Origin of the sequence: Actinacidiphila oryziradicis, assembly GCF_005047355.1 — a bacterium.
Lineage (GTDB): Bacteria > Actinomycetota > Actinomycetes > Streptomycetales > Streptomycetaceae > Actinacidiphila > Actinacidiphila oryziradicis.
In genome coordinates this window covers 223,709-281,379 of record NZ_SUMC01000003.1, presented here as the reverse complement: position 1 = coordinate 281,379, position 57,671 = coordinate 223,709, and the positions used below count along the sequence as shown (strand labels likewise).

The window sequence follows — 57,671 nt, the reverse complement described above, 5'->3', positions numbered from 1 at the left end:
CACCAGCCTGCCCACCGTGCTGGTCAACCACTTCCCCCTGGTCCGGGAGCCCACCCGGGTGCTGCGCTATCCCGAGTTCGCGATGTGGTGCGGCACCGAGCGGACCGCTGACTGGCACCTCAAATACGCCGCCGCCGTGGTCGTCTACGGCCACCTCCACATCCCCCGGACCATGTCGCTCGACGGGGTGCCGTTCGTGGAGGTCTCACTCGGCTATCCGCGTGAGTGGCGCAAGTACGGTGGTCCGCGAGGGCTGCGCCGCGTACTCCCGGGCGAGGACGGATGATCGAGAAAATTCTTCCGGCACAGGTCACCTCGGTCCAGTCGTTCGACGACCCGCCGGACGCCGGGCTCTTCCCCGCCGAGGAAGCGATAATCCACCGGGCTGTCGACAAGCGACGACGGGAGTTCGCGACCGTACGCTGGTGTGCCCGCCGGGCACTGGCCGAACTCGGGGTGCCGCCCGCGCCGATCCTTCCCGGCGAAGGCGGCGCCCCCCAGTGGCCGGCCCACATTGTCGGCAGCATGACCCACTGCGACGGTTACCGCGCCGCTGCCGTGGCGAACCGCGCCGCGCTACGGGGCATCGGCATCGACGCCGAACCCAACCAGCCGCTGCCGGACGGTGTGCACCGCTCCATCGCCCTGGACACCGAGCTGAGCCGCGACGCCGAACTGCGCCGCACCTCTCCCGGAGTCTGCTGGGACCGGCTGCTGTTCAGCGCGAAGGAGAGCGTCTACAAGACGTGGTTCCCGCTCACCCACCGCTGGCTCGGCTTCGAGGAGGCGGACATCACGCTGCGGACGGACGGCACCTTCACCGCTCGCCTGCTGACCAGCGCGCCAGGCATTCCGCCCGGATTCACCGGCCAATGGCTGGCCACCGACGGGGTGCTGATGACGGCCATCACGCTGGCCCACACCTGACGGGACAGTCCGTACACCGGGCAACTGCCGTACTTCGGCGCTACGATCCGCCGGGCCCAGGCCCGCATCGGCAAGGCACGCCCGGTCCCGGCCGGTGCGGGCGGCCGGCGCGCCGCGCGCTTGCGCACGGCCCGGCCCGGCCCCGAACGGTCTTGGACGCACTGGTCATCCCCCGAGGCCGGAAGCCGCTGATCGACGCCTTCGCGTCCTGGGCGGCGACGCACATCCCGCATGCGGTCAGTTCCAGTCGAAGAGGTACCTGTAGTGGGTAGTGGACTGTCGGGATAACCAGCGTGTGCCCCGGTGCAAGGGCATTCAGGGGAGCGAAGGCTGAGGCCGTCGATCCGCGGGCCACCCAGCGAGCGGGGTCCTCGCGAACAGGGGAGCGACACCGTCAGGCAGCTGTGGCTGTGGTGCCGCGGATGACCAGGTGCGGGGCGATGACGATCTCCCCCTCGGGTGCCGGTTCGCCCTCCAGCCGGGCGATGGCCCGGCCCACTGCCAACTCGGCGAGGCGCGGGATGTTCTGGCCGACTGTGGTGAGGTCGATGTGGGCGAGGCGGGCCAGGCGGCTGTCGTCGAAGCCGACGACGGAGATCTCGGCGGGGACGTGGACTCCGGAGCGGAGGAAGGTGTCGAGGGCGCCGGTGGCACAGCGGTCGTTGAAGGCGAGTACGGCGGTGGAGCGGGGGCGGGCGCCGAGCAGGGTGCGGGCGGCTGCGGCGCCGTCGTCCTCGGTCAGTCCGCCGGGCAGGACGCGGATGTGGCCGGCCAGGCCGTGACGGGTCATGGCGATGCGGTAGCCACGACGGCGGTCGGCGGCACCCGGGGCCTTGCCGCCGTCGATGTGGGCGATGTCACGGTGGCCGAGGGCGACGAGGTGGTCGACGGCCTGGCGGGCGCCTTCGTCGTCGGCGGTGCGCACGACGTCCACCCGGCCGGAGGACGGTCGCAGCCGCCGGGCGATCGAAACGACCGGCAGCTGGCCGGCCAACTCCGCCAGTCGCGCGGCGGGGGCCTGCGGGCCGAGCAGGATCAGGGCCTCGCAGCGGTCGGCGAGCAGGGTTTCCACGGCGCGCTGTTCGCTGCGGCTGGGGGCGACGGCGCTCAGGGCGATCTGGTAGCCGACAGGTTCGGCCGCCGCATAGAGGCCCTCCACCAGGTCGGTGTGGAACGGATGCTGGAGGCCGAACTGTACGCCGAGCAGGCGCGAGTGGCGGCTGCGCAGCAGGCGGGCCCGGGCGTCGGGCCGGTAGCCGATCTCCCGTGCGGTCTCCAGGACCCGTTCGCGGGTGGTGGCGCCCGCGCCCTTGGCGCCGCGCATCACGATGGAGACCAGCGCCGTGGACACGCCCGCCCGCGCCGCGACGTCGGCGAGCGTGGGCCGCTTTCCGTCCGGGCCCGCAGGGGTCGGTGGCACCGGTGGCCTTTCTGCTCGGGGCTCCTTCTGGTGGGGGCTCCTTCTGGTCGGAAAGCGTAGACCAAACGCGCAGCGGCTGCTCCAGGGCACTGCAACGTTCTAGTCACTGGGGCCCGGACTCTTGACAGACCAGTGAGGGCATGGCGTACTACTGACTCGGTTGACTAGAACGTTCTAGTCGGAGAGAGCGAGTGTGGCGATGTACACGTTGGCGGTCTGCGCCGAGATGGTCTTCCTGGACCAGCCGATCCAGGAACGGGCGCGGCGTATCCACGAGGCGGGCTTCCAGGTGGAGATCTGGGACTGGACCCGGCACGACCTGGCCGCGCTGGAGCACACCGGGGCGGTGTTCTCCTCGATGACCGGTTACATCCGGGGCAGCCTGACGGACAAGGAGGGGGCGGCGGAGCTGCTGCGCACCGCCGAGGAGTCGGTCAAGGCGGCCGAGCGGCTGGGCTGCCCCCGGCTGAACCTGCACGGCACCGGCTTGGACGACAAGGGCCTGCCGTGGGTACCGGTGGCCGGCGAGGCCACCGGTCCGATGTGGATCGCCGCCCATCGCACGCTCACCCGGATCGCTGAGCTGGGCGAGAGCGCCGGGGTCGTCTTCACCCTGGAGAACCTCAACACCGCCGTCGACCACCCCGGGGTGCCGTTCGCCAGGGCCGCCGACACCCTGGCCCTGGTCGCGGCCGTGGACCGGCCGGGCCTGCGGATGAATCTGGACCTGTACCACGCGCAGATCGGCGAGGGGAATCTCATCGAACTGGTCCGCCGGGCGCACGGCCTGGGCCTGATCGGTGAGATCCAGGTCGCGGACGTGCCCGGCCGCCACGAGCCGGGCACCGGGGAGATCAGCTACCCGTCAGTCGCCCGCACCCTCGCGGACCTCGGCTACGACGGAACGGTCGCGATGGAGGCATGGTCCTCCGGTGCCGACGACCTGGCGCTGGAGCGCTTCCGTTCCGCTTTCACCCCCTCTGATCACTCTGATCACTGATCAATCTGACCACCTCTGACCACGCACCGTCTGACCACGCACCGTCTGCCCCTGACAACGACGTACGGAGAACGCTCATGACCACCCTTCCCGCCGGGACCCCCGGCCAGCCTCTCGCCGTCGGTCTTGTCGGCGCCGGACGGATGGGCTCCTTCCACGCCGAAAGCCTCGCCCACCGCATCCCCGGGGCCCGGCTCGCCGCCGTCGCCGACCCGGCCCCGGGTGCCGCGCAGCGCCTCGCGGACCGGCTGGGCTGCCCCAACGCGCTGACGGACATCGGCGAACTGCTCGCCGACCCGCAGATCGACGCGGTGGTCATCGCCACCCCGGCCCGCACCCACGCCGATCTCGTCGAGGCGGCTGCGCGGGCGGGCAAGGCGGTCTACTGCGAGAAGCCCATGGCCGTCACCCTCGCCGACGCCGATCGCGCCATCACCGCCGCCCACCAGGCGGGCGTCGCGCTCCAGGTGGGCTTCAACCGGCGCTACGACGCCGGCTTCCGGGCCGCTCACGAGAAGGTCGCCTCCGGCGCCATCGGCACTCCGCAGCTGTTGCGCTCGCTCACCCGCGACCCGAAGCTGGCCGACCCGGCCCCCATCCGGCCGTGGACGATCTTCCTGGAGACCCTCATCCACGACTTCGACACCCTGCGCTACCTCAACCCCGGCGCCGAGCCGGTCGAGGTCTTCGCCATGGCGGACGCCCTGGTCCGCCCCGACTTCAAGGACCGCGGCCTGCTCGACACCGCCGTGGTGACCGTCCGCTTCGACAACGGCGCCATCGCCACCGCCGAGGCCAACTTCCAGGCCGTCTACGGCTACGACGTACGCGGTGAGGTCTTCGGCTCCGCCGGCATGCTCACCATGGGCGACGTACGCCGCACCCACCTGACCTCCTACGGCCCGGACGGCATCGCCGCCGAGTGCGTCACCTACGACCAGGACCTCTTCCACGACGCCTACGTCGCCGAACTCGCCGACTTCACCACCCGCGTCCGCACCGGAACCACCCCCGCCGTCACCGGCGAAGACGCCCGCGCCGCCCTGTCCATCGCCCTGGCCGCCGTCCAGTCGATCACCACCAACAGCCCGGTCCTGATCGACGAGCTCAAGGAGCAATGAGCCCGCCGGACACAGCCCGTCGGTGACAGGCGATCAACGGCGAGGCCCGGACAGCGGCATGGAGCGGGCGCCGGATCCGCATCAGGGCGCCGGGGCGATCTCGGCGATCAGAGCTTCGATCCGGGCTCTCTACGGAGCCGACCCCGACCGCATCCTGATCGTTCACCACGACCGAGCCCAGGCCATCAAGGTCTCCATGCCGCGCCCGGTCCGCCAAGGCGACCTCGCCGACTGCGACAGCTACGGCGGCCAGCAGTACGCCCCCTGGTGGACCTCGAAGTCCCGGCACCGACCACCTGACCACACCCGTTGCCCGGGCACCCGGTAGACGCCTCCCGCGTCACCTCATGCAGGCGCCAAGGCACGGGCCGCTTGCTCCGCACCGGATCGGGCTTGGATCGGCGCGCCAGCGATTGGCAACAGAAAGTCAGATAGTTTTCACGTTGGGTGATCTACGCTCCTCGGCGTGACGACCAAGAAACTCCCTGAGATCACCCTGACGTTCTGGATCATGAAGATCGCGGCCACCACCCTGGGCGAGACGGGTGGCGATCTGCTCGCCCAGACCATGAACGTCGGATACCTGGTCAGCTCACTGATCCTGATCGGGGCCTTCCTGGTCAGTCTGGTGATCCAGCTGCGGGCCCGGGCGTTCCACCCGGCGTTGTACTGGACGGTGATCCTCTCCACCAGCACAGCCGGCACCACCATCTCGGACTTCATGAACCGCACCGCCGGACTCGGCTACGCCAAGGGGGCGCTGGTTCTCATCACCGGGCTGAGCGCGGTGTTCGCGGTCTGGAAACTCAGCGGGCACTCCTTTGACGTCGTGCGGATCAGCACCTTCGGCGGCGAGCTGCTGTACTGGACGGCGATCCTGTTCTCGAACACGCTGGGCACCTCGCTGGGCGACTTCCTGGCCGACGACTCCGGGCTCGGCTACTCCGGCGGAGCGCTGCTGATCGGCGGAGTGCTGCTGCTGACGCTCGTCGCCAAGTACGCCACTGCGATCCCGAACACTCTGCTGTTCTGGCTGGCGTTCGTCCTCACCCGCCCGCTGGGGGCGACCGTAGGTGACTTCTTCAGCAAGCCGACCACCAAGGGCGGCCTGGGATACGGCACGATCGGCTCGTCCCTCGTGCTCGCGGCCGTGCTCGCCGCGCTGATCGCCCGCACGGTGTGGCAGCAGCGCGGCCGGGGCGCCGTACCGCACGGACAACAGCCGGAGCCGGAGCAGGACAACCGGTCGACGCGGTCGTCCGACCGCGTCAACCGATTCTGACCGCCGCGCGGCCTCCGGACAGGCCCTACGCCCGTGCCACTGTCCGTGGGACGTTGTAACCCTCCACCCGCAGGGCCGGCCGGCCCGAGGGCAGCGCCTCGGCGGGCCAGGAGAGCGTGACGGTCCGTGACTCACCGGGCAGCAGCCACAGGTAGTTGTCGCTGTACAGCGTCGGCAGCACCCGCTTGCCGCCTCTGTCGTCCAGGAGCGACAGTCGGACCATCGCCGCGACCGCCGAGCCGCGGTTGTGGACCGTGGCGGTCAGTGCGCGGCGGGCCCCCGAGCGGGTCACCTGGCCGATGTCGGCGGAGACCTTCACCGACTTGGCGTTGTTGAGCGCCTTCATGTCGGCCGCTTCGCGGTAGCGCCAGTAGGTGTTCTCCGACAGGACGTTCCCCCGGCCGTCCGCCATGCTCAGCCGAAGGAGGTGCAAGTCCGGCAGGTCCTTCGTCCAGCCGGCGGTGAAGGCCTGTGTGGTGGCGGACGAGGCGACGTCCACCGTGGCGCTCCGGGTGGCTGCGAGCTGCCGCCCGGCCAGGTCGAGGACCCGGGCCGTGACGGTGACCCCCGTGAGTGCCTGCGGGGTGTGGTTGACCGCGATGACCTGCCAGTTCACCGCGTCCGCCTGGACGTGGACGGGCTCGCACGCCTTGCGGGCCCCGTAGTAGGTGCCGTTGACGTCGAAGTCGTAGTCGTACGTCTGCCACACCGTGCTGTGCCACGCCGGATGGGACATCCACAGCATGAGGCCGCTGGCGTCCTTCCACAGGTTGGCGTTCCACGCCTCGAACATCGCGCGGGTGTTCTCGTAGTTCACCAACTGCGCCTTGCGGGCGAAGTCGTCCAGCCCGGTAGCGGTGTCCAGGCGGGTCTCGATGGCCGCCTGGTAGTTCTGCGGGGCCTGGTTCCCCCTGGTGCTCCAGTCGTGGTAGTACCAGGCTCCGGCGATCGGCCACTCCGGCTCGTCGCCGACGAGGCTGCGCATGCTCTCGGCCGTGGACACCACCGGCATGCCGATCTCGGTGTGGAAGCCGAAGCTTCCGCTGCCGTAGGTGGACGGGGAGTAGTAGCGCTCCGGCTCGATCCAGCCGTAGGGGCCGCCGCCGCTGATGAAGCCGCCCGCCGAGTTGCTCTGGTACAGCACCCCGGGTACCTGCGACTGCACCGCGTCCCGCATGCCGGTGTCGATCGCCGAGGGCGGGTTGCCCTCGTTGGCGCCGCACCAGACGACGACGCTCGGGTGGATGCGGTACCGCAGTACCGTGTCCTTGGCCAGGTCGTTGTAGGCCTGGTGGTCCGGCGGGTCCATGGCCCAGGCGTTGGGGAAGTCGTTCCACACCAGCAGGCCGTGCTCGTCGCAACTGGCGAAGAACTCCTCCCGGTTGCTGGATGCGACCCAGTTGCGGATCATGGTGAAGTTCATGTCGCGGTGCATCCGCACCGCCGCGTCCATCCGGGCGGCGGGCATCCTGCGCAGCAGCTCGTCCCAGCCCCAGTTGCCGCCGCGGCAGAAGACGCGGACGCCGTTCACACTGATCTTCAACGGGTCCGGCGTGTTGTCCACGGACTTCACGTCCGTCCACGTCGCGCCGTCCTCGGACGCCTGGATCACGTACGTCTTCGGGTACGCCGCCTCCCACACGACGACGACCCGGTCGAAGGACTGCGACGAGCCCAGGTCCACCTGGATCCACTGGTTGTCCAGATACTCCGACGACCAGCGGGAGTTGGGGTTGCCGTCGGTGGCGTTGACGGCCGGGTTCGACGAATCCTCGGTCGAGGCGGTGGCTGTCTTGCGCAGGGCCAGGTCGGTGCCCGGCTTGCTGCTGTCGATCACCGACAGGGTCCACAGTGAGTTGCCCCAACTGGTCGCCCGGGCGCCGCCGCTGATCCGTACGTAGCGGGCGGTCCGGGCGGTGAAGTCCTCGGTCTGCAGGCTGGCGTCGCCGCCGTTGAACGGCAGCGGCACCGCGGAGTTGTCCACGGACTTCGCGTCCGTCCAGGTCGAGCCGTCCCCCGACACCTGCACCACATACGTCTTGGCGTACGCCTGCTCCCAAGTCAGGTCGATCCGGTCGAAGGATACGGACGAGCCCAGGTCGACCTGGATCCACTGGTCGTCCTCGAAAGCCGAGGACCAACGGGTGTTCGGGTCGCCGTCGGTGGCGTTGGCGGCCTGGTTCGACGGATCGTCCACGGACGAGGCGGTGGCCGCCTTGTGCAGCGCCAGGTCGGTGCCCGGCGAGGCGCTGTCGAGGACCGACAGGCTCCACAGCGACGAACCCCAGTTCGTGGCGCGGGTCAGGCACCTGACCCGCACGTACTGGGCCTTCTGCGCTCCCAGGGACACCGACTGGGTGTACGCGTCGGTGCTCGCGCCGAAGGGCAGCGGCACCTCGTACTCGTAGCCGAACTGGCGGATACCGAAGCGGGTGGTGCGCCGGTCGCTCTCCCCGCCGTCGACAGCGGCGACCAGGGTCAGCTCGTGCAGGTCGGGATTGCCGTAGCCGTTGGGCCACCACAGTTTCGGGTTCCGCAGCCGCAGCTGCCCAAAGGCGGCGGGGGCGAAGGTGACATCGACCGTCTCGCCGGCCGCCACCGTGACGGACTGGGAGACCCGCACGTCGTCGAACGAGGCGGAGACGGTCACTTGTCTGCTGGAGGAGTCGGCGTTGCGCACCGGGACCACGATCGTCAGTTCGGCGCTGCCTGTGTCGGGCAGGTCGGGGAGCTTGGTGTCCACCCGGGGGTCGCCGATGACCGCATGGCCGGTCGAGCGCAGTCGCACATGGTTCCAGATGCCGGAGACGCGGTCGCGCACGGCCGGCATCCAGTCCCAGCCGGAGGAGGCCAGGTAGGTCGGTGAGTTGCGGTTCATCATGGGGGCGCCGGCGTCCACCCAGGACAGGCCGGCCGGCCCCTTGTCACCGGGGCTGCCGGGGAAGGGCATCGGCGTTATTTTCACGGCCAGGGCCTGCTCGCCGCCGGCGGCCAGCAGATTCGTCACATCGTGGGCGGAGCGGGCGAAGGGGAACGTCAGACCCCCCGCTTGCCGGCCGTTGAGCCAGATGTCCGCTTTGTGGTTGACGCCGTCGAACTCCAGCCAGATGTGGCGGCCGGAGCCGGTGCGCAGGCCGCGCGGCAGGCGGAAGCCGCGCCGGTACCACCACGAATGGCGCGACAGGGCCTCGGGTATGTGGAGGTTGTTGAGGCCGGTCACCGGGTCCGGCAGGTGGCCCTGGTCCACCAGCGAGGCCAGGACCGTGCCGGGGACGGTGGCGGGCAGCCAGCGGCTGGTGTCCACCGCCGGCCGGGACAGTTCCGCACCCTCTCCGCCTGCCCAGTCGTCCATGGTCAGGGTCCAGCCCGACTCCAGCGGCACCGTGCCGTCGGCGGCGACCTCGAGCTCGGGCGGCTGGTGGTCGTGGGTCCCCCAGTCGGTCCAGCCCGTGGCCGCCGGCCGGAGGCCGCTGGCCGTGCCGTACACCTCGAAACCGTTCAGGCCCAGTGGGTTGGCGTTGGAGCGTTTGCTTACGGTCATCCGCACCCAGCGCGCGGTGACCGACGTGGCCAACGTGATCTCCACGACGCCACCGGTGCCGGCGGTGGTCCGGTGCACGGTGGTCCACGAGTGGTGGTCCCGGGACGTCTCGATGACGAAGTCCACCGCGCAGCTGGACAGGATCTCCTGGCCCGTCGTGCTGTCGCGCGGGTTGCCGCCGGAGGAAGGGACGAAGGCCGGGTCGCTCGCCGTGGCCTCGAACGTCAGACGGACGGACTCGACCTCGCAGTCGGCCTGGAGATCGACGGAGATCCACTGCGGATCTCCGTCGGCGGCACGCCATCCGGTGCCCCGCACACCGACGGAGCTGAGCTTGTCCACCACGAACTCGCCCGGCGTGGGGGCGTAGTCCGTGGACGACACCGCGATCGGGCGGTAGGCGGCGAGCTCGCCCTGCCAGGCCGCGCCTCCCGCCGCCGGGGGCCCGGCGGCGTAGCTGCTCGAGGGAAGCGTGACTCCCAGGCCGAAGCCCGCGAGCAGGGTTGAGGCGGCGGAGACAACAGACCTACGGGAGGGGCGAGGCGACTGATTCCACATGTGCAACTGATCCAATCCAGCTGAGCCCAGCAGAACAGGCGGGCCTGCATACCTCACCTGACAACGTTGCCATAGGCTTTAGTCCCTTCCGGCTTCTGTCAAGAGCTGCCGCGATGTCCGTTCCGAACGGGGGCGCGCGGGGGCAGGATCGCGTCGCGCGCCGGCCGGCCGGTGCAGGGCCGTACGGCCGTGCAGGGCCGGGTCCGGTTCAGACCCTGTCGGGTGACCTCTGATCGGGCGGCCCGGAACAGGCTCTGGGATGTCGCCAGGCCGCTCTGGGCAGGCCGGTGACTACGATCGCCACCTCCCCGCTGGGGGTGCCCCGGCTGTTCGGCGGCAGGGCGACCGCATAGCGCTGAGTAAATGGCTGATTAAATGGCCGAGTAATTATTCAGCTTTGGAAGAGAGCTGGGTTGTCCGCGACGAAATCGCGCACGCTTGACGCCGGCCTTCCAATGATCTGCTCGACGTCATGCGTCACGCGGTCATAGCGTCCTTCCGAGTGCAGGCGCGCCATGGTGGCGATGTGCTCGAAGACATGGTCGGGCAGCCCGAGGGCGCTCAACTCCTGGTCAAGCCACTGCTGGTAGGGGACGTCGACGTATGTGACGGGGCGACCCAGCGCTTCGGAATACTCCGCCGCCATCGCGGTCAGGTTCTGGGATCGCGGCCCGGTCAGTTCGTAGACCTTCCCGATATGCGAAGAAGGGTTCGCGAGAATAGTCGCGACCACTTCGGAGACGTCACGGGCCGCGACCGGTGAGGTACGGCCGGAGCCGAAGGGCAGCCGAATCGTGCCCTCCTTCGCGATCGATGAGGCAGCGAAAGCCGTGAAAAGTGGATTCTCCTGGAAAACAGTCGGCCGGATCTGCACGATGGGCAGGCCGGACCAGTCAAGGACCTGTTCGGCGAGCCAGTGCAGCCGCTGTTGCGCTGATTCCGTCGTACTTGTCAGGCTCATCTGCGACACGGTCATCTGTGACATGTTGACGAGTACTTCCATGTTCCCCTGCGCGCGAGCGGCGGCCGCTGCGGTGACTGTTGCCGCCACATACGATGCGGACACGCTCATGCCGAAGTACATGCGCCGGCAGCCGTCCATCGCGCGGACGACATCAGCGCCGCGAGTGAGATCGGCGACCACGACCTCGGCACCCACAGCACGCAGCGCCTCGGCCCGCTCGTCCTCGCGATGGACAAGCGCACGAACGGGCAGGTCGCGTTGGCGCAGGATTTCGACCACCATCCGGCCGACCGCTCCAACGCTCCCTGCGGCACCGGTTACCAGAATCGGCCACTCACGGGACATCAGTTTCTCCTCAGTAATAAACATGGGATTCAGGACAGCCGGTCGCCATAACACTGGGTATACCGCGTGAATCCCGACATCGGCGCAGTCCGGCACCGTACGGTCGCCCGACCCGGCCGGCCATCACCGCTACGGCCGAGCCGCCTGGCCTGCCGGCTGCGTCCCTCGGGTCCGAGGCCTCCCGAGCCGAGCGGGCCCGCCGGGGTGCGGCCGCCATCCGACGGTCCGATTTAGTTACGGTGGATTGATAAGCCTATACTTAGTACTTGTGGATGAGACCGGAACATCAGCAGACGACGCCAGCCGGACCGCAGCAGCGCTCCGGCTGGCAGTGGCCCGTATCGCCCGCAGGCTGCGACAGACCCACGCCGTGGGTGACGTGACCCTCTCCGAGGTGTCCGTCCTGGCCCGCCTGAGTCGCGACGGCGCGGATTCCCCGGGATCGCTCGCCGAACTGGAGCGGGTACGCCCCCAGGCCATGGCGTCCACCCTCGCCACGCTCGAGGAGCGCGCTCTGGTACGCCGCCGGCAGGACGCCGCCGACGGCCGCCGCGCGGTGATGACGGTCACGGACGCCGGCCGCAAGGTGCTGATCGACCGGCGCTCGGAGTCCGTCCAGCGCCTCACCGTGGTCCTCGACGAGGACTTCACCCCCGCCGAGCGGCGCAAGCTGCTCGCGGTCCTGCCGCTGCTCGACCGGCTCGCGGAGCGGCTGTGATGGCCGGACAGGAGAAAGGCGCGGTCGGCGACCGCTACAAGTGGGTCGCGCTCTCCAACACCACACTCGGCGTGCTGATCGCGACCATCGACAGCTCGATCGTGATCATCTCCCTGCCGGCGATCTTCCGCGGTATCGGTCTCGACCCGCTCGCCCCCGGCAACATCGGCTACCTGCTCTGGATGATCCTGGGCTATCTGCTGATCTCCGCCGTCCTCGTGGTCTCGCTCGGCCGCATCGGCGACATGTTCGGCCGGGTCCGGATGTACAACATGGGCTTCGCGATCTTCGCCTGCGCCTCGCTGGCCCTCTCGCTCGATCCGCTGAAGGGCGGCGGCGGCGCGTTGTGGCTGATCGGCTTCCGGATCGTGCAGGCCGTCGGCGGGTCCATGCTGACCGCGAACTCGGCGGCCATCCTCACCGATGCCTTCCCGGCCCGGCAACGCGGCATGGCCCTCGGCATCAACCAGATCACCGCGCTGGCCGGCCAGTTCCTCGGGCTGCTCGCCGGCGGTCTGCTGGCCACCATCGACTGGCGCGCGGTGTTCTGGGTCAGCGTCCCGATCGGCGTGGTCGGCACCATCTGGTCGTACCGCAGTCTGCGCGAGACCGGGTCCCGCAAGCCGGGCCGCATCGACTGGGCCGGCAACATCACCTTCACCGGCGGTGCCGGCGCGCTCCTGGCCGCCATCACTTACGGCATCCAGCCCTACGGCGGCCATCCGACCGGCTGGACCAACCCCTGGGTGCTGGGCGGACTTGGCGCGGGTGTGCTGCTGCTCGCCGTGTTCTGTTTCGCCGAGACCCGGATCGCCGAGCCGATGTTCCGCCTCGGTCTGTTCCGTATCCGCGCCTTCGCCGCCGGCAATCTGGCAGCGCTGCTCACCGCGATCGCCCGTGGCGGACTGCAGTTCATGCTGATCATCTGGCTGCAGGGCATCTGGCTGCCGCTGCACGGCTACGACTTCGAGCGCACCCCGCTGTGGGCCGGCGTCTTCATGCTGCCGCTGACCGTCGGGTTCCTCGTCGCGGGCCCGGTGTCCGGCTATCTGTCGGACCGCTTCGGCGCGCGGCTGTTCTCCACCAGCGGACTGATCCTGGTGGCCGTCGCGTTCGTCGGCCTGCTCGCTCTGCCGGTGGACTTCTCCTACCCCCAGTTCGCGGCTCTGCTGCTGCTCAGCGGGCTCGGTCAGGGGATGTTCTCCGCCCCGAACACTTCAGCGATCATGGGCAGCGTGCCGCCGGAACAGCGCGGGGTGGCGTCGGGCATGCGCTCGACGTTCCAGAACTCGGGTACCGCCCTGTCGATCGGGCTGTCGTTCTCGCTGATGATCTCCGGCCTTGCCGGCTCGCTGCCGCATGCGCTGAGCAGCGGCCTGCAAGGACAAGGGGTGCCCGCCGGGACAGCCGGGGAGGTGGCGGCGCTGCCGCCGGTGAGCACGCTGTTCGCCACCTTCCTCGGCAACAACCCGATCAGCCATCTGCTCGCACCCAGCGGGGTGCTGCGCACACTGCCCGGCCACAACGTCAGCACCCTGACCGGGACGCGGTTCTTCCCCGAACTGGTCTCCGGGCCGTTCCACCACGGGCTCGTCACCGTCTTCAGCGTGGCCACGGCGATGGCCCTGGTCGCCGCGCTCGCCTCGGTGCTGCGCGGCCGCCACCACAAGGCCGCATCGGGCAGGACGGATGGCCCGGGAAGCTCAGGGGACCCGGGGAAGGGACAGCCGGAATGGCGCAAAGCGCCCTCCTCCTGATGGACGTCTTCTCGTGATGGACGTCCAGTGGCCCGTCAAGCAGCGGTACGCCCCGCCGGCGGCCGGGCGTGCCAGGAAGCGCACAGGTACGCGTGCGAGCATGCGGTCGGCCTGAAGGAACGGCCCGGTACCCGCGTGAGAACGAAGGGCGCAGGTGCGACGAGCAGACGGTCAGTCTTTCCGGACCGGCGCCCCCGGAGCGGCGCCACCGGACAGCGCGGGGCACGTCCGCTCCGCCGTCACCCTGCGACCGCTTCGGATCTCTCCCCGTCCGGCGTTCTCCCGGCTCCTTCCGAACTGATCCTTGGAGAAGTACATGTTTCGCCACCGTCGCACGACGCTGCTGGGCGCCATCGCGGTCGCCGGACTCGCGACCACGCAAGCGATCGCCCCTGCCTTCGCGTCCACCGCCCCGCTGTCCCAGGCGCAGGAGGTCGCTCACTTCGACATCACCACCCTGCAGCAGCCGGAGAACATCACCCTGGAGCCCAACGGGGCGGCCGACGTCACGTTCAAGGGGGCAAGGCAGATAGCCCGGGTCACCCCGGACGGGAAGACGTCGATACTGGCGACGCTGCCCGCCCCCGCCTCGGGCACCGCGACGGTGTCGGGCATCGTGCGAGCCGCCGACGGCACTCTCTACGTCAACTACAACGCCGGCAGCCTGTCCGGCGTCTGGCGCATCCCCCCGGGCGGCACCCCCGAGCAGGTCGCCGCTCTCCCCGACGTGAAGGTCGTCAACGGCCTCGCGCTCGACAGGCGCCATGACACCCTTTACGCGACCGACTCCACCACCGGCACGGTGTGGAAGGTGTCGCTGAGGAGCGGCGCGACGTCCCTGTGGGCCGGCGGCGAGGCCCTTCAGCCGTCCGCCACGCATTCTTCCGGGTTCGGGGCGAACGGCATCAAGGTGCACGACGGTGCGGTCTGGGTGAGCAACACCGACAAGGGCACCCTGCTGCGTATCCCGATCGGCGCGGACGGCACCGCGGGTGCCGTCACGACGCAGGCCGAGGGCCTGACGAGCATCGACGACTTCACCTTCGTCGGGCAGGGCGACACGGTCCTGGCAGCGCAGAACTTCGCGAACTCCGTCGCCCTGGTGAACCCCGACGGCACGCACCAGACGGTGCTCACCGCGCAGGACGGGCTGTCCAACCCGACTTCTGTCGCGGTGCGCGGAAAGACCGTGTACGTGACGAACGGGGCGTATTTCACCCATAACGACCCGAATCTGCTCCTCGCCCGCATCGCTCACTGATCGCGGTACCGAGTACGGCCGTCCCCGGTCCCCGGCCCCCGCGGCGGGGCCGGGGACGGCCGCCATCAGCGATGGCTCATGCGCATCACGACATGTCGATGGCGTTGAACGAGAACGGCTCGTTCTACCCCAGCCGCGGGCCCCGGGCCGAGTGGAACGCCATGAAGAAGGTGCCGAGCTGGGTGCCCGTCACGATGGCGATCTGTTTCGGCCACTCGGATCTACTGTCTTCCCGCCCGAATACACAGGTCAATCCGGTTCCGGCCGGGCGTCGCCGGGGTGTTCGGCCGGTCGTTGTCGCACGGTTGGGTCCGATGTCCGCAACGACCCCCTATGCTCTGCCTTCACAGCACGTGCACTTCTCCGGAAAGGTCCGCCTGTGAGTGTCAGGATTCAACCCACGGCCCAGGTCGACGAGACCGCCGAAGTGGGCGAGGGGACCTCGGTCTGGGAGCTGGCGCAGATCCGCGAGGGAGCCCGGCTCGGCCGCGGCTGCAACATCGGCCGGGGCGCCTATGTCGGCCCGGGCGTGCGGATCGGCGACAATGTGAAGCTGCAGAATTACGCACTGGTGTACGAACCCGCGGAACTGGCCGACGGCGTGTTCGTCGGACCGGCCGTGGTGCTGACGAATGATCACCACCCGCGTGCGGTCACTCCGGACGGCCGGCGCAAGGGCGGCGACGACTGGGAGGCCGTCGCCGTAAGCGTTGCCGAGGGTGCGTCGCTGGGGGCCCGTTCGGTGTGTGTCGCGCCGGTGCGCGTGGGCCGCTGGGCGCTGGTCGCGGCGGGTGCCGTGGTGACGCGGGACGTGCCGGACTTCGCTCTGGTGGCGGGTGTGCCGGCGCGGTGGATCGGCTGGGTCGGGCGGGCCGGGGTACGGCTGGTGGAGCGCGACGGCGAGCCGGGGGTGTGGGAGTGCCCGGGGACCGGCGCGCTGTACGAGGAGAAGGACGGCGAACTCGTCGAGCGCGGCTGACGTTTCCTCAAAACGCCAATCTTCGAACATTCAAAGGCATATCGTGTGTGCGAAACGTGCAGACTGAGCAGACAGAGCAGTAGTGCACAGTGGGGGTTGGGGGTTACAGGGGTGGGGACACCTGTGCCTGCGGCCGACGCGCCGTAGGGGGGATCGCGGGTCGCGCGTCATCGGATGGGTACTCGGCACGGTCTTCCGTGCCGCGACGACCGCAAGTCTGACCAGGAACGACCCAGGGGGGTTGGTGTGCCAAAACGATGACCATCACACGTCTGACGGCTCTCGCCCATGACGAACCGTTACTGCACGCTCTCGCGACACGGCTGCTTGCGGTGGCCGAAGCGGGACTGCCCGCGATGTACCGTGCCGGCGCTGACACGTTCGTCTTCACGCGGACGGCGAAAGCCGCGCCCGACGGCTCCTGGAGCCTGGAGCAGCGCGGGACCAGCACCCGTTATGCGGCCATCACCGCGCTGGGCGCCCGCTTCCTTCCCGAGGACAGGCAGCGGGCCGTGCTCGGCGGTCACACCGCCGAGGACTTCACCGGCCTGCTGATCGAGCGGCTGCCCGCGGTGACGAATCTCGGTGACGCGGCGCTCATCGCCTGGGCCGCCGCCGAGACCGAACACCCGAAGCTCTCCGACGCGCTCGCCCGGGTCGCGGCCCTCGACGAGGACGGCGGGCCCCGGTACACGGTGGAGGCGGCCTGGGTGCTGTCCGCGCTGGCGGCGGCCCGTGGCGCGGTGGATGTGGAGGATCGTTTCAGCTCAGCCCGCGACCGCCTGCTGCGGGCCCGGATCGGGGACGGCCCGCTGTTCCCCCACGCCACCGGGCCCGGGCTGGTGCCCTGGTACCGGGCGCATGTGAGCTGCTTCGCCGACCAGACCTATCCGCTCCAGGCGCTGGCCCGCGCGCACGCGAGCGGCGGCGACCCCGAGGCTCTGGCCGCGTCCGAGGCCTGCGCGGCGCGCATCTGCGCCCTCCAAGGTGACGGCGGGCAGTGGTGGTGGCACTACGACGCCCGCACGGGGGGTGTCGTGGAGGGCTATCCGGTCTACAGCGTCCACCAGCACGCGATGGCCCCGACCGCCCTGTTCGACCTCGCTGAAGCCGGCGGCACCGATTTCGGCGCGTCGATCCGCAGCGGGCTGCGCTGGATGGCGGACGTACCGGAACTCGCGGCGGCTCCGGAGTCGATGATCCTCGACGAGCCGGGGGTGACCTGGCGCAAGGTCTATCGCGGCGACCCGAAGAAAGCGGTCCGCGCCGCCCGCGGGATCGGCACCCGGGTCGCGCCCGGACTGCGGCTCGGGCCCCTCGACCGGCTGTTCCGCCCCGCCTCGCTGGACCGCGAGTGCCGGCCGTACGAGTTCGGCTGGATGCTGTTCGCCTGGCTCGGGGGTCGAATATGACGCGACGTCAAGTCCTCTTCGGTGTCGAGCTGGACCCGCTGACCCTGGACGAGACCGTGCGGCGCTGCCTCGACGCGGTGCGGAACGGGGAGCAGTTGGAGATCGGGGTGGTGAACGCCGCGAAGCTGGTGAACATGCGGCGGGACCCCAGGCTCGCGCAGGCGGTCGCAGGATGCGACCTCGTCCTCGCCGACGGGCAGGCGGTGGTGTGGGCGGGCCGAGTGCTGCGCGCGCCCCTGCCGGAACGGGTGGCGGGTATCGACCTGTTCATGCGCCTGCTCGCCGCGGCCGAATCGGCCGCCATGTCCGTCTACTTCCTCGGCGCCAAGGAGGAGGTGCTGGAGCTGATGCTGGACCAGGTCGCCCTGCGTTTCCCGAATCTGAACGTGGCCGGCAGCCGCAACGGCTACTTCGACGACTCCGAGCAGCAGGCCGTCGCCGGCGCGATCGCCGACAGCGGTGCACAGATGCTGTTCCTCGGCATGACATCGCCCAAGAAAGAGATCTTCACGGCCGGTTACGGGGAGCGCACGGGCGCCAAGGTCGTGCACGGCGTCGGCGGCTCCTTCGACATCCTGGCCGGAATCACCCGGCGGGCGCCCGAGTCCTGGCAGCGTCTGGGAGCCGAATGGCTCTACCGCGCAGTGCAGGAACCGCGCCGCCTGGGCCGGCGCTATCTCACCACCAACGCCGCTTTCCTCCTGATGACAGCGCGCGAGCTCATCCGCCTCACACCGTCGACCGGCCCGGCGAACAGGAGACACTGATGCGCGTCGTCGTGGTAGGACAGGGATACGTCGGACTGCCGCTGGCCATTCGCGCCGCGGAGGTCGGGCACGAGGTGATCGGCTACGACGTGGACGCGCGGCGGGTCAAGAGCCTCGCCGCCGGGGAGTCCTTCGTCGAGGACGTCTCCTCCGCACGGATCCGCGAGGCCATGGACCGCGGGGCGTACCGCCCGAGCGAATCGGCCCGGGACTGCGGCGGTTTCGACGTCGCCGTGGTGACCGTACCGACCCCGCTGCACGAGGGCGTGCCCGACCTGCGCTACATCGAGGAATCGGCCCGCACGCTGGCCCGCTACCTGCGCCCCGGAGCGACGGTCGTCCTGGAGTCGACCACGTATCCCGGCACCACCCAGGAGCTGTTCGCGCCGATTCTGGAGGACGGTTCGGGACTGACCGCGGGGGCGGACTTCCACCTCGGCTACAGCCCGGAACGCATCGACCCCGGGAACGCCGTATGGGGGTTCAAGGAGACGCCGAAGGTCGTGTCCGGCGTCGACACGGAGTCCTTGAAGGCCGTCAGGGCCTTCTACGACGAACTCGTCGACACCACGGTGCCGGTGAGCTCGCCGAAGGAGGCCGAACTCGCCAAGCTGCTGGAGAACACCTTCCGGCACGTCAACATCGCGCTGATCAACGAGATGGCGATGTTCGCGCACCACCTCGGCATCGACGTGTGGCAGGCCATCGACGCCGCGTCCAGCAAACCGTTCGGCTTCATGAGGTTCACGCCCGGCCCGGGTGTCGGCGGCCACTGCCTGCCGATCGACCCGTCGTACCTGTCCTGGCGGGTGCAGCGCGAACTCGGCCAGAGCTTCCGCTTCGTGGAGCTGGCCAACGACATAAACAGCCACATGCCGGAGTACGTGACGCGCCGCGTCATGGACGCGTTCAACGCCAGGCGCCGTTCCGTCAACGGCTCACGCGTGCTGCTGCTCGGCCTGGCATACAAGAAGAACACCGGCGACGCCCGCGAATCGCCGGCGCTGCGGATCTCGCAGCTTCTGCTCGACATGGGGGCCCAGGTCAGGGCGGCGGATCCGCATGTGGTGGAGAGCCTGCCGATGGACGCCCGGCTGGTGCGGGTCGAACCGACGCAGGAGGAGCTGGCCGCCGCCGATGTGGTCGTGCTGCTCACCGACCACGACGCCTTCGACTACGAACTCGTCACCGAGCACGCGCCCTTCGTCCTCGACTGCCGTCGGAGACTGTCCGGACCGACGATCGAGGTGCTCTGAACCGTGCTGCGAGTCATCTGCGTCGCGGGCGCGCGACCCAACTACATGAAGATCAAGCCGGTGATGGACGCCCTGGAGCGGGGCGGCGCCGAGGTGGTCCTCGTCCACACCGGGCAGCACTACGACCCGTCCATGAACGACGTGTTCTTCCAGGACCTCGGCATCCGCCCGCCCGACCGCTTCCTCGGGGTCGGCTCGGGCACCCACGCCGAACAGACCGGACGCGTGATGACGGCGTTCGAGCCGCTGCTGGACGAAGTGGCCCCGGACGTGGTGGTCGTGGTCGGCGACATCAACTCCACCCTGGCCTGCGCCCTGGTCACCGCGAAGGCCGGACCGCTGCTGGCCCATGTGGAGGCCGGCCTGCGCAGCCGCGACTGGACCATGCCGGAGGAGGTCAACCGGGTCGCCACCGACCGGGTCAGCGACTACCTGCTGGCCCCCTCCCCCGACGCGGCCGACAACCTGCGCGCGGAGGGATACCGGGACGACCAGATCCACGTCGTCGGCAACGTCATGATCGACACGCTGTTCGCCAACCTGGACCGCGCCAGGGAGTCCGACGTGCTGAGCCGGTACGGGCTCAGCCGGGGCGAGTACGGCCTGGTCACGCTCCACCGGCCGGCCAACGTGGACGACCCCGTGGTCCTCACCGGGCTGCTCAAGGCGCTGGGCGAGATCGCCGGCCGCTGCCCGCTCCTGCTGCCGGTGCACCCGCGGGCCGCCGGGCGGCTGGCCGACATCGGCGTGCCCGGCGGTATCCGGCTCGTACCGCCCGCCGGATACCTCGACTTCATCGCCCTGCAGGACGCCGCCCGGGTCGTGCTGACCGACTCCGGCGGCGTACAGGAGGAGACCACCGCGCTCGGAGTGCCGTGCGTGACGCTGCGGGACAACACCGAGCGCCCCATCACCGTCGAGCAGGGCACCAATGTGCTCGCGGGCCGCGATCCGGCCCGCATCGTGTCCACGGTGACCCGGATGCTGGACGGCCCGCCCGCGCCGCGCCGCCCGGAACTGTGGGACGGCCATGCCAGCGACCGTATCGCCACGGTCCTGCTGGAGGGAGGCACCGCGGACAGCCGGCCGAGACCCACCGACCAAACGGCCTTTGGCTGATCCGGACGCAACATACGCTCAATCAACGGCAAACCACGGCATCGGCGGCGCGCCGCTCACGTCATGGGTCGCGAGGGGAAGAACACCATGGATCTCGCAGAGATCTTCCGGGTCATGCGCAGGCGCTGGTATGTACTGCTGCCCGGACTGCTGCTCACCGCGGCTCTGGGCGCGGCCGTCCTCCTGCTGGTCCCCGTCAAATACCAGTCGCAGAGCACGGTGGTACTCCTCAACTCCCAGAAGGCCACGGCCGCTTACGACGGCAACCCCTTCCTGAGCACGCAGACCTCGCTCACCGGCATGGCCGACAGCCTCGCCCGGAACCTGGACTCCGATGCCTCGATCAAGGACGTCAAGGCGCAGGGCCTCACGGGGACGTACCAGGCCAAGCTCGCCGACAACGCCCAGGGGCCGCTGATGTGGCTCACCGTCACCGGCACGGACAAGGCCGCCGTACGGAAGTCGGACCGGATCCTGACGGCCTACGCGGCGACGCGGCTGAAGCAGTTCCAGACGCAGCAGTCGGTCTCGCCGAGGGCCATGATCCGCATGATGACGATCGTGCCCCCGCAGAACGCGGTGGCCCAGACCAAGACCAGGCTCGAATACCTCATTATGGCCTGCCTGCTGGGCTTCGCGCTGAGCATGGTGGCCACCTTCTTCGCCGAGGCCCGCAAGCGGCCGCGAAGCCGCCCGCAGCCCGACGCGCCCGACGCGCGGCCCGCCGAGCCCGAGGCGCAGCCCGCCACCGGCCGGCGCACCGCCGGTGAACTGGAGGAACTGGTCGAGGAGCAGACGGTCGCCCTTCGGCAGGCCCCCCGGTGGTCGAGGTCCGCCGACGCCGAGCCCGCCGCGGCGGAGTCCCCAGCGCACCGGTCCGTGTGACCGTCGCACCCTACGAGCCGCCCGACAAGGAGTCGTCCCATGGACGGCGTGCGCGCACCGGACACCGAGACCGGCGACGGAGCCGAGCCCACCGGGCCCGCGTCGCTGGGCGGCAAGGTCCGCATCGCTGCCCGGTGGAGTCTGATCAACACCATGGTCATGCGGCTGGGCAACTTCGCGACCGGGATCGTCCTGGCGCGCTTCGCTCTCGGCCCGGCGGCCTGGGGCGTGTACGGCATCGCCCAGACCGTGCTGCTGGTCCTGCTGTCCGCGAACGAACTGGGCGTCGGGCTGGCCATCGTGCGCTGGGACGGCGACGCACGGCGGTTCGCGCCCACCGTGCTCACCCTCGGCACGCTCTCCAGCGGCCTGCTCTACGTCGCGCTGTTCGCGGCGGCACCCACGGTGGCCGGGCTGCTCGGCTCGCCGGACGCGGCGGGCGTCCTGCGGGTGATGTGCCTGTGCTTGGTGCTCGACGGAATGGCGCAGGTGCCAGCGGGCTTCCTCACCCGCGAGTTCGCCCAGGGCAAGCGGATGATCATCGACGCGCTCAACTTCGTGCTCAGCACCGCGGTGACCCTCCTGCTGGCCTTCGCGGGCTGGGGCGCGATGAGCTTCGCCTGGGGAGCCGTGGCGGGCAACGTGGCGGCCCTGATCGGCTGCGCGCTGGCGGCGCCGGGCACCCTGCGGTTCGGCTGGGACCCGCAACAGGCCCGGGAACTGCTCAAATTCGGGCTTCCCCTGGCGGGGGCGAGCCTGCTGGCCCTCGCGGTGGTCAACGTGGACACCATGGTGGTCGGTTCGACCCTGGGCAAGGTGTCGCTGGGCTTCTATGTGCTCGCGTTCAACATGTCCGGCTGGCCCGTGCGGATCATCTCCGAGGCGGCACGCCGGGTCTCCTTCGCCGGCTTCTCCCGGCTGGCCGGCTCACCGCAGGCGCTCGCCCAGGGGTTCAGCCGCGCCCTGGGTGTCCTGGTCACCGGCACGGTCCCGCTGTGCGTGCTGCTGGCCTCCTTCGCCGGCCCGGTCGTCGAGATCGTCTACGGCAGCCGGTGGCTTCCTGCCGCCAAGGCGCTGCCCTGGCTGATGGCCCTCGGCCTGGTGCGCATCGGCGGTGAACTCGCCTACGACTGCCTGGTCGCGATCGGGAAGCGCCGGTCGCTCTTCCTGGTGCAGGGCCTGTGGCTGGCCGCGCTCGTCCCCGTACTCGTCGTCGCTGCCCGTACCCACGGCATCGTCGGAGTCTCGGCCGGCCATGTCCTGGTCGCCTGCTGCATCGTGGTGCCGGCCTTCCTCTTCGCCCTGAACCGGGGTGGGATCAGCGCCGCTTCCATCGCCCGGGCCTGCGCGTGGCCCTTCCTCGGGGGAGCCGTGATGGCCGCGATCACCTTCGGCCTCGGCCGGCACGTCGGCGACAGCCGGCTCGCCCTGCTGGCCACCGGCACGGCCGCTCTGGCCTGCTACGTGGTGTGCGTACTGCCCAGCCGCGGCTTCCTGCGCGGGACCCGGCCGCTACGGCAGGAGACCACATGACCGGCGGGCACGGAACGATCGCGAACAGAAGGAAGGGGCGCGGACTGCTCGCGGCGCTCCTGCTTGTGGCCGCTGTGGCGCTGGGCGTGGTCGCATCCTGCTCCGGGGGCAACGACTCCGCGCTTCCGTCGTGCCCCGACACCGCGATGACGTGTCCGGCCGGCGTCACCGCGACGGCCGGCGCCTCCGCGACCGGCACCGCCGGATCCGCCTCCGCCGCCGGACGGAGCCAGGGCGGTTCCGCGCGCTCCGGCGCCAGGGCGACGCCGCGTCCCTCGTCCACCGGGCCGCCCGGCGCCAAGTCGACCCGGGCGGCGGGCGTCTGCGCGTCCCCGAGCGACTGCGGCTTCCCCGGCGCCCGGAGCACCGGCCCGCGCATCCCCCTCACTCCGCACAGGACCGGGGCCATGAGCGTCAGGACCAACGGCCAGGTCATCAGGGGCTGGGACATCACCGGTTCACTCGACATCTACGCGAACGACGTCACCGTCGTCGACACCAGGATCAGCTCGACGAACTGGTGGGGCATCAACTTGCGCGCCGGATACGGCGGCCTGCGGATCATCCATTCCACCGTCACCGCGGTCCCCGGCAAGGGGCCCGACAACGGCGGCGAGGACTACGCGGTCTCCAACATGGGGGAGAGCTCGGTCGAGGTCGGCTGGAGCGACATCTCGGTGTTCGGCAACGCCCTTTCCATGGGGCAGGGCAATCTGCACGACAACTATGTGCACGACATCGCCGCATTCATGAACGCGAGCGGCGGCTGGCAGCACACTGACGCGGTGATCAGCGGCGGCGGCAGCAAGGGGCATCTGATCATCCGCCACAACACCCTGCTGAACGCGACGGGCGTGACCCAGGGCGCCTCCGCCAGCGTCGGCCTGTTCGCCGACACCGGCAACGTCGCCAACACCACCGTCGACGGCAACTGGCTGGCCGGCGGCGCCTATTGCCTGTACGGCGGCGGCGCTGGGGCCACCGGGATCCAGGTCACCGGCAACGTCTTCTCCACCCAGTACCACCGCAATTGCGGCGTGTACGGCGCCGTCGCGGCCTGGAGCGCCGCGGGTGCCGGAAACGTATGGAGCGACAACCGGATGTCGGACGGCAGGACGGTCACGCCCCAGGCGTCCTGAGACCACGCCCGGCCAAGACCAAGAGAGGACACCATGCGACGTATCGCGCGAGCCCCCTGGGAACTGCTCAAGCGGACCTTCGGCTGGCTCGTGCTCTTCGAGGCCAGGAACAAGGTCGTGCTGGCGGGCTCCGCCCTGCGGCTGCGCCGCTTCGAGAACGCCGAGACGAAGCGGCTCGCCGCCGTACGCGAGCAGATCCCCGCCGCCCTGGTCGCCACGGTGATCGCCACGCACCGGCGCCCCGACGCCCTGCGCGCGGCCGTGCGCTCCGCCCTGGAGCAGACCGTACGGGACCAGGTCGTCATCGTCGTCGACGACGGCGCGGGCCTGCCCGTACTGCCGCAGGACCCGCGGCTGTTCGCCGTGTCGCTGGCACGGAACACGGGCACCGCGGGCGTCGTGCGCAATGTGGGGATCCGGCTGACCCGGTCGCGCTATGTGGCCTTCCTGGACGACGACAATCTGTGGGAGCCCGGCCATCTCGAGCGGGCGCTGGCGGTGCTGGAGGCGCCCGGGGGCCCCGAGGGCGTCTATACGGCCCTGCGCCGGGTGCTGCCCGGCGGGGGCGAGCTGGACATCCTGTCGGTGCCGTTCGACCGCCGCAGGTCCGCCCACGAGGCCTTCCTGGACACCAACGCCTTCGTGGCGCGCCGCGATCGCGCCCTGCACTTCAGCCGGCTGCACCGCACCCCCGACGTCCTGCCCCGCGAGGACTGGGAGCTGATCCGCCGCTACAGCCGGCGGCACGAAGTACGGCATGTGCCGTGGCCCACCGTCCGCTACCTGGTGAACCCGGCGAGCTTCTACACCGAGTGGCAGCTCACGGACCCGGCGTCGCCCGCAGAGCGGAAGGCCTGAGCAGAGCGGCCGCCGCCGCCCGGCTCGCCGCCCTGCCCAGCGCGGCCCGCGAGGTCTCCCGCAGCAGAACGGCCGCCCGGAACGCGGCGGTCGCCACGGCCGAGTGCCTGCGCCGGTAGAGCCGGACCCGGTTGAGGGTCAGCAGGGTCCACAGGCGGGGCGAGACCTTGGAGTCGCCGCCGAGATGGACGGCTGCGGTCTCGGGCGCCAGCCGGGTGACGTAGCCGTGGTCCCGGGCACGCAGGCAGTATTCGGTCTCCTCCGAGTACAGGAAGAACGACTCGTCCCACGGACCGCAGGCATCCAGGCAGTCCCCCGACAGCGCCATCAGGGCCCCGGTCGCCCAGTCCGCGCAGGTGCGCTGCGCGTACGCGGCCGGGTCGGTGACCAGTTCGCTCCAGCGCGGGAACCGGCCGGCCCTGCGGTTGCCCAGGACCGCCTCGCCGAGCGCCCGGGTCACACTCGACTCGCGGCGCAGCGAGTGGACGAGGGTGCGCTGGTCCTCCTCGTACAGAAGGGGAACGCTGATCCCCACGCGGGTGCCGTCGGGTGCGGCGGTGCCGAGCGCGGCCACAAGGATCCCGGCGCATCCCGGCCGCATCCGGATGTCGGGGTTGCACACCAGGGCCGCCCGGTAGCCGCCGTTCCACCGCGCGGCGGCGCGCAGGGCCGCGTTGACACCGGCGGCGTACCCGGCGTTGCGGCCGGTCGGTACGAGTGTGGCATCGGGGGCGAGAGAGCGCACCAACTCGGGGGTGCCGTCGGCCGAGTCGTTGTCGGCGACGACGAGACGCCAGTCGAGCCCGGCCATGCCCTCCGTGAGCGAGGCGAGGAGCCCCGGAAGCACAGCGGCACTGTTCCAGGTGACGACGAGGACGGCGACGGGGCCGGTGTGCGCGGCCTCGGTGTGGCGGGGCATCAGGACTCCACGGGTTGGGGTTCGGCCACTCGCCGCACGGGCACGGCGACGGTCGTCGCCGCGGCGGCGGTCTCCTGCGAATCGCGTCGGACGAAGCCGAGATAGCTGCCCCCGGCGCCCAGCGTCAGGAAGAACATCCCCGCGAACATGGGGAAGCTGAGGGCGTCGAAAGTGGCGCTGATGACGAGCGCCACCAGCGACGAGGCGAAGAACGCCTGCCCCAGCTCACGGTCGGAGTCGGTACGGGCCAGCCGGCGGATGGCACCGCCGGTGTGGATCCCGGTGACGTAGAGGGTGAGCAGCGCGATGAGCCCCAGGACGCCCATCTCGGCCAGCGTCAGCATGTACTGGTTGTCCGTGAAGAAGTACAGGTCGGGCGTGAAGGTCCCGAACCCCTGCCCGAACAGGGGGTGTTCGGACAGATAGGGGATGATCTCGCTGTACTTCACGGTACGGGCCTGGGTGCTGCTGTCGGAGTTGGACAGGAAAGTGGCGAACAGCGTGGTGATGGTCCCGATCAGGCCGGGGATGATCACCTTGAAGCCGCCCACGGCCGTCACCATCAGGCCGATCGCGGTCCAGCGCCGCTGCGGCTTCCAGCGGGGCACCATGATCAGGGCGATGATGAGGATGCCGATGACGGAGGTCCGCGACACGGTCAGCGGCAGAGCGCCGGCCATGATCACGACGGGCCCCCAGCGGCGGTGCACGCGAAGGTGCCGGCGTACCGGGTCGAGCGCCTGCTGAATGGCGAACGGCACCAGGATCGCCAGCATGCCGCCGAACTCCAGCGGCTGGGCCGTGGTGGAACGCGGCCGGGTGAAGGAGCCGCGGTCCATGGCCGTGACCTGGGCGACGCTCGTCTGGAGGCCGGGGATGTGGATGGAGTCGGCGATGTTGGTCGCGAAGAAGAAGTCGTAGTAGCCGATGGCGGCCACGATGGTCCCCATCACGATGACCCGGCGCATCAGGACGTCCAGCCGGCTGCGCTCCTGGATCGCCGCCGAGGTCAGGACCACCAGCGACACCCACACGACCAGCCCGATGAGCCCCCGGTCGGCGCCGAGGACCTCCTCGTGCGAACTCATCCGGGTCGCGTCCGCGATGTACGACAGCAGCACCGCCGTGGCGAGCAGGCACATCGCCACCCGTGGCAGCCTGGTCCCCGGAGCCGGGCGGATCCGGCCACCGAGCCACGTCGCCAGGTACCAGAGCAGCCCCAGCAGCGCGAAGACGTTGGCCGGTGTGCCGACGCCGCCGAGCGCGGGCAGGGCGAGGTTGGAGGGGATGAAGAAGGCCAGCGCCAGGTAGACGGTGAGGATGCTGGTGGCGTCCACTCTCCGCCGCAGAAAACCCCCGGTCTCCAGGGGGGCGGGCAGCGGCAGCGGTTCACCGGTCCTGAGGGCACGGCTCCGGCGCCGGACGACGTTCACGCCCTCGGCCAGGATCGACAGCATGAACGCGCCGACCATCCCGGAGATGAGGACGGCCGCGATGTCCTGATAACGGCTCTTGGACTGCGAAACCGGCGTCTGCGGCAGGACCACCTGCGCGGTCTGGACGAAGTACGTCGACGGGACCTTGGAGGCGGCCTGGAGCGCCTTCAACTGCTCGCCGGCGAAGGCGGTGAGGGTGTTGGTCTCCCGGTGCACCTTCGCCCGGTCGGTCCCGGTGACGGACAGGGCCAGCAGTGGGCTCGACGAGTCGTTCGCGAACCCGGCCGTGTACCGGTCGGTGACCCCGCGCGACTGCAGGTCCTGGGCCGCCTCGTTCGACACCAGCGCCCTGATCAGCACGTCGGCCGTGACGATCAGTGAACCGCCCGCGTTCGAGATGGGGTTGCCGAAGGTCGGGGCCAGCCGGGCGACGGCCGTGGAGTCGAGCAGTGCGATGGAACTCTGCGACTGGTACGACACCGGGATCGTCTCGTACAGATACCCGCCCGCCAGGAGACTGAGCAGGGTGATCGGCACCATGAAGTACCAACGCCTGCGCAATATGCCCAAGATCTCATTGAGGCTCACGAACCCTCCCCCCGGGCCGGCATGTGCGACCGAGCGCTCCGTGCCCCGGGAAAGCATAGGGCGTGTGAGGATTCGGTGGCGGCTTGCCCCACGTCCTGCGAGTATCGGTGTAGACGGAAGGAATCCGCGTGTCGCCTGGTGAGGTCGCCGACGCATTGCTGCGCCGCTGGTATGTGCTCGTGCTGGCGATGCTTCTGACTGCCGCCGGGGGCTATCACGTGGTGCGCCCGACCCCGCAGTACCTGAGCTCGGCGGTGGTGGTGCTCAAGCCGCCGGCGACCGGGAACCAGCCGAACCAGCTGGCCAATCTGCAACCGCCGCTGGCCGTGGTGTCCTACGGAGTCATCCAGCAGCTTCAGTCGCCGGACGGGCACCGGGAGTTGGAGGCCGCGGGTGTCCGCGGCACCTACCAGCTGATCCCGCGCAACAGCGGCACCAGCGCGACCCCGCGCTACCTGATCCCCTCGTTGCAGATCCAGGCGCAGCAGTCCGACCCAACCCTGGCCGACACGATGGTCCGGCGGGTCGTCGCGGCCTACACCCAGAACGTGAACGATGTGCAGGCGGCGCAGAAGATCCCGGCCGCGTCGCGGATCACCGCGACCGTCCTGGTGCCGCCGAGCGCCGCCCTGGTGCAGGGTGTGAAGAGCCGCGCGCTGGCCGGTGTGGCGCTGCTGGGCGGCCTCGGCGGACTGCTGGCCGCCCTGTGGACCGACCGGCTGATGCTGTACCGGCGGCGGAACGCCCAGGGCCCCCGCCGACGGCACGCGCCGGAGCGGCTCCCGGTTCCGGTCTCCCGCTGAGGGCAGTGGACGGCGCATCAGATACCGCGCCGCTTCCAGGACTCCCACCACAGCCACTCGCGTCCTCGCTCGGCCACCGCGGACAGCACCAGCGGCTGAAGGTACGGCATCGCCTTCGCTCCGACGCGCTGCCGCAGCCTCAGCGCCCGGTACTCGGGAAGCGCCGCGAAGCCTGGCAGGCACTCCCGGGCGAACGCGACGAGCTCGTCGACCGGGACCGCGTCCGTGCGCCCGCGGTCGTAGGCGCGGTAGGCCCGGCGCAGCGCGAAGCGGGCGAGCCGGGTGTGCACCGCGGCCGACAGCCGCTCGGCGTCCGGGATCCGGCCGGCGCACTTGTCGAGTACGGACTCGTAGGCGATCAGGCGCTGCCGCAGGTCGTCGAGCTGCCCGCCGAAGTCCACGGTGGACATGTTGCCGCCGTGGACGCGGTAGAAGGCCTGGTCCGCGCCTTTCACGTAGCCGACGTCGGCATGGGACGCCAGCCGCATCCACATCTCGATGTCGCCGGCGTGGGGCAGCGCGGGGTCGTAGCCGCCCACCTCCCGCTGCAGACTGGTCCGCACCACGACCTCGGGCGAGGTGATGCATCCGGTGGCCTCACGGAATCGTCGCTCCAGCCACCACTGCCCGGGGTAGACGACCGAGCCCGTGCCGCGGGTACGGGCCTTCGGCAGCGGCCCGCCGTGCTGGAAGCGCAGCGGCCGGCCGTAGGCGAACCCGGCCTCCGGATGGGCGTCCAGCAGAGCGGCGGCACGTACCAGCGCGCCCGGGACCAGCCGGTCGTCCGCGGACAGCAGGGTGACGTAGTCACCGTCGGCCCATTCCAGCAGGCCCTCGTTGTAGGTGGCGATATGGCCCTTGTTCCGCTCGTGGACGCGGACTTCGATCCGCGGGTCGGAGGCCGCCAGCTTGTGCGCGGTCTCCGCCGAGTCGTCGGGCGAAGCGTCGTCGATGATCAGAACCCGGACGTCCGGGCCCTCCTGCTCGTCCAGGACGCTGCGCACGCAATCGGTCAGGAAATGGCCGTACTTGTAGCAGGGAATCACGACGCTGACGGTGCTCATCAGTGAGATGCCAATCCCCGGTGGCCCCGGGGGAGGCGGCCCGGTCCTGCCAGGCCGCCTCCCCCGGTCCGCACCGGTGGGTACGGGTGGATACGCCCGGGAGCGCGCTGAAGACCTGTGCCGGGCTCCCGGTGTCCGGCCCAGGCCTTCAGCACACTCCTAGCCGGAGTGCTTCCTGCTCTTGCGGGTGGTCGTACTGGTCAGGGTCCAGCTGCGGGTCTTCACCGTGTGGCGGTGCGCGTCCTTGGCCGTGAGCGTGACCAGGAACCGCGTGCCGTCCGGCAGCGGACTCGACAGATGTACGGACACCTCGCGGGTGGCCCGGTTGTACGAGACGACGCCGGTGACGTGCATCTTCCTGGCCGCCTTCGTGCCCGACAGCACGGTGACGGTCGCCTGCACGCTCGACACCTTCGTTCCCGCCGCGAGCGTGGTGACCAGCGGGTGGGCGGCGTCGGCGGTCTGGACGGCCGCCGTGGCGGACACGGTGACCTCCGAGGTGCTCGCGGACAGCGCGGAAGCCGGATCGGTCGCGGTGAAGACCGGGCCGACCCAGTAGTTCGCGGAGCCGTAGGAGCCGCCCGGGAAGGCCGAGTCGGTGCCGTAGTGGTACAGCCCGTTGGGGCTGCCGCTGGTGTCGGCGGGAGCCGTCAGCGGGTAGGACTGGTGCGCTCCGGAGAAGTAGCCGCCGTCGACCGCGTAGTTCCCGTTCGGGGCGTGGTACGAGACCACGTACGGGGTGCCCGCGGCGATGGCCACCGGGGAGGCGAAGGTCAGCTGCTGCCAGCCGGAGGCCGTCTCACTGGTGAAGGTGCCGGTGGCCAGCAGCGTCCCGTCGGCGGACCACAGGCTGCCGGTGTGCGTGCCGGTGTTGCCCGTGCCCTTGTAGAAGGAGACGCCGGTGACCCAGCCGCCCACCGCCGACTTGAAGCGGGTGCCCAGCTCCAGGGAGTTGGAGTCGCCGGTCGCGTCGGTCGTGGCCGGCACCGTGCTGGAGTTCCACAGGCTGCAGGGGCAGGTGACGGCGGGTGGTGTGGCGCTGGTGGTGAATGTCCACGTGTGCGAATCCGCCATCGCGTTCCCCCACAGGTCGGCGACCTGCACGGAAGCGGTGTACGTGGTGTTCAGCGCCAGTTCCGTGGACGGCGTGAAGGTCACGCTGTTCGCGGAGCCGGCCGTGGTGTTCCCCGGCACGGTGGTGCCGGCGGCGTCCTTCACGGTGAACTGCAGTGTGGTGGAGTCGATGCCCTCGTTGAAGACGGCCGACACCGGGCTGGTGATCGACACGCCGGTCGCCGCGGACTGCGGCGTGGTCGTGGTGACCGCGGGCGGCGTCGTGCTGGCCGACGAGGTGTCCAGCACCGCGTCCACCCAGTAGTTGCTGCCGGCCGACTGCGAGGACGGGAAGCCGCCCGACGCGCCGTAGTGGTACACGCCGTTGCCGCCGTCGGTGCCGGACTGCAGCGCGGTGAGCGGGGCCAGGCCCGCGGCCTGACCGGTGAAGTAGCCGCCGTCGTAGGAGTATCCGCCGCCCGGGGCGAAGTAGGAGGCGACGTAGGTGGTGTTGGCCTTCACCGGCACCGGCGAGGAGAAGTTCATCTGCTGCCAGCCGGACGCCGTCTCGTTGGAGAAGGTGCCGGTGGCCAGCCGCTGGCCGGAGGCGCTCCACAGGCTTCCGGTGTGCGTGCCGGTGTTGTTGGGGGACTTGTAGAAGCGGACACCGGTGATCGACCCGGTCACCGAGGTGCGGATCTTCACACCGAGCTCCACCGCGCTGCCGTCGCCGCTGTTGACGGTGCCGGGCACGGCCGAGGCCGGCCAGACGGTGCAGGGGCAGGCCTGCGGGCCGACGGCCATCGGGACGGTGGTGACGGCCCCGATGTTGATGCTGTCGTCCACCGCGCGCACCTTGACCGACGCCGGGCCGGGTGTCGCCGGGGTCCAGTTGTAGCTCCAGGACGTGGTGCCCGTGGCGGCGTTCCAGGTCGTACCGCCGTCGGTGGACACCTCGACGCGGGCCACCTGGCCGCCGGAGTCGGTGGCGGTGCCGGTGATGCTGATCGGCTTGAGCGCCGGGGCGGTGATGCCCGAGGCGGGGCTGGTCACGGTGACCGCCGGGCCGGTGGTGTCCGTGGAGGCCGTCGCCTGGACGAGGGTGCTCTGCAGGGTCTGCGGCTGGATGCCCATGTCGGCGATGATGTTCACCGTCGCCTGCTGCATCCGCTTGTCAGCGGTGACCACGGTGTCGGCGGGGTTGCTGGTCGGGACGTTGGTCAGACCCCACGACCACTGCACGGTTCCCGCCCCGAACACCAGGGCGTGGGAGTCCTGGTCGCGGAATTCGACGAGATTGTGCGTCGCGGTTCCGTTGCCGTAGACGTTGCCCCAGTCCTGGCGGAACTTGCCGTCGGTGATGTCCACCGTGGTGGACGACAGGTCGATCTCACCGGCCGGTCTGGTGCTGTTGGCCAGGTCGCTGTCCCACTCGTAGCCGAGCGTCCCGGTCGGGAAGGTGGCGGTCTGGCTCGCGGACAGGCTCGCGACCGTGGTGTTGCGCCACAGCCGCAGCTTGGCGTACGAGCCGGGCACCGTGATCGCGTCGCTGCGATAGCCGTTCACCTGGAACATGGAGCCGGTGAGGATGTTCTCGGGCGCATAGGTGTCGCCGTAGTTGGTTCTGGCCGGGTCCATGAAGGTGCCGGTCCATTTTCCGCTGGGGTCGGCTATGCCGTCCGGTGTCGAGAACTCCATCTTGGTCATCTTGTAGCCGGCCAGCGTCCGGTTGGCCGTGCTCGTGCCGTCGATGCTCGGTGCGAAGCGGGTTTTCCAGAACGCCTCGTTGCCGCTGAAGAAGGACTCGTTGACCCCGGCCTTGCGGGCCGCCAGGACGTTGTCGTACTGGTCCTGTGTCCAGTACTCGTCATGGCCCGAGGACATGTACATCTTGTGGTTGAGGAGCAGTGATCCCTTGGTCGACACATCAACGCCGGACAGATAACTGACGTCGTAGCCGTTCTGTTCCAGCCAGGAGATCATCTCGAACTCGGAGCCGAAGACGCCGTTGTCACCGCCGACGTCCAGAGGCCGGTTGTAGCTGACCTGGTAGGCGCGTCCGTCGAGCGCGGGCCCGGTGCCCTGGTAGAGGTTCTGGCCGCCCCACATGTTGTAGGCCTGCCAGGTCTCGTCATCGGTCTGCACGACGATGTCGGAGTGGCTGGACTCGCTCTTCACGACGAACGGATACGGCATCACGCCATTGCCGTCCGTCTGGTCGAAGTTCGCGATGTACACGCCGGACACGGCGTCGCTCGGCACCGTCCAGGTCGCGGTGACCGGCCAGTTGCCGCAGTCGACAAGGCCCGAGGCGGAGTCGGAGTTGCAGTTGAGCGGCTTTCCGTCGGCCACCCCGTCGGTCACGGTGGTGTCGATCGGGCTGCCGGCCGTGCCGTTCTTGGTGAAGTTGGCGGCATAGGTCGCGGACGCCTGGGCGGCGGTCGACATCTGGCGCCCGCCGTCGCCGCCGTAGTAGCCCAGACGGTAGATCTCGACGTGGTACGAGACCGGGGACTGGACCTTGAAGTGGATGGTCTCGCCGGGCTGGAGGCTCTGCTCGGCGGAGAATCCCTGGACGTTCCCGTAGGCGTTGGGAGAGAACCAGTCGGACATGGGTGTGCCCGTTTTGGAATTCTCACAGACGATGGGGTTCATTCCCGACCCGCATGGATCGGACGCCGCGTGGGCGGTCACGGCCTGCGGCAACACGGTCGATATCAAAGCAGCGACCAAGGCGAAGAATCCGCCCCGGAGTTGTCTCCCTCTTCTGTCCATCTGTACCTCTCAGCGGCGGTGCAGGAACCCGCCTTGGTGAGGCGGGGGTGTGGCGAGAAGCGCGGTCTGATCACATGTGGGGACACGCGTCGGCGGACGCCCTCAGCGAAGGGCGTCGGCGAGCGTGTTCACGACCTGTTGCTGCTGATCGGCGGTGATCTGCGGGTAGAGCGGAAGTGAAAGGATCCGGTCGGCGGCCTGCTCGGCATGCGGGAAGTCGCCGCGGCGGTGGCCGAGATGGCTGAACGCCGGGGTGAGGTGGACCGGGACCGGATAGTGCACACCCGCGCCGATGCCCTCCGCGTTGAGCTTGCCCGCTACCTCGTCGCGGCCTGGGCCGGCTCCGGTGACGCGCACGACGTACAGGTGCCACACGTGCACATTGCCCGCGTCGGTCGTCGGCAGCACCACGCGGCCGGCCGCCGCCAGGTCGGCCAGCAGCGCGTCGTACCGGGCCGCGGCGGCCCGGCGGGCCGCGTTGCCGGCGGCCAGCCGGGCCAGCTTCGCCCGCAGGACGACCGCCTGCAGCCCGTCGAGGCGGCTGTTGAAGCCGGCCACGTCATGACGGTACTTGGCGGTGCCGCCGTGGTTCGCGAGCGACCGCACCAGTCCGGCCAGCTCCTCGTCGTCGGTCAGCACCGCGCCCGCGTCACCGTAGGCGCCGAGATTCTTCCCCGGGTAGAAGCTGGTGGCCGCGATGCCGCCGCTGCCGGGAGAGCGGCCGTCGCGGGTCGCGCCCTGACTCTGCGCCGCGTCCTCGACGAGCCGGACATGGCCGGGCAGTCGGGCGGCCAGCTCCGCGGTGGCGGCGCACTGCCCGTACAGGTGGACCGGCACCACCGCGCGGGTGGCCGGTCCGGTGGCGTCCAGGGCGGCCTGGTGATCCATCAGCTGGGTGTCGGGCAGGCAGTCCACCAGCACCGGCCTGGCGCCGATCCTGGCCACCGCGCCCGCCGTGGCGATGAAGGTGTTGGCGGGCAGCACCACCTCGTCGCCGACCTCGACGCCGCTCGCGCGCAGGGCCAGTTCGAGGGCGTCGGTGCCGTTGGCGACGCCCACACAGTGCGCGACCCCGGCGAAGCCCGCGTACTCGCGCTCGAACTCCCGGACCTCCTCGCCGCCGATGAACGCGGTCGCGGCCAGGACGCGTTCGAAACCCGCCCGTACGTAGTCGGCGACCTCGGCGTGCGCCGCCTTGAGGTCCACCAGCGGAATCTGGTTCATATGACTGGGCTCTCCATCCGTTCGGCCGGCCGCGGGCCGACGTCGACACCATCGGCGCGTATCTCGTCCAGCGCCGGTACGTCCGCCTCGCGCAGCCGGTGGGCGGGGCTGCCGATCCAGACCTCACCCGGCGGCACATCGCGGAGCACGGTGCTCCCCATTCCGATCAGCGACCACGCGCCGACCACCGTGTACTCGCGGACCAGGGAGCCCGCGCCCACATAGGCCCCGCGCTCCAGCCGTGCGCCCCCGCCGAGCCGGACACCGGAGGCGAGGGTGGCGAAGTCCCCGACCACGTCGTCATGGGTGAGGACCACATGCGGCATCACGGCCACATGCGCGCCCACCCGCACGGCGGCAGTCAGGACACTGTGCGCGAGGAGAACCGAGCCCGGACCGACGGCCGAGCTCGCCGAAACCGCCGCGCTGGGGTGCACCACCGTGGCGTAGCGGTGCTCGGGCAGCCCCAGCCGCCGCACCAGGCGTGCCCGGGAGGCGTAGTCCCGGGGGTTGCCGACGCAGACCACGACCTGCGCCCCGGGCAGTTCGTGCACCAGGTCGCAGCCGCCGAGCACGGGCACGCCGTCCACCTCGGTGCCGTGCAGCGCGGGGTCGTCGTCCAGATGCCCGAGCAGCCGCGGACCTCCGGCGCCGGCGGCACGGACGGCCTGTGCGGTCTCCCGCGCGAAGCCGCCCGCGCCGACGATGAGCAGCCCGCTCATCGTCGCGCCTGTTCGCGGAGCACGGCCACCACCCGGTCCTGCTGGGCCTCGGTCATCGTGTGGAACAGGGGCAGGATCAGCGAGTCACGGCTGATCCGCTCGGTGACCGGCAGCGGCGCCGAGGGATGCCCCTCGTAGGCGGGTTCGAGGTGCGAGGCCATGATCCCGCGCCGGGCGGAGATCCCGGCGGCGGCGAGCGCGGCCAGCAGCCCGTCCCGGCTCACGGGGAAGTCCTCGGCCGGCAGCACCCAGTACGACTGGAAGTTGCCCTGCCCGTGGGCCGGGTCGCGGACCGGGGTGAGACCGGGGACGTTGTGCAGCAGGGCCTCGTAACGGGCCGCCAGGGCGCGGCGGCGGGCCACCATCTCGTCCAGTTTCCCGAGCTGGACCAGGCCGACCGCGGCCTGGATGTCGGTCATCCGGTAGTTGTAGCCGACCTCCAGGTAGCTCTCCAGGATCGGCTTGCTGCTCGCGTGCCGCTGCGCGGCGGACGCGTTCATCCCGTGCTCGCGCAACCGGCGCAGCCGCTCCGCCCACCGCGCGTCGTCCGTGGTCACCATGCCGCCCTCGCCCGTGGTGATGACCTTGCGGGGGTGGAAGGACCACGCCGCGATCAGCGCGCCGTGCCCGACGGACTTGCCGCCCACGGTCGAGCCGATCGCACAGGCCGCGTCCTCGACCAGCGGGACGTCCCAGTCGGCGCAGGCGGCCCGCAGGGCGTCCACATCGGCCGGCACTCCGCCCTGGTGGACGACGAGGACCGCCTTGGTCCGGGGGGTCCGCACCGCGTCCACGGTGGCCGTCGTCAGATTGCCGGTGGCGCCCTCGACGTCGGCGAACACGGGTCGGGCGCCGACATACCGTACGGCGTTGGCGGTGGCGATGAACGACAGCGACGGGACGACGACCTCGTCGCCCGGTCCCAGGCCGAGGGCGACCAGCGCCAGGTGCAGGGCGGCGGTGCAGGAACTCACCGCGATGCCGTGCTCGGCGCCGACCCGCTCCGCGAAGGCGCGCTCGAACGCGGCGACCCGCGGTCCCTGGGCGACCCAGCCGGACAGCACCGCGTCGGCCGCCGCCCTGGCCTCCTCCTCACCCAGCCACGGCATCATCACCGGGACCCGGGAGAGCGAGGGCTCCGCCGCGGCGCTCATCGCGTGACCTGCTCGGCCTGCTCGGCCTGCTCGGCCTGCTCGGCCTGCGGGACCGCGTCGACGGCGCGTTCGGCGCGCCACCAGCCGACCAGGTCCCGCAGCCCCGTACGCAGGTCGATCTCCGCCCGGAAGCCCAGGCGTTCGGCGGCCTGCGAGGTGTCCGCGAGCCGCCGGGTCACCCCGTTCACCGCGCGGGCGGGCCCGTGCAGCGGCTCCGGGTCGGCGCCCATCGCGTCGAGCAGGCCGAGGGCGAGATCGCGCAGGCTGGTCTCGGTACCGCTCGCGACGTTGAACACCTCGTCGGTCAGATCCGATTCGGCGGCCAGCAGATTGGCCCTGGCGATGTCCCTGACGTCGACGAAGTCCATGGTCTGCGTGCCGTCGCCGAGGATCAGCGGCGGCTCTCCCGCCTCGATCCGCTCCATCCAGCGGATCAGCACCTCGGTGTACAGGCCGTGGATGTCCATCCGGGGCCCGTACACGTTGAAGTAGCGCAGCGCCACGTAGTCCAGGCCGTACATGGCGTGGAAGCTGCGCAGCATGCCCTCGTTGAAGGCCTTCGCGGCACCGTAGAACGTGTCGTTGTTGTACGGGTGGTGGCGCTCGGTCGTCGGGAAGGTCTCGGCCAGGCCGTAGACGGACGCCGAGGACGAGGCGATCACCTTGCCCACTCCGGCGTCGGCCGCCGCCTCCAGCACATTGAACGTGCCGTCGACCATGACCTCGTTGGCCAGCCGGGGTTCCTCCGCGCACTGGGTGATGCGGATCGCGGCGAGGTGGAACACCAGGTCGGCGCCCTCGGTGGCCTTCCGTACGGTGGCGGCGTCGCGGATGTCGCCCTCGACGACCTCCACGACTCCGCTGCCCAGCGCCTGGGCGAGGTTGGCCATCCGCCCGCGCACGAAGTTGTCGAGCACCACGATCTCGCGTGCGCCGTTGCCGGCCAGGAGGTCGACCAGGTTGGAGCCGATGGTGCCCGCCCCACCGGTGACCAGGATCTTCTTGCCTCGTACGCTGCTCAACTGAAGTCCCCCACTGAATCTGTGATGGTGTCGCCCCGAATCGTCAACGGCCGGCCCGCAGGCCGACGACGGCGCCGCGGAACTCAAGGCTCCGGGACGCCGCTTCCAGAATGTCCAGCACGCGCAGACCCGCCCGGCCGTCGGTCAGCGGCGCCCTGCGCTCCCGGATCGCGTCGGCGAACTCGTCGACCATGCTGCGCAGCGCTTCCTTCTCGCCGATCGCGGGCGCGATCATGTCGCCGGACCGGTAGGAGATCAGCATGTCCCGGCGTTCGTCGGCGCCGATCTCCTGGGGAGCGGCCAGGTCCACCCCGCGGTCGAAGATCGCGACGCGCTGCGCGGGGTTGAGGTCGTCCCAGATCAGGGTGCGCTTGGCGCCGCCCACCATGGTGGTTCGCACCTTGACCGGTGACAGCCAGTTGACGTGTACGTGGGCGATGGCCCCCGTGTTGAGCTGGAGCGTGAGATACGCGACGCAGGCCTGCCCGGCGCCGATCGGGTCGGCGCCGTGCGCTGCGACGGCAACGGGCTCGACGTTGTCGGGCAGGATGAAGTCGAGGATCGACAGGTCGTGCGGAGCCAGGTCCCACATGACGTCGATGTCCTTCTGGACCAGCCCGAGGTTGATCCGGATCGAGTCGACGAAGTGGATCTCGCCGAGCTCCCCGGAGCGGACCAGTTCCCGGATGCGGCCCACAGCCGGGGTGTAGCAGTAGGTGTGGTCGCACATCAGGGTGAGCCCGCGCTCCTCGGCCTCCGCCACCAGGCGTGCCCCGTCCGCGTAGGTCGCCGCCAGCGGCTTCTCCACCAGCACGTGCTTGCCCGCGCGCAGGGCGGCCAGCGCGATGTCGAGGTGCGTCCCGGCGGGCGTGGCCACGGCGACGGCGTCCACGGACGGGTCGGCGAGCACCGCCGCGTAGTCCGAGGTCGCCCGGACCGTGGAGTAGCCGCCGAGCACCCGCTGCGCCCGCGCCACGTCCAGGTCGCACAGCCACCGCAGCCGGAACCGGGGGCTGGACTGGAAGTTGCGGACGAGATTGGGGCCCCAGTAGCCGGCGCCGACGACGGCGACACCCAACGGTGCTGCCGGGTCCGGCTCCCGACCGGGAGCGCTGGTGTCCGTCACGGCGTTCGACTTCCCTTCGTCCTGAATCCTGTTGTCCCGCATGTCAGTACGCCCCCGTTCCCCGGATCACTGCCGAACCCGTACGGATGAGGATCAACAGGTCCAGTCCGAGCGACCAGTTGTCGACGTAGCCGAGGTCGAGGCGGACCGCCTCGTCCCACGGCAGGTCCGAGCGGCCGCTCACCTGCCACAGGCCGGTGAGGCCGGGCTTCACCAGCAGCCGGCGTTTGACCTCCGGGGTGTACGCGTCCACCTCCTCGGGCAGCGGTGGACGCGGGCCGACCAGCGACATGTGGCCGCTGAACACATTCATCAGCTGCGGCAGTTCGTCGAGCGAGTAGCGGCGCAGCGCCGAACCCACCCGGGTGATCCGCGGATCCCGCTTCATCTTGAACAGCAGGCCGTCGCTGTTCTCGTTGAGGTGCGCCAAATCCGCCCGGCGCTGCTCCGCGTCCTGCCGCATCGTGCGGAACTTCAGCATCGTGAAGTGGTCGCCGTACAGACCCACCCGCCGCTGCCTGAACAGCGCGGGCCCCGAACTGTCGAGGCGGACCACCAGCGCGATCGCGATCATCAACGGCGCCAGCACCAGCAGCAGTGCCGTGGCCAGCGCCCGGTCCAGCAACTCCTTGGGCAGCCGGGAGGCCCGCGACAGCGTCGGCGCCTGTACGTAGGTCAGCGGCACCCCGTTGGTGGTCCGAGTCGCCAGCCGGGAGGCGGCCACATCGGCCAGCGTGGGCACCAGCAGGAAGTCGGCCCCCTGGGCGGCCGCCGTCCAGGACATCCGGCGCACCACGGTGGCGTCGAACTCAGGAGCCGGCAGGACCACCAGGGCGTTGCTGCCCGTGGCACGGATAACCCCGGACAGATCGCTGACACCGCCGTGGACCGACAGCCCCAGCTTCTTGATCGCCTGCGCGTTCTCCGGGTCGGTCAGGCACACCCCGGCGACCCGCAGCTCCTGTACTCCGCTGCGCCGCAGCACCGCGATCAGTTCCGCGACACCGAGTGACGGCCCGACCAGGAGCGTGGTGCGCTGGTCACGGCCCTGCGCCCAGCGCCTGTGCAGCCGGCGGCGGAGCACATACCTGCTCAGCAGGGCGATCGCGGCAGCGGGTGCCGCCGCCATCATCATGTCGTGCAGGAGCCCGGAGTCGCGTGCGAAGAACCAGTAGCCGCACGCGGCCAGGGCCGGCAGCGCGAGGGCTCCGCGCAGCACCCGCCGGTACTCCTCAGTTCCGAGGCCGAGGGCGCTGCGGTCGTACGCCCGGTGGGCGCACATGGCGATGATCCACGTCGGGGGCAGCCCCAGCGCCACGCCCCAGCGGCCGTAGGCCCCGTGGATCACGAATGCGGCGACTGCGGCCGCGAGGCCGTCGGCGGCCGGCAGGACTATTCGGTACTTGCGCTCCCACCGTCTTCGGCGTGCTTCCGGACTCCTGCGTTCCACAAGCTGCAGCTCATGCGTGACCTGCTCAATGGTCATGCCCCCCCCACCACGTGCTCGGCTCACCCCGCCCCAGCCCTCGGCGGTCCCTGGCCGTTACGTGCCAACCCCATGAGGCACGAGAGCGCTGAGGACACCGGTGGCACGGACGTGAGTAGTTGGTCTGATCCCCTGACCGAACGGTCCGGTCGACCAGCCGCAAGTGAAACCCCCCTGCAGCAGCGCCGGACTGGAGCCCCAGCGGTTCCCAACCGCCTCAGGCATCCCACCGAAACGGTCAATTCAGGGGTGGTTCCCCTGCCCAAACCGGTCCGGCGACGCTCAATCTAGACCATTGGGCGCGGTTACGGGAACAGTTCGGCGAAACACGCAGCGCAACCGGATTTCTGGCGCCATACTGCATCAGTGACGAGCATCGTGATCCCGGCTCACAACGAGGGACGAGTCATCGGCCGGCTTCTTGACTCGTTGCTGGCGGACACCTCCGAGGACGAGATCGACATCGTGGTCGTGTGCAACGGCTGCACGGACGACACCGCGCGGGTCGCGGGCGAGCGGGGCACCCCGGTCCGGGTGGTCGAGATCCCGACTCCCTCCAAACACGAGGCACTTCGGGTCGGCGACGAGCACGCGCGCGGCTTCCCCCGACTGTACGTGGACGCGGACGTGGTGATCGCGAGCGCGGACGTCCGGGCGCTGACCCGGGCCTTGACCGGCTCGCCGAAGATCCTCGCCGCGGCTCCCGAACGCAAACTCCCGCTGGCCGCGTGCGGTTGGCGGGTCCGCGCGTACTACCAGGTGTGGCAGCGGCTCCCGGCCGTGCGCGAGGGGCTGTTCGGCCGGGGTGTCATCGCGGTCTCCCAGGCGGGGCACGCGCGCATCGCCGCGCTACCGCCGCTGATGGCCGACGATCTGGCCGCGTCGCTCGCCTTCGCGCCGGACGAGCGGATGGTGGTCGAGACGGCACATGTGGTCGTCCACCCGCCGCGTACCTGGTCCGACCTGATCCGGCGGCGGATCCGGGCGGCCACGTCCACGGCCCAACTGGAGCACCACCAGGAAAAGTTCGAGGCGTCCATGGCCGAACGCACGCCCCGGACGAGCAAGGCGGATCTCAGGGCGGTGCTCCGCAAGGAGCCGAGGCTGTTCGCCGGCGTCGTGGTCTTCCTCGCGGCCGCCGTCGTCGCCCGTTCGGGGGCCAGGAAGGCCATCCGGGCACAGGACTTCGGCACCTGGCTGCGGGACGAGAGCAGCCGACAGGACTGATCCCGGAACAAAGTGCCCACTGCAGTGACCCGCGCCGCACGTTCGAGTACGCGTACGACCGGCAACTGGAGCCGCTGATCATGTATCTCGCCGACCGCTCGGCCCCCGCCGGGGCGGACACCGCGCCGGGCCGCATGCGTGGCCTGATACCGAGGGTCGCCCCGGTCGTGGTCGCGCTGGGCGCGGTCAGCCTGATCACCGACATCTCCTCGGAGATGGTCACCGCCGTCCTGCCGCTCTACCTCGTCGCGGGGCTCGGGCTCAGCCCGCTGGGCTTCGGCACGCTCGACGGCATCTACAACGGCGTCAGCGCACTCGTCCAGCTCGCCGGCGGTCAGCTCGCCGACCGGCTGCGCGACCACAAGCTGATCGCCGGGCTCGGCTACGGCCTGTCCGCCCTGTGCAAGCCGCTGCTGCTGCTTGCCCACAGCCTCGGCCCGCTGGGCGTGGTGCTGGCGCTGGAACGTACCGGCAAGGGCCTGCGCACCGCGCCGCGCGATGCGCTGATATCCCTGTCCACGCCACCGGAGTCCCAGGGGCGGGCGTTCGGCGTACACCGGGCGATGGACACCACCGGTGCGATGCTCGGCCCGCTCGCCGCCTTCCTGATCCTGCGCGCCGCGGCGGACGGCTACGACGCCGTGTTCGGCGTCAGCACCTGCGTCGCCGTCCTCGGTGTACTGGTGCTGGTGCTGTTCGTGCCGGGGAAGCCGCGCGGACGGCGGGACCTCGATTCGCCGGAGACCGGGACCCCGGCCAAGCGGCCCGTCGGCATGCGGGACGCGCTGGCCCTGCTGCGCCTGCCGCGGCTGCGCGCGCTGACCGTGTGCGCCGTGCTGCTCGGCCTCACCACCGTCAGCGACGCCTTCGTCTACCTGCTGCTCCAACGCCGGGCCGGCCTCGCCGACCAGTGGTTCCCGCTGCTGCCGCTCGGCACCGCCGCCGTGTTCCTGCTGCTGGCCGTCCCCCTCGGCGGCCTGGCCGACCGGGTCGGGCGGCGCGGCGTGTTCCTCGCCGGCCATGTCGGCCTGCTCACCGGCTACGCACTGCTGCTGTGGGCGCCCGCCACGCCGGCCCTGCCCTACCTCGTGCTCGCGCTGCACGGCACGTTCTACGCGGCCACCGACGGCGTGCTGCCGGCCGCGGTCGCCGACCTCGTGCCCGAGCGACTGCGCGCCAGCGGCCTCGCCCTCGTCGGCACCGGTCAGGCGCTGGCCCGCTTCCTGTGCTCCCTCGCCTTCGGCGCCGCCTGGACCGCCTGGGGCGACGCTCCCGCCCTGGCCGCCTCCGCCGCCGGCCTGCTGTGCTGCGCTGCCGTCGCCGGCGTCGTCCTGCGTCCGACGGGCGGACCCCGATGACCTGCGCCGCGCCCCTTGAGCCCGCTCCCGTCCCGACGCCCACGAGGACCCCGATGACGCCGCTGCGCCGCCTGCTCGTACTCGCCACGGCGGTCCTGGTCCTCGCGGGCCTGGGCACCGGGTTCATCCTGCACGCCGCCTCGCGCGCGGCGCAGAAGAACCAGGCGCAGGCGGGCGGGCCGGCGGTCAGCGCGGGCAAGGTGACGCTGGCCCCGGCCAAGCGCCTGGCCTTCGTCAATGCGGCCTCGGGCCCGCACCGCACCGAGGTCGCCGCGGTCCCGGCCGCCGACCCGGCGGCCGGGCGGACCGCGTCCGGGCTCAAGTGCCAGCGTTTCTACGCCGCCGCGGGCACCGGCGTGTGCCTCCAGTCCAGCCCCGGCGTGCTCAACCAGAACAACCGCGCCCTGGTCCTGGACGCCAACCTGCACACCCTGCGCAGCTTCGCCCTCGCGGGCACCCCCAGCCGCGCCCGGGTCTCGCCCAGCGGCCATCTGGCCGCCTGGACCGTCTTCGTCGGTGGCGAGTCCTACGCCTCCGCCTTCTTCTCCACCCGCACCTCGATCGTGGACACCCGCACCTGGCGGCTCACGCCGAGCCTGGAGACATACGCGATCCTCCTGAACGGCAAGCACTACCACGCCGCCGACATCAACTTCTGGGGCGTCACCTTCGCGGCTGACGACGACACCTTCTACGCGACCCTCGGCACCGCCAACCGCACGTACCTCGTCCGGGGGTCCCTCTCCCGACGCACCGTCACCACCCTGGTCCAGAACGTCGAATGCCCCTCCCTGTCCCCCGACGGCACCCGCATCGCCTTCAAGAAGCGCGTCATGACCGGCGCGGCCCTGTGGCACGAGTCCGTACTCGATCTCCGTACCCTCCACGAGACCCCGCTGGCCGAACACCACAGCGTCGACGACCAGGCCACCTGGCTCGACAACCGCACCCTCGCGTACGCCCTGCCCACCAACGGCAAGGTCGGCAGCAGCGACCTGTGGAGCGTCCCCGCCGACGGCACCGGCACCCCCCACCTGCTGATCCCGGGCGCCTCCTCGCCGGCCCCGTTGTGAGCGAGCCAGAGCCGGCAAAGTCGCAGACATCCCCACAGGGCCCCGCAGGGAGGACAGAAAGGCTGTTCTCCCTAGGAGAGCGGCGGCTTGAGCCAGGGGACTTCGCTGCGCCCCCCTCATCGCGTCCCCCGGCGCAGTAGCAAGGATTGCGGAGTGGGCCCGGTCCAGTGTGGCGATGACTTCTACCTGGTGGAGCATGACGCCGGAGCGCTTCTCCAGCCGAAGCCGCAGTGGCAGCGCCGCGTCTGCGCCGCAGGCAGGGCTGGCGTTACCCCATTGGCGGCAGCTCTCGATATATAGGCGTCGGCCTCCGCCCGGCGGAGCGGAGAGGCACTATAGGTAGTTGATTGATTACACTCCGCGATAGCATGGTCTGTCGCTGCTTGCCGGGCCGTGCCTTCCGTCCGCTGCCCATCCCCACTGAGAGGGCTTTGATGACCACATCCGCCTGCGGCCGTCGCCCGGACCGGGCCGGTCTCTGTTCGGGCCTCGGGGCGCCCCTCCCGCTTGAGAGCGCCGGCGCCGCCACTCGCCATGTCGGCGCTCCTTCCGGCCGCGGGGAGTTCGCATGAGTGCCGCGAACCCCTCCCCCGCCGACGGGCCCAGCGGTTCCCGGGCCACGCCCGCCAGCCGGGGGGAAGCGGTGGCCGTCTGGGCCGACGGCCGGCTTGGCCTCTTCGGCATCGCCAAGGCGAACCTGCGCAAGATTTTCCCGGACCACTGGTCCTTCCTGCTCGGTGAGATCGCCCTCTACTCGTTCGTCATCATCATCCTGACGGGTGTGTACCTCACCCTGTTCTTCACCCCGAGCATGGGGGAAGTCGTCTACCACGGCTCCTACGCCCCGCTGAACGGCGTCCGGATGACGGAGGCCTATGCCTCCACGATGAACATTAGCTTCAACATCCGCGGCGGCTTGCTCATCCGGCAAATCCATCACTGGGCGGCGATCGTCTTCGTGGCCGCCATGCTCGTGCACATGATGCGGGTCTTTTTCACGGGCGCGTTCCGCAAGCCCCGGGAGCTCAACTGGGTCTTCGGAGCCCTACTGCTGATCTCCGGGATGTTCGACGGGTTCATGGGTTACTCGCTGCCGGACGATCTGCTCTCCGGCACCGGTGTCCGTTTCATGGAGGGGGCGATTCTGTCCGTCCCGGTGGTGGGCACCTACCTTTCGATGTTCCTCTTCGACGGGGAATACCCCGGTACGGCCATCATCCCGCGGCTGTTCACCCTCCATGTGCTGCTCATCCCGGGCATCATGGCAGGACTGTTGGTGGCACACCTGATGCTGGTCTTCTTCCACAAGCACACCCAGTGGCCGGGCCCCGGCCGGACCGAGAGGAACGTGGTGGGGTCGCCGCTTATGCCCGTCTACATGGCGAAGGCCGGCGGGTTCTTCTTCCTGGTGTTCGGGGCACTTTCGGTCTTGGCCGCGGTGGCCCAGGTCAACCCGATCTGGTTGTACGGCCCGTACCGCCCCGACCAGGTGTCCACCGACGCCCAGCCGGACTGGTACATGGGCTACTCCGAGGGTCTGATCCGGATCATGCCGGGCTGGGAGATCAACGCCTGGGGCCACACTCTGGTGCTGGGCATCTTCATCCCGTTGGTGGTCTTCCCTCTGGTCCTGGCGGTGCTGTGGTCCTACCCCTTCGTCGAGGCCTGGATCACTGGCGACCGGCGCGAACACCACATCCTGGACCGCCCCCGAAACGTCCCGGTCCGCACTGCCTTCGGTGCGGCCTGGATCTCGCTGTACATGGTCCTGCTGATCGGTGGCGCCAACGACCTGTTCGCCACCCGGTTCCACCTGTCACTCGAGGCGGTCACCTGGGCCGTCCGGATCGGCTTCTTCGCGGTTCCCGTGCTGGTCTTCGTGATGACCAAACGCATGTGCCTCGGCCTGCAGCGCCGGGACAGGGACAAGCTGCTGCACGGCCGTGAGACCGGCATCATCAAGCGGCTCCCACACGGCGAGTACGTCGAGGCACACGAGCCGCTGTCGCCTGCCGAGCGGTACACGCTCACCGCGTACCAGCAGTACCAGCCGGCCCAGCTGCCCCCCGCGGTTGACGAGAACGGAGTGGTACGCAGGCCCGGCCTGCTCGCCAGGGCTCGTGCCAAGCTCTCCGAAGACTACTTCGGCGAGAACAATCAGATCGTCAAACCGACAGTCGAGGAGTACAAGGAGGCCACCAGCGGCCACGGCCACCACTGATCGCCGCTGGAACCGCTGACAACGACGGCAGCGTCAGGGTCCGCGCCGAGCACCGCTCGACGCGGGCCCGCCCTTGTCCCGTGCGCGTAACCGCAGACGCGGGCAGAGCGGCGAGGCGCTACTTCGAGGGCGCAGGATGCCGCAGAGTCAGGGCGTCCCGGCCGGCAGCGTCCACTGGTCCACGAGACGTCTGGCCCGGGTGACGTCCTTGGCGAAGACCAGCACCAGAAAGCGCCACTGCGGCCGGGCCGCCGTGCGCTGCCCATCCAGGCAGGGAGCCGTCGTTGACCGGATCCCCACGACATCGAGGAACTCGCGGACCTCCCGCGCGGCGGCCGGGGTAGCGACGCGCGCCACCGGGAGCAACAACCCGTAGGGCAACGGTTGCGACCGCCTTCGCCGGGGCCATGCGCGCACACCCGCCACGTCTCACCTCTGGTACTACCGCAGGGACAAATAAGACAAATAACTAGCTTCCCCCTCATTACGCTCCCCACCATGGGCATGTAACCACAGAGCGTGCATCGCAACACCGGGTTCCGGCTGTATGTCTTCAGCCGTGTCCGCCGGGTAGGCACCGCCGAGGCAGCTAGCAGGCAGCAACGCCGCTGATCACGCGGAGACGTGACCGGACCCGGGCCGATGAGCGGGCAGCCCACCAGAACGGTTGCCGATTGAGCGCAACGAGTGATCGGCACCCGGTCGAGTGCCGGCGAACAGGTGCGAAGCACGTGGTGCTCGTGTCGTCCATTACCCCGGGGACACCTCACGGCCCGCTGGATGGACGGCTCGGGGCGGAGGGCACCGATCGCGACGGGGCCAGGGTGGCGCCGCGACCCTCGAGCGGATCGATGAGCGGGCTAGGGTGTTCGCCGAAATCCCCAGGTACTTCGCCGCGTTCTGCACACTCAGAAACGCTGTCTCAACAGTGGGTTGTGTCTGGTTGCGTATCGCGAATCTCCGGGGTGAGAACGTCGTCACTTTGGCAGGCAGGCGTATCTCCCGCCGATCACTCAGCGGGAAATTCTGACCACTTCCGGCGGGAGGATCAGATCCGGAGAATCATGGGTTTGGCCCGGCCGTGATGCTGTGGTAAATAGCGGTCCGCGCGCCATCGGCCATATGCCGCTCGTCCTCCGCGAGCACCCCGATCTCGCCCGCATAGACGCCTACCTCACCGAGACACCCCGCGCCCGCACCCGCCGCTTCGCAGCACTTCACCCCGCCGAGCAACAGCTCCGCGGGCGGTACCACGTGCGGGAGAGTCATCGGTGAGCGCCATCTGCCCTGGACGTGACAGGCAGGGTGGTCGCGTCAGGTGCGCCCTACGACCCGAAAGAGGAACGAATGCGACCGAATGTTTTGACGAGGACACTCGTCAGTGTCACTGCCGTCGTCGGGATTGCCGCCGGGAGTCTGGCGGGTGCGGGCGCCAGCTTCGCGGCGTCCGCGCCGGCCTCGAAGTCGGCGGCGAGCTCCGAGGCTGTCGTCCCGCTCGCGGTGAACAACCTCGGCCTGAGTTCTGCGCAAGCCAAGAAGGTCCAGCGCTGGCTGAAGAAGTACTGGGGCTACACCGGCGCGATCGACGGGAAGCTGGGCACCAATAGCTGGAAGGCGTTCCAGCGCGAACTCAAGAGGGCCTACGGCTACACCGGCAAGATCGACGGAATCGTCGGAAGCGGCACGGTGAAGGCGTTGCAACGCCAGCTGAAGGCCAACTGGGGCTACACCGGCAAGATCGACGGAATCGCCGGATCGGGGACCCGGGCCGCGTTCAAGCGGTTTGCCGACGGCTAATAGTGTCCTGGTCTGCAGTTGGGTGGTTGCTTCGTGAGTCGAGTCCTGCATCGCGTTCGGGCAGCTGGTAGCGATGAGTCAGACAGCCGCGTTGTCCTGGGGACATGGGCGATACCGGACTGGAACCGCTGGAGCTGACCGCCGTCGAGCGGCGCGCCCTGGGCGGCGCGCCGATCGACCGCGCAGGTAGTGATGTTGGCCATCCCGCCGCCGTCACCACCTTTTTCTCCTTCTTCGACAGAAAGATCCTTTCCCGTGGTCGTCGCCCGCTCCGTCGCGCTGTTCGTCGTCGCCGACCTCTTCGAGATCGGTGGGGCCTGGCTGGTCTGGCAGGGCGTCCGTGAACACCGGGGCTGGATCTGGATCGGTGCCGGGGTCATCGCACTGGCCATCTACGGCTTCGTGGCCACCCTCCAGCCCGATGCCGATTTCGGGCGCATCCTGGCCGCGTACGGCGGGATCTTCGTCGCCGGGTCACTGGTCTGGGGCTGGGTCGCCGACGGCTACCGTCCCGACCGTTTCGACATCGTCGGCGCCGTGGTCTGCCTCGCCGGGATGGCCGTCATCATGTACGCGCCGCGCGGCCACTGATCCGGCGTGCTGCCGCCCCTCGCCGGCATGGCGAGGGGCGGCAGCGGGCCCTGCATGGCCTGGGAGAGCAGGGGCTGGCTCACCGCTGAGGTGTGGGCCGAGCGTCTTGGCAGGAGCCGGAATGAGCATCCGGCCGGTGGGCTCGGCGCGACGGGGTTTGCCGAACGGTTGGGTGGCTATGAAGGGGCCGATCAGCGTCTGTTACCGGGCTTGGACAGCAGCGGTCGATCAGTGAACTCGGGAGTATCGATCGATGAGCGACCCCTCTCCGTCAACCTCCGTGGCAGACTTGCGACATGAAGATCGCAGAGGCGGCTCGCGGTGAGTGACGCGCGGTCGGGCGGTGCCCCCACCGCTTTGCGCATGGTGCTCGGAAGGCGGCTCCAGGACCTGCGGGAAAAGGCCGGACTGTCCTACGAGCAGGTCGCACACTCGCTCGATGTCACGCATGCCACCGTCCGCAGGATGGAGAAGGCCGAGGTCGGCCTGAAGATCCCGTACGTCGAGAAGCTGCTCGGCATGTACGGGATCTCCGCAGACGAGATCAGCGATTTCCTGGCGTTGGCCCGGCAGGCGAACCGACCCGGTTGGTGGCACCGTTACCGCGATGTTCTGCCGGACTGGTTCAGCGTGTATGTCAGCCTGGAGGGCGAAGCCAGCTCCATTCGGGCCTACGAGCCCCACTACGTCCCCGGGCTGCTGCAGACCGAGGACTACGCCCGCGCGGTGCTGCGAGCCGGCCTTCCGCACGCGCCGGACGCGGACATCGAGCGCAGGGTGGGACTGCGGATGGAGCGTCAGTCACTGCTCACCCGGCCAGACCCGCCTCTGCTGTGGGCAGTGATGGACGAGGCGGTGGTGCGCCGTCCGATCGGTGGCCCCGACGTCATGCGCGCGCAGATCGGCCGCATGATCGAGTGCGCTGCGATGCCGAACGTCCTGCTCCAGATCGTCCCGTTCTCCGCAGGACCGCATCCCGCGATGTACGGACCGTTCCACGTCCTCCGGTTCCACATCCGCGAACTGCCGGACATCGTCTGCGCCGAGAACCTGGTCGGCGCCGCCTACTTCGACCAGATCAACGATGTCTCCACGTTCCTGGAAGCACTGGACCGGATGTGCGCGCAGGCCGCGCCGCCCGACAGCACCGAGGCCATCCTCGACGGCATGCGCCCGGCGAACTGAACTACCCACCCACGAAAGACCACCGGAGGACCGCGTGAGCGACCAGGGCTTCCCCGCCGCCGAGATCGACACCAGCAAGCCGCACCCGGCCCGAATGTATGACTTCTACCTTGGTGGCAAGGACCATTACGAGATCGACCGGGCGGCCGCCTCCCATGTCGTGTCCGTCTTCCCCGGCATCAAGACCTGCGCGCAGGTCAATCGGCTGTTCATGCACCGCGCGACCCGCTGGCTGGCCGCAGAGGCGGGCATCCGTCAGTTCCTCGACATCGGCACCGGTATCCCGACCGAGCCGAACCTCCATCAGATCGCTCAGGGCGTCGCCCCGGATGCCAAGATCGTCTATGCCGATAACGACCCGATCGTCCTCACCCACGCCCGGGCGCTGCTGCGCAGCACCGCCGAGGGCCGCACGGCTTACATCCATGCCGATGTGCGGGAGCCCGAGTCGATCCTGACCGCCGCCGAGTTGCACGCCACGCTCGACATGAGCCGGCCGGTGGCGCTCTCTCTCAATGCTCTGCTGCACTTCGTCCCGGACGAGTTCAAGCCGTACGACCTCGTCGCAGCTCTGGTTGACGCCCTGCCCTCGGGCAGTTACCTCGTCATCTCGCACTGCACTCCGGATTTCGCCCCCGAGACGTGGGAGAAGGTCATCGACGTCTACCGCAGCGGCGGCATATTTGCGCAGGTGCGCTCCGCAGGCGAAATCGCACGGTTCTTCGATGGTTTGGAACTCCTCGAGCCGGGCGTGGAGGTGCCGCACCGCTGGAAGCCCGACGCCGACCAGCTCCTGACCGACGTCACGGACGCCGAGGTTTCCCTTTACGTGGGCGTGGCCAGGAAGCGCTGAGCGGATCTTTTACACCGCCCGAGCCAGGTGTCCGGCGCCGCGCGGACCTCGACGCCGGGGACCGTTCACGAGGAGTTCGATGCGGCGGCGAAAGGGCCGCAGCATCACCTCGATGTGTTTCGCTGACCTTGGTCGCCTGGTGCGCGCACTACGTACGGCGTGGCACCGAGGTGACTGAGCTGGGCGCCGGAGCCCGCTGCGTGCCCGGTCCGGCGGGATCTTCCGGGGACTCACGGGGAACCGCAGTGCCAGTCGCGCTCCGGCCCAGGTCAGGGACTTCCCAGGTCAGCTGCCATGCGCGTACGAGATCTTCCGAATTAGGGCTCCAGTGCGTCGGCGGCGTCGGTGATCAGTTGGAGTACCTCGGCCAGCTTGCGGGTACGTGCGACGTCGTCAACCAGCGACGTCAGCGGGTTCTGCGCCGCGACCACTCGGTACCCGGCTCGGTGCAAGCCGGGGATGACGTGCCGCCAGTGCGAGCCGTCAGCAAACGCACCATGCACCAAGACAATGTTGATCTTGTCCGCCATGACGCTTCCTTCTCAGACGGGTGCCGTGCTGTCCCGAGCGAGCAGGTATGGGAACGAGTGTCGGTGTCTACGTCACGCGGATTGCCTCTGCTACTACCTGCTTGGTTGCAGAGTCCTCAGGCCCAGGCCTTGGGCGACGCGCGCGCCGAGGTCGGGATCCACTTTCGTCCAGTAGTTGGTGACCGCGCGCTCCTGGATGAAGGGCTCCACTCCCTGGCTCAGGTGCCAGACGATGTTGTCGACCAGGTGGTCGCGGTCGGTCGGCGTCATCACCTGGCGGTAGAGCGTGCCGGGCTGGATGAAGTCGTTGTCGTCCTTGTGCGCCTCGTAGGCCGTGCGCATGATCTCGGCGGCCTCAACAAACCAGCTCGGATCGCGGTAGCGCTGCGGATCGGCCTTGGGCCCGCCGTAGCTGTTGGGCGCGTAGACCGGCTGGTTCCCATTGTGGTCGTAGCGCATCGGGCCGTCTTTATTGTAGTTGTGCACCTCGTCGAGTGGGCGGTTGACCGGCAGCTGCTCATAGTTCGGGCCGGTGCGATAGCGGCTCGAGTCGGCGTAGGCGAACATCCGCCCCAGCACCATTCGGTCCGGGCTGGGCCCGATGCCGGGGACAAAGTTCGCCACGTCGAACGAGGCCTGCACAATCTGGGCGAAGAAGTTCTCGGGATTGCGGTCGAGTACGAAGCGCCCGACGGTGATCGGCGGGTAGTCCTCGTGCGGCCAGACCTTGGTCACGTCGAAGGGGTTGAAGCGGTAGTTGGCCGCGTCCTCGTAGGGCATGATCTGCATCTCGAGGCGCCAGGACGGGTAGTCGCTGCGAGCGATCGCGTCCCGCAGGTCGCGCCGGTGGTAGTCGAGGTCCTCGGCGCGCATGGCCCTGGCCTCGGCGTCGGTGAAGTTCTGGATGCCCTGCTCGGTCTTGAAATGGTATTTGACCCAGAACTTCTTACCCGCGGCGTTCTCCCACATGTACGTGTCGCTGCTGTAGCCGTTCATGTGGCGCCAGTTACGCGGCGTGCCGCGGTCGCTCATCAGGATCGTCACCTGGTGGGCCGACTCCGGTGAGAGCGTCCAGAAGTCCCACTGCATGTTGTTGCTGCGCAGGCCGCTGTCGGGCATGCGCTCCTGTGAGTGGATGAAGTCGGGGAACTTCATGGGGTCACGCACGAAGAAAACCGGCGTGTTGTTGCCGACGAGGTCGTAGTTGCCCTCCTCGGTGTAGAACTTCAGAGCGAAGCCGCGTACGTCGCGGTCCGTGTCCGGGTAGCCCTCTTCGCCGGCCACCGACGAGCAGCGGACCAGCATCGGCGTGCGCTTGCCAACCTCATTGAGGAAGGCGGCCTTGGTCCACTCGGTGACATCGGCAGTGACCTCGAAATAGCCGAAGGCGCCGCCGCCCTTGACGTGGTACACGCGATCGGGAACGCGCTCGCGGACGAAGTGGGCCAGCTTCTCGATCAGGTAGGCATCCTGCAGCAGGACGGGGCCGCCGGCCGCGACCGTGAGCGAGTACTCGTCGCTGGCAACGGGACAACCGGCATCCGTGGTGGTTAGTGGTTGATTGCTCATCTCTTTCTCCTCTCTGGTCGAGGTAGACCTGGCGTTTACACGCGTCGACTGACACATGCAGTAGTCTCCGCGAGCCAGCTACTCGGGCCAGGAACTGTTCAGGATGACCTCGACGAAGTCGATGCGCTGGAAGCCGGGCACGAAGTGGGCCAGCACATCGGCGTTCACGGTGCCAAAGGTTGTGTCTGGCCGGTCCTTGAAGCCGTCCGTGAAGGCCTCCAGAATCCGGCGCTTGAAGTCGGGTCGCGGGTGCGCGTCGGTGACGGCTTCGAGCGCCGCGGGATCCAGGTCGTCACGGCCGATCCCGAGCACATCAGTCTCCACACCCGCGGTGACCAACGCGATCTCGGGCTCCATGAACTCCGGAACACCGGGCGTTGTGTGTAGGGCGATCGCCGTCCAAACCCGGCGGACATCGTCAGCGCCGACCCCGTGCTCGGTAAGGAACCGACGCGCCTCGTTCGCACCGTCGATCTCGAAGCGCTGATGAGTGGTCCGGTATGTCTGAGTCAGACCAAGGTCGTGGAACATCGCTCCGACGTAGAGCAGTTCCGGGTCGGGCTTCAGCCCGCGCCGTAGCCCTTGCAGCATCCCGAAGAGGTAGACCCTGCGCGAGTGGTCGAACAGCAGCGGCGGCTCAGCTTCGCGGACCAGTGCCGTGGCCTCGGCCGCCAGCCGCGTATCGGGGATTTCGATGCCTGCGATCTTCTCGCTCACGACTGATTCCCTCCTCCGCTCGGTCCCAGGGACGCGCGTGCACGCCGTGCCTACGGAGCCAAACTCGAAGGTACCGATTCCAGTGGGCAGCAAGCGTGGCGCTCACCCTGGTCTCACCAGACAAGTATTTCACTTTTGTGGGCAACTGTCCTTGGCAGCGAGCAGCCCACAACGGCCTCGTCCCGCGCGGAGCGCTGTGAGTCCTGACCAGGACATCCGGTCTCGTCCAGGTCAGGACTCGTCAACCAGCTAGCCTCGAAAACGTGTACGAGATTCCGCCGGATCCAGAACGCCCCCGGGTGATCCGCCTCTACCTGCAGATGCAGATCGCCGCAGTCGACGCCAAGATCCAGAAGATCGAGGCCGGTGCCGTCGGCTCCGCCCGTGGCCGGTCAGGTTCCCGGCCGCTGCGGTTCGGAGTTCGCCAACGGGGTGTCGATCTCGGCCAGCGAACGGAAGAGCTTGGCGTCCAGGGGGTAGTCCCAGGTGGCGATCTCGATCCGGCGGCCGTCGCGCCAGGCGAAGGCCGTGTGCATGATGCGTGGGTCACCCCAGGCGAATCAGCTCTGCCCGAAGGACTTTCGAGGGACTTTTTGGCAGCTAACGTGGCAAGGCTCTGAAAGATCAGAAAGGGCCTCCGACACAGGTCAGAGGCCCTTCTTCAGGCAAACATGCTGGTGGCGGCGGACGGGTCGGCCTGTACGCCGGATATCATCAAGAATTGGCATATTCGCAGGTCAGAGCATGTTCGAGGTGAGCCCGGGTCGAATCGGTGTCGAATTCACCCTTGGACTGGTCAGGCCGCCTGCGTGGTGGCGTCACCGCTCAGCGACAGGACCGTGACCTGCGTAAACTCCCGCGACGATGGACACAGAGGACGATATTTTCATATCGTCCAGATCGGCCTCCCAGCACGGGCGGCAGCCTGGGCAAGCATCGACCGGTCGGCAGAGCAGTGGGTGGGCGTCAGCCCGGCGGAACGGTGACACGGCAGCGAGATCAAGATCTCTGCCTGGTCGGCTACCATGGTCAGCACGGCAGACGAGCCGAGCGGACGGCCGCGTTAGGACCCCGGTCCTGCCGAGGAACGTCCGGACTCCATAGGGCAGGGTGGTGGCTAACGGCCACCCGGGGTGACCCGCGGGACAGTGCCACAGAAAGTAAACCGCCGGGGCCGAAAGGCACCCGGTAAGGGTGAAACGGTGGTGTAAGAGACCACCAGTGCCCAGGGTGACCTGGGCAGCTAGGTAAACCCCACCCGGAGCAAGGTCAAGAAGGGGCCACCGTCAGGCGGCCCTGCGCGGACGTTCGAGGGCTGCCCGCCCGAGTCCGCGGGTAGACCGCAAGAGGCCGGCGGCAACGCCGGTCCTAGATGGATGGCCGTCAGCCGGCCGGCCGCGAGGCCGACCGGTCAACAAAATCCGGCGTACAGCTTGACTCGTTCTGCCGGGCCAGGGGTTTCCCCTGCTAAGGGCCTCTGACCTCGGTCGGGGGCCCTTCCCGTTCCTTCGGGGACTTGCTGCGTTAGGCGGCGAAAACTCTCAGCCGGTCCCCCTCAGTCGGATGTCACGGTTCCAGGCGTCGCTCCTGCCGGTGGGAGTCGTCTTGCGGATGGTGTCGTAGCAGCGCCAGAACCAGTTGCCGTTCGTGCGGCGCCGGATCTCGATGCTCGTGCCTCCGCACCTGGCGCATTTAGAGGCCGCGCGAAGACCTCGGCGTTGAGGTGGGCCAATAGTTTGCGAGCGAAGTACGCGCCGTGCATGGTCAGCATCACCTCCCGGGTCCAGCTCTGCGAGAGCGCGTTGAGGCTGCCGAGCATCACCGTCCGCTCGTCGATCACTACGACCTTCTGATGCACGGACTGCCGTTCAAGAGCGTCACCAACCGGATGCGGGTTCCGGAGATCAAGGACCTGCTCCTGCTGCTGGGCGCAGAGATCGAAGAGCTGCCCGGGCAGAGCGAATGCCTCGACCCGACCAACACCGACGACCCGCTGACCCTCTTCCACCAGGCGCTGTCCGAACCCGGCAGCACCTACCTGCACACCGACCAGTACTACAACCCCCGCAACACCGACGCGCACGCCGCCGGCACCGGCCCGGAGATCATCAAGGACCTGGACGGCCGGGCACCGCACTGGTTCGCCGCCTGCGTGGGCACCGCCGGCTCCTCCACCGGCGTGGCCAGGGTGCTGCGCGAGCACGACCCGGAAGTGAAAGTCGTCGGACTGGTCGCGCACAAGTCCGACTTCATCCCCGGGATCCGCACCATCGACGAGGTCCACGAGGTCGGACTCTTCGACCCGGCCACCTACGACACGATGGAGTCGGTGACCTCCGACGAGGCCATCGCCGGCATGCTGACGCTCGCCCGCCGCAGCGGCATCCTGGCCGGCCCCACCGGCGGCGCAGCCTACTTCGGGACCGTGCGCCACCTGCGCGAGGCCGACGCCGCGCTGACCGAGCGCGCGTCAGCAGTCTCCATTGTCTGCGACCGCATCGAGAGCTACCTCGGCTACGTCAAGCAGCGCCGCCCGACCTGTTTCACCGGCCGCCCCGCAAGAACTCGGTGGCGGATCTGTCCGATGCCGAGATACGCGCGGCCACGGTCATCGACGCCCAGGAGGCCCAGCAGTGGATCGGTCGGGAGCGGCCCCTGGTGGTCGACCTGCGGAGCCCGTTCGCGTACGCCGCGCTGCATCGAGGGGTCCATGAACATCGTCGACGAGCTGTTCGACGAGCTCGTACAAGGCGGGCTGCCCTTCAGCAAGAAGCAGCCTGTTCTGCTGGCATGTCCCGTCGGCGAGAAATCCGCCCGGTACGCCGCCGCGCTGCTGACCCGCATGGGGCATTTCGATGTCCGCAGCCTCGCCGGTGGCATCATCGCGTGGCGCGACGCGGGCGCACCGCTGGTCCGGGACTGACGGCATGACCGCCATGACGGCCTACGGACGCGACGCGGCCCTCCCCGAGGACTTGACCCGGTGGCAGTGCTCCCTGCGCGCCCAGTTCCCGATCATCACCGGTCACGCGGAACTGGCCTACCTGGACAGCGCGGCCACGGCCCAGAAGCCGCAGGCCGTACTCGACGCCGTCCAGACCCACCTGACCTCGGCCAACGCCAACGCCGGCCGAGGCACCTACCCATGGGCCAACGCCTCGACCGCGCTGGTGGAACGGACCCGAGACCGGATCAAGGACTTCCTCGGCGACCCGGACCCGGAGCACTCCAGCGTCCACTTCACCAGCGGCACCACCGAGGGACTGCGCACCATCGCCCGCGACTGGCTCCCCGCACTTCTGGCAGACGGCGACGAGATCGTCGTCCCGTTCGCCGACCACCAGGCCAACCTGTCCCCGTGGCTGGAGGCACAGCAGCTGCTGAGCCGGCAGGGAGTGCGGGTCCGGGTGCGGAAGATGCCGTACCAGAGGTCGTCCGGCGACTACGACCCGGGTGGCGCTGGCGGAGTCGGTAGGCCCCCGGACCCGCTTCGTCGCGGCCACCCATGTGCACCACGTCTACGGCCAGAACATGAACGTCCAGCGCATCCGCGGGGCGGTGGGCCCGGATGTGCCGGTCTGCCTGGACGCCGCCCAGAGCATCGGCCACCTGCCGGTGTCGATGGCCGGCCTTGATATCGACTTCGTGGTCTTCTCCGGGCACAAGGCCTTGGCACTGCCCGGCTCCGGGGCCATCTGGGCCCGTCAGGCACGCGGGCCACGCGGACGCCGCCCGCTACGTCGACACGGTGATCGGCGAGGACGCCTGGACCGAGGCCCTGGCGCTGGACCGCCCCCTTGATGCGGCCGTCTCCACCACCGCGCTGCACTACCTCCCCCAGGACACTCTGCGGCGGACCTACGCACAGCTCGCGACGCTGCTGCGACCCGGGGGAGTCCTCGTCAACGGCGACCACCTCCTCCAGGACGGTGCCAAGCCCTCCCGGATCGCCGCCCACATCGGACACCGCCGGGCCGAGCGGCAGCAGGCACTCACCCACGACGACTGGGAGTCCTGGTGGACCGCCGTGGCGGACGACCCCGAACTGGCCGATCTGCTCGCCGAACGCCGGCACCGGCAGCCGACGCCCGGGCCCGGCAACGGCAATGGACTGACCCTGTCCCATCACACCGAGCTGCTGCGCCAGGCGGGATTCGAACACGCCGTTCCGGTCTGGCAGTTCGGCAACAGCTACGTCCTGGTCGCGCTCCGATAGCTCAAGCAGGACGATAAACGCTCACCGGCGAAGCCGGTGAGCGTTTATCGTGATCCAGCTGCGGTATCACCACGAGGACTTGGTCACTCCTGGGAGGAATCCCGCGTGGGCCTGCTCGCG

Annotated in this window: 48 protein-coding genes, 1 other RNA gene and 2 pseudogenes (2 of these 51 running past the window's edge); 32 read left to right on the top strand and 19 right to left on the bottom strand. The window is 69.6% G+C overall.

The features are described from left to right. Positions 1–286, top strand: the final stretch of a protein-coding gene (locus FCI23_RS05290) for a metallophosphoesterase family protein (protein WP_136722242.1). Its footprint begins 563 nt before the window's first position; the window shows 286 of its 849 coding nt (coding positions 564–849); its start codon lies beyond the left edge, outside the window; the stop codon is at positions 284–286. Beyond that, on the top strand, positions 283–927 hold the full coding sequence (locus FCI23_RS05285) for a 4'-phosphopantetheinyl transferase family protein (RefSeq protein ID WP_136722241.1): 645 nt from the start codon (positions 283–285) through the stop codon (positions 925–927). Before FCI23_RS05290 ends, FCI23_RS05285 begins: the two co-directional genes overlap by 4 nt. Positions 928–1,321: 394 nt before the next feature. Here the strand turns inward: FCI23_RS05285 and FCI23_RS05280 are convergent, their stop codons facing one another. Continuing rightward, positions 1,322–2,347: a LacI family DNA-binding transcriptional regulator gene (locus tag FCI23_RS05280; protein ID WP_136722240.1), complete on the bottom strand. Its 1,026-nt coding sequence runs from the start codon at positions 2,345–2,347 to the stop codon at positions 1,322–1,324. Between the two features lie 199 nt (positions 2,348–2,546). On the opposite strand from FCI23_RS05280, the gene FCI23_RS05275 reads away from it, so the two are divergent. From FCI23_RS05275 to FCI23_RS05260, 4 genes are all read left to right on the top strand, one after another. Further along, positions 2,547–3,347 carry a TIM barrel protein gene (locus FCI23_RS05275; protein WP_136722318.1) on the top strand — a complete coding sequence of 267 codons (801 nt, stop codon included), beginning with the start codon at positions 2,547–2,549 and terminating at the stop codon, positions 3,345–3,347. Positions 3,348–3,424: 77 nt separating this feature from the next. Then, complete coding sequence (locus tag FCI23_RS05270) at positions 3,425–4,468, top strand: Gfo/Idh/MocA family oxidoreductase (protein ID WP_136722239.1); 1,044 nt, start codon at positions 3,425–3,427, stop codon at positions 4,466–4,468. A gap of 22 nt (positions 4,469–4,490) precedes the next feature. Continuing rightward, complete coding sequence (locus tag FCI23_RS05265) at positions 4,491–4,796, top strand: DUF4387 family protein (RefSeq protein WP_246143365.1); 306 nt, start codon at positions 4,491–4,493, stop codon at positions 4,794–4,796. Positions 4,797–4,934: 138 nt separating this feature from the next. Next, positions 4,935–5,750, top strand: a complete 816-nt coding sequence (locus FCI23_RS05260; RefSeq protein WP_246143364.1) for a COG4705 family protein — start codon at positions 4,935–4,937, stop codon at positions 5,748–5,750. Positions 5,751–5,775: 25 nt separating this feature from the next. Here the strand turns inward: FCI23_RS05260 and FCI23_RS05255 are convergent, their stop codons facing one another. Further along, positions 5,776–9,849: a discoidin domain-containing protein gene (locus FCI23_RS05255; protein ID WP_136722238.1), complete on the bottom strand. Its 4,074-nt coding sequence runs from the start codon at positions 9,847–9,849 to the stop codon at positions 5,776–5,778. A gap of 391 nt (positions 9,850–10,240) precedes the next feature. Beyond that, the gene (locus FCI23_RS05250) at positions 10,241–11,182 is read right to left on the bottom strand and encodes an NmrA family NAD(P)-binding protein (RefSeq protein ID WP_246143362.1); all 942 of its coding nucleotides are present in this window, start codon (positions 11,180–11,182) and stop codon (positions 10,241–10,243) included. 244 nt (positions 11,183–11,426) lie between these two features. Here FCI23_RS05250 and FCI23_RS05245 point away from each other — a divergent pair, with 244 nt between their 5' ends. The 12 genes from FCI23_RS05245 to FCI23_RS05190 all read left to right on the top strand — a co-directional run bounded on the left by FCI23_RS05245 (position 11,427) and on the right by FCI23_RS05190 (position 24,842). Continuing rightward, on the top strand, positions 11,427–11,876 hold the full coding sequence (locus FCI23_RS05245) for a MarR family winged helix-turn-helix transcriptional regulator (RefSeq protein WP_136722237.1): 450 nt from the start codon (positions 11,427–11,429) through the stop codon (positions 11,874–11,876). Further along, positions 11,876–13,633, top strand: a complete 1,758-nt coding sequence (locus FCI23_RS05240) for an MFS transporter (protein WP_136722236.1) — start codon at positions 11,876–11,878, stop codon at positions 13,631–13,633. The genes FCI23_RS05245 and FCI23_RS05240 overlap by 1 nt, the downstream gene beginning before the upstream one ends. Positions 13,634–13,949: 316 nt before the next feature. Continuing rightward, positions 13,950–14,894, top strand: coding sequence for an SMP-30/gluconolactonase/LRE family protein (locus FCI23_RS05235; protein ID WP_136722235.1), 945 nt, complete (start codon positions 13,950–13,952; stop codon positions 14,892–14,894). 379 nt (positions 14,895–15,273) lie between these two features. Beyond that, positions 15,274–15,873 carry an acyltransferase gene (locus tag FCI23_RS05230; RefSeq protein ID WP_136722234.1) on the top strand — a complete coding sequence of 200 codons (600 nt, stop codon included), beginning with the start codon at positions 15,274–15,276 and terminating at the stop codon, positions 15,871–15,873. 257 nt (positions 15,874–16,130) lie between these two features. Further along, positions 16,131–17,285 carry a hypothetical protein gene (locus FCI23_RS05225; RefSeq protein ID WP_136722233.1) on the top strand — a complete coding sequence of 385 codons (1,155 nt, stop codon included), beginning with the start codon at positions 16,131–16,133 and terminating at the stop codon, positions 17,283–17,285. After that, a complete protein-coding gene (locus FCI23_RS05220; RefSeq protein WP_136722232.1) occupies positions 17,282–18,052 on the top strand; it encodes a WecB/TagA/CpsF family glycosyltransferase in 771 nt (256 codons plus the stop codon). The genes FCI23_RS05225 and FCI23_RS05220 overlap by 4 nt, the downstream gene beginning before the upstream one ends. Continuing rightward, positions 18,052–19,308: a nucleotide sugar dehydrogenase gene (locus FCI23_RS05215; protein ID WP_136722231.1), complete on the top strand. Its 1,257-nt coding sequence runs from the start codon at positions 18,052–18,054 to the stop codon at positions 19,306–19,308. The genes FCI23_RS05220 and FCI23_RS05215 overlap by 1 nt, the downstream gene beginning before the upstream one ends. A gap of 3 nt (positions 19,309–19,311) precedes the next feature. Continuing rightward, positions 19,312–20,427, top strand: a complete 1,116-nt coding sequence (wecB, locus tag FCI23_RS05210; protein WP_246143359.1) for a non-hydrolyzing UDP-N-acetylglucosamine 2-epimerase — start codon at positions 19,312–19,314, stop codon at positions 20,425–20,427. A gap of 87 nt (positions 20,428–20,514) precedes the next feature. After that, a complete protein-coding gene (locus FCI23_RS05205; protein WP_169316684.1) occupies positions 20,515–21,312 on the top strand; it encodes a Wzz/FepE/Etk N-terminal domain-containing protein in 798 nt (265 codons plus the stop codon). A 39-nt stretch (positions 21,313–21,351) separates the two neighbouring features. Then, complete coding sequence (locus tag FCI23_RS05200) at positions 21,352–22,845, top strand: oligosaccharide flippase family protein (RefSeq protein WP_136722229.1); 1,494 nt, start codon at positions 21,352–21,354, stop codon at positions 22,843–22,845. Then, a complete protein-coding gene (locus FCI23_RS05195; protein WP_136722228.1) occupies positions 22,842–23,984 on the top strand; it encodes a hypothetical protein in 1,143 nt (380 codons plus the stop codon). Before FCI23_RS05200 ends, FCI23_RS05195 begins: the two co-directional genes overlap by 4 nt. A 33-nt stretch (positions 23,985–24,017) precedes the next feature. Next, entirely contained in the window at positions 24,018–24,842 is an 825-nt protein-coding gene (locus FCI23_RS05190; protein WP_136722227.1) for a glycosyltransferase family 2 protein, read from the top strand. On the opposite strand, the gene FCI23_RS05185 is transcribed toward FCI23_RS05190, so the two are convergent. Both FCI23_RS05185 and FCI23_RS05180 read right to left on the bottom strand, forming a co-directional pair. Next, on the bottom strand, positions 24,805–25,761 hold the full coding sequence (locus FCI23_RS05185; RefSeq protein WP_136722226.1) for a glycosyltransferase family 2 protein: 957 nt from the start codon (positions 25,759–25,761) through the stop codon (positions 24,805–24,807). The two genes, FCI23_RS05190 and FCI23_RS05185, sit on opposite strands and share 38 nt — an antisense overlap. Continuing rightward, a complete protein-coding gene (locus tag FCI23_RS05180) occupies positions 25,761–27,785 on the bottom strand; it encodes an O-antigen ligase family protein (protein WP_136722225.1) in 2,025 nt (674 codons plus the stop codon). The genes FCI23_RS05185 and FCI23_RS05180 overlap by 1 nt, the downstream gene beginning before the upstream one ends. Before the next feature lie 128 nt (positions 27,786–27,913). On the opposite strand from FCI23_RS05180, the gene FCI23_RS05175 reads away from it, so the two are divergent. Next, positions 27,914–28,588 (top strand): hypothetical protein, encoded by a 675-nt coding sequence (locus FCI23_RS05175; RefSeq protein WP_136722224.1) that lies wholly within the window; start codon positions 27,914–27,916, stop codon positions 28,586–28,588. 17 nt (positions 28,589–28,605) lie between these two features. Here the strand turns inward: FCI23_RS05175 and FCI23_RS05170 are convergent, their stop codons facing one another. The 8 genes from FCI23_RS05170 to FCI23_RS05135 form a co-directional block, all read right to left on the bottom strand. Continuing rightward, positions 28,606–29,652: a glycosyltransferase family 2 protein gene (locus FCI23_RS05170; RefSeq protein WP_136722223.1), complete on the bottom strand. Its 1,047-nt coding sequence runs from the start codon at positions 29,650–29,652 to the stop codon at positions 28,606–28,608. 159 nt (positions 29,653–29,811) lie between these two features. Continuing rightward, a complete protein-coding gene (locus tag FCI23_RS05165) occupies positions 29,812–33,318 on the bottom strand; it encodes a DUF4082 domain-containing protein (RefSeq protein ID WP_246143358.1) in 3,507 nt (1,168 codons plus the stop codon). 264 nt (positions 33,319–33,582) lie between these two features. Next, the gene (locus FCI23_RS05160; RefSeq protein ID WP_136722221.1) at positions 33,583–34,704 is read right to left on the bottom strand and encodes a DegT/DnrJ/EryC1/StrS family aminotransferase; all 1,122 of its coding nucleotides are present in this window, start codon (positions 34,702–34,704) and stop codon (positions 33,583–33,585) included. Further along, positions 34,701–35,426, bottom strand: a complete 726-nt coding sequence (locus tag FCI23_RS05155) for a NeuD/PglB/VioB family sugar acetyltransferase (RefSeq protein ID WP_136722220.1) — start codon at positions 35,424–35,426, stop codon at positions 34,701–34,703. Before FCI23_RS05155 ends, FCI23_RS05160 begins: the two co-directional genes overlap by 4 nt. Continuing rightward, positions 35,423–36,580 (bottom strand): DegT/DnrJ/EryC1/StrS family aminotransferase, encoded by a 1,158-nt coding sequence (locus FCI23_RS05150; RefSeq protein ID WP_211265211.1) that lies wholly within the window; start codon positions 36,578–36,580, stop codon positions 35,423–35,425. Before FCI23_RS05150 ends, FCI23_RS05155 begins: the two co-directional genes overlap by 4 nt. Beyond that, on the bottom strand, positions 36,577–37,602 hold the full coding sequence (locus FCI23_RS05145) for an NAD-dependent epimerase/dehydratase family protein (RefSeq protein WP_136722219.1): 1,026 nt from the start codon (positions 37,600–37,602) through the stop codon (positions 36,577–36,579). Before FCI23_RS05145 ends, FCI23_RS05150 begins: the two co-directional genes overlap by 4 nt. A 43-nt stretch (positions 37,603–37,645) precedes the next feature. Continuing rightward, entirely contained in the window at positions 37,646–38,728 is a 1,083-nt protein-coding gene (locus FCI23_RS05140; protein ID WP_136722218.1) for a Gfo/Idh/MocA family protein, read from the bottom strand. A gap of 43 nt (positions 38,729–38,771) precedes the next feature. Next, complete coding sequence (locus FCI23_RS05135) at positions 38,772–40,214, bottom strand: sugar transferase (RefSeq protein WP_136722217.1); 1,443 nt, start codon at positions 40,212–40,214, stop codon at positions 38,772–38,774. Positions 40,215–40,580: 366 nt separating this feature from the next. On the opposite strand from FCI23_RS05135, the gene FCI23_RS05130 reads away from it, so the two are divergent. The 4 genes from FCI23_RS05130 (at position 40,581) to qcrB (ending at position 46,093) form a co-directional block, all read left to right on the top strand. Next, positions 40,581–41,441 (top strand): glycosyltransferase, encoded by an 861-nt coding sequence (locus FCI23_RS05130; protein WP_136722216.1) that lies wholly within the window; start codon positions 40,581–40,583, stop codon positions 41,439–41,441. An 80-nt stretch (positions 41,442–41,521) separates the two neighbouring features. Next, on the top strand, positions 41,522–42,799 hold the full coding sequence (locus tag FCI23_RS05125; RefSeq protein ID WP_211265210.1) for an MFS transporter: 1,278 nt from the start codon (positions 41,522–41,524) through the stop codon (positions 42,797–42,799). Positions 42,800–42,852: 53 nt separating this feature from the next. Then, positions 42,853–43,872: a TolB family protein gene (locus tag FCI23_RS05120; protein ID WP_136722215.1), complete on the top strand. Its 1,020-nt coding sequence runs from the start codon at positions 42,853–42,855 to the stop codon at positions 43,870–43,872. A gap of 568 nt (positions 43,873–44,440) precedes the next feature. Continuing rightward, positions 44,441–46,093, top strand: a complete 1,653-nt coding sequence (gene qcrB, locus FCI23_RS05115; RefSeq protein ID WP_136722214.1) for a cytochrome bc1 complex cytochrome b subunit — start codon at positions 44,441–44,443, stop codon at positions 46,091–46,093. 147 nt (positions 46,094–46,240) lie between these two features. Here qcrB and FCI23_RS05110 read toward each other — a convergent pair whose 3' ends face one another. Then, positions 46,241–46,450, bottom strand: a complete 210-nt coding sequence (locus tag FCI23_RS05110; protein WP_136722213.1) for a hypothetical protein — start codon at positions 46,448–46,450, stop codon at positions 46,241–46,243. A 765-nt stretch (positions 46,451–47,215) separates the two neighbouring features. Here FCI23_RS05110 and FCI23_RS56160 point away from each other — a divergent pair. The 5 genes from FCI23_RS56160 (at position 47,216) to FCI23_RS05090 (ending at position 50,519) form a co-directional block, all read left to right on the top strand. After that, the gene (locus FCI23_RS56160; RefSeq protein ID WP_169316677.1) at positions 47,216–47,368 is read left to right on the top strand and encodes a hypothetical protein; all 153 of its coding nucleotides are present in this window, start codon (positions 47,216–47,218) and stop codon (positions 47,366–47,368) included. Between the two features lie 72 nt (positions 47,369–47,440). Continuing rightward, positions 47,441–47,890, top strand: a complete 450-nt coding sequence (locus tag FCI23_RS05105) for a peptidoglycan-binding domain-containing protein (protein WP_136722212.1) — start codon at positions 47,441–47,443, stop codon at positions 47,888–47,890. 255 nt (positions 47,891–48,145) lie between these two features. Further along, entirely contained in the window at positions 48,146–48,481 is a 336-nt protein-coding gene (locus FCI23_RS05100; protein WP_136722211.1) for a YnfA family protein, read from the top strand. A gap of 321 nt (positions 48,482–48,802) precedes the next feature. Next, entirely contained in the window at positions 48,803–49,666 is an 864-nt protein-coding gene (locus FCI23_RS05095; protein WP_136722210.1) for a helix-turn-helix domain-containing protein, read from the top strand. 34 nt (positions 49,667–49,700) lie between these two features. After that, positions 49,701–50,519 (top strand): SAM-dependent methyltransferase, encoded by an 819-nt coding sequence (locus FCI23_RS05090; protein ID WP_265737720.1) that lies wholly within the window; start codon positions 49,701–49,703, stop codon positions 50,517–50,519. 317 nt (positions 50,520–50,836) lie between these two features. Here the strand turns inward: FCI23_RS05090 and FCI23_RS05085 are convergent, their stop codons facing one another. The 4 genes from FCI23_RS05085 to FCI23_RS56155 form a co-directional block, all read right to left on the bottom strand. Next, a complete protein-coding gene (locus FCI23_RS05085) occupies positions 50,837–51,049 on the bottom strand; it encodes a lipase family protein (RefSeq protein ID WP_211265209.1) in 213 nt (70 codons plus the stop codon). Between the two features lie 93 nt (positions 51,050–51,142). Beyond that, positions 51,143–52,618: a catalase gene (locus FCI23_RS05080; RefSeq protein ID WP_136722208.1), complete on the bottom strand. Its 1,476-nt coding sequence runs from the start codon at positions 52,616–52,618 to the stop codon at positions 51,143–51,145. Positions 52,619–52,696: 78 nt separating this feature from the next. Continuing rightward, positions 52,697–53,335 (bottom strand): HD domain-containing protein, encoded by a 639-nt coding sequence (locus FCI23_RS05075; RefSeq protein ID WP_136722207.1) that lies wholly within the window; start codon positions 53,333–53,335, stop codon positions 52,697–52,699. A 392-nt stretch (positions 53,336–53,727) separates the two neighbouring features. Then, positions 53,728–53,871, bottom strand: a complete 144-nt coding sequence (locus FCI23_RS56155) for a hypothetical protein (protein ID WP_169316683.1) — start codon at positions 53,869–53,871, stop codon at positions 53,728–53,730. Positions 53,872–54,377: 506 nt separating this feature from the next. On the opposite strand from FCI23_RS56155, the gene rnpB reads away from it, so the two are divergent. The 4 genes and pseudogenes from rnpB (at position 54,378) to FCI23_RS05050 (ending at position 57,551) form a co-directional block, all read left to right on the top strand. Continuing rightward, positions 54,378–54,780, top strand: an RNA gene (rnpB, locus tag FCI23_RS05070) — RNase P RNA component class A. A 407-nt stretch (positions 54,781–55,187) separates the two neighbouring features. Beyond that, a pseudogene (locus FCI23_RS05060) lies at positions 55,188–56,258 on the top strand (pyridoxal-phosphate dependent enzyme); the annotation flags it as partial. A gap of 4 nt (positions 56,259–56,262) precedes the next feature. Then, a pseudogene (locus tag FCI23_RS05055) lies at positions 56,263–57,058 on the top strand (aminotransferase class V-fold PLP-dependent enzyme); the annotation flags it as partial. A 25-nt stretch (positions 57,059–57,083) separates the two neighbouring features. After that, complete coding sequence (locus FCI23_RS05050) at positions 57,084–57,551, top strand: class I SAM-dependent methyltransferase (protein ID WP_136722206.1); 468 nt, start codon at positions 57,084–57,086, stop codon at positions 57,549–57,551. A gap of 66 nt (positions 57,552–57,617) precedes the next feature. Here the strand turns inward: FCI23_RS05050 and rpsN are convergent, their stop codons facing one another. Further along, on the bottom strand, positions 57,618–57,671 hold the final stretch of the coding sequence (gene rpsN, locus FCI23_RS05045; protein WP_136722205.1) for a 30S ribosomal protein S14. The gene runs 252 nt beyond the window's last position; the window shows 54 of its 306 coding nt (coding positions 253–306); its start codon lies off the right edge, out of view; its stop codon occupies positions 57,618–57,620.

Bases quoted from the DNA above. Each gene is read 5' to 3' on its own strand.
- FCI23_RS05190 (WP_136722227.1), top strand. From the start codon at position 24,018: ATGCGACGTATCGCGCGAGCCCCCTGGGAACTGCTCAAGCGGACCTTC.
- FCI23_RS05275 (WP_136722318.1), top strand. From the start codon at position 2,547: ATGTACACGTTGGCGGTCTGCGCCGAGATGGTCTTCCTGGACCAGCCG.
- FCI23_RS05150 (WP_211265211.1), bottom strand. From the start codon at position 36,580: ATGAGCGCCGCGGCGGAGCCCTCGCTCTCCCGGGTCCCGGTGATGATG.
- FCI23_RS05240 (WP_136722236.1), top strand. From the start codon at position 11,876: ATGGCCGGACAGGAGAAAGGCGCGGTCGGCGACCGCTACAAGTGGGTC.
- FCI23_RS05215 (WP_136722231.1), top strand. From the start codon at position 18,052: ATGCGCGTCGTCGTGGTAGGACAGGGATACGTCGGACTGCCGCTGGCC.
- FCI23_RS05195 (WP_136722228.1), top strand. From the start codon at position 22,842: ATGACCGGCGGGCACGGAACGATCGCGAACAGAAGGAAGGGGCGCGGA.
- FCI23_RS56160 (WP_169316677.1), top strand. From the start codon at position 47,216: ATGCCGCTCGTCCTCCGCGAGCACCCCGATCTCGCCCGCATAGACGCC.
- FCI23_RS05225 (WP_136722233.1), top strand. From the start codon at position 16,131: ATGACCATCACACGTCTGACGGCTCTCGCCCATGACGAACCGTTACTG.
- FCI23_RS05155 (WP_136722220.1), bottom strand. From the start codon at position 35,426: ATGAGCGGGCTGCTCATCGTCGGCGCGGGCGGCTTCGCGCGGGAGACC.
- FCI23_RS05170 (WP_136722223.1), bottom strand. From the start codon at position 29,652: ATGAGCACCGTCAGCGTCGTGATTCCCTGCTACAAGTACGGCCATTTC.
- FCI23_RS05185 (WP_136722226.1), bottom strand. From the start codon at position 25,761: ATGCCCCGCCACACCGAGGCCGCGCACACCGGCCCCGTCGCCGTCCTC.
- FCI23_RS05135 (WP_136722217.1), bottom strand. From the start codon at position 40,214: ATGACCATTGAGCAGGTCACGCATGAGCTGCAGCTTGTGGAACGCAGG.
- FCI23_RS05125 (WP_211265210.1), top strand. From the start codon at position 41,522: ATGTATCTCGCCGACCGCTCGGCCCCCGCCGGGGCGGACACCGCGCCG.
- qcrB (WP_136722214.1), top strand. From the start codon at position 44,441: ATGAGTGCCGCGAACCCCTCCCCCGCCGACGGGCCCAGCGGTTCCCGG.
- FCI23_RS05200 (WP_136722229.1), top strand. From the start codon at position 21,352: ATGGACGGCGTGCGCGCACCGGACACCGAGACCGGCGACGGAGCCGAG.
- FCI23_RS05250 (WP_246143362.1), bottom strand. From the start codon at position 11,182: ATGTTTATTACTGAGGAGAAACTGATGTCCCGTGAGTGGCCGATTCTG.
- FCI23_RS05220 (WP_136722232.1), top strand. From the start codon at position 17,282: ATGACGCGACGTCAAGTCCTCTTCGGTGTCGAGCTGGACCCGCTGACC.
- FCI23_RS05235 (WP_136722235.1), top strand. From the start codon at position 13,950: ATGTTTCGCCACCGTCGCACGACGCTGCTGGGCGCCATCGCGGTCGCC.
- FCI23_RS05080 (WP_136722208.1), bottom strand. From the start codon at position 52,618: ATGAGCAATCAACCACTAACCACCACGGATGCCGGTTGTCCCGTTGCC.
- FCI23_RS05105 (WP_136722212.1), top strand. From the start codon at position 47,441: ATGCGACCGAATGTTTTGACGAGGACACTCGTCAGTGTCACTGCCGTC.
- FCI23_RS05085 (WP_211265209.1), bottom strand. From the start codon at position 51,049: ATGGCGGACAAGATCAACATTGTCTTGGTGCATGGTGCGTTTGCTGAC.
- FCI23_RS05285 (WP_136722241.1), top strand. From the start codon at position 283: ATGATCGAGAAAATTCTTCCGGCACAGGTCACCTCGGTCCAGTCGTTC.
- FCI23_RS05165 (WP_246143358.1), bottom strand. From the start codon at position 33,318: ATGTCCGACTGGTTCTCTCCCAACGCCTACGGGAACGTCCAGGGATTC.
- FCI23_RS05270 (WP_136722239.1), top strand. From the start codon at position 3,425: ATGACCACCCTTCCCGCCGGGACCCCCGGCCAGCCTCTCGCCGTCGGT.
- FCI23_RS05255 (WP_136722238.1), bottom strand. From the start codon at position 9,849: ATGTGGAATCAGTCGCCTCGCCCCTCCCGTAGGTCTGTTGTCTCCGCC.
- FCI23_RS05205 (WP_169316684.1), top strand. From the start codon at position 20,515: ATGGATCTCGCAGAGATCTTCCGGGTCATGCGCAGGCGCTGGTATGTA.
- FCI23_RS05120 (WP_136722215.1), top strand. From the start codon at position 42,853: ATGACGCCGCTGCGCCGCCTGCTCGTACTCGCCACGGCGGTCCTGGTC.
- FCI23_RS05160 (WP_136722221.1), bottom strand. From the start codon at position 34,704: ATGAACCAGATTCCGCTGGTGGACCTCAAGGCGGCGCACGCCGAGGTC.
- FCI23_RS56155 (WP_169316683.1), bottom strand. From the start codon at position 53,871: ATGCACACGGCCTTCGCCTGGCGCGACGGCCGCCGGATCGAGATCGCC.